Genomic DNA, 48,869 nt, shown 5'->3' with positions numbered 1-48,869 from the left:
CTTCATCGTTCGACTTGCATGTGTTAAGCACGCCGCCAGCGTTCGTCCTGAGCCAGGATCAAACTCTCCGTAAAAAAATTACGAACACCAACCCCGAAAGGAAGGCACTCAAGTTTGACCTCTAGCAAATAAGACATCATTACTGACATCAATTTCCAAAGGAACCCAACCGGATCACAAGACCCGGACGGGGTTATAAATTTGGCATTGAACATAGTGCACGCTGTTGAGTTCTCAAGAATCGGACACGTCCCGCCTCCACACCTGAAGAGGTGCTTCACAACGGAAGTGATCGAAGATGTTGTACCGAGAGCCGGCCTGATTCAGGCGGGCCGTTCGATTTGTTCGTGTCGCCGAGACCGGGTAGACTTATCAGAACCGAAGTCCCGATCGCCTCCGTGGCAACTCGACTAACTTAGCACATCCGCAGGCCGTGTCAAGTCGGCGTCTTCGTGATGATCAGCGTCGGATCCGGAGATCGTCTCGCCGTCATCGTGCGCAGCCGAGGCCGTGCACCGAAGCCGAGGACCTGGGTCCCGCGGAGGCTTTGCATCTTACGCTCGCGATCCGCCGCCATCAAGAGACGAATCTCTAAGAGGCTTGAGAGCGAGGGGATGGTCATCGCTTGAGGGGGGTCGGCGGGTCACGATGCTCTGCATCCGACTCTCGCTGTCCGCTCCTTTGGGCTGACGAGGAGTTACATTACGTCGAGGTTTCGCGGCCCTGCAAATCGCTCGTCGCCCGGGCGTGTCGCGATCCGGGCTCCTCTCGGGGCGAACCGCGTCCGCGTCAGGAGACGAAGGCGCCGGCGAAGCTCTTCTTGCCGCGGCGCAGCACCGCGATTCCGTCGATCAGCGGGAGGTCGCCGAGCACGGCGGCGTCGTCCGACACCGCGCTGTTGTTCACCGAGAGCCCGCCCTGGCCGATCGCCCGGCGGGCCTCGCCGAGGCTCGCGACGAGCCCGGCGTCCACGAACGCCTGCACCACCGGAGTCGCCGCGGTCGCCTCGACCGTCGTCACCGCCTGCAGCGCTCCCCGCAGGATCCCGGGGTCGATGCCCTCCAGCGACCCGCGACCGAAGAGCGCCGAGGAGGCCGCGATCACCGAGGCCGTCACCGCCTCCCCGTGCACGAGGACGGTGACCTCGCTCGCGAGCGCGCGCTGCGCCTCGCGCTTGAACGGTGCTTCCACACTCGCCTGCTCGAGCCGCTCGATCTCCGTGCGCGGCAGGAAGGTGAAGGTCTTCAGCCGGGCCGCCACATCGCGGTCGTCGGTGTTGAGCCAGAACTGGTAGAACGCGTACGGGCTGGTGAGCGACGGGTCGAGCCAGACGGCGTTGCCCTCGCTCTTGCCGAACTTCGTCCCGTCGGAGTTCATCACCAGCGGCGTCCCGATGGCGTGCACCGAGACCCCCTCCGTCCGGTGGATCAGATCGGTCCCGCTGGTGAGGTTGCCCCACTGGTCGCTGCCACCCGTCTGCAGGATGCAGCCGTACTGGCGGTAGAGCTCGAGGTAGTCCAGCCCCTGCAGGATCTGGTAGCTGAACTCGGTGTAGCTGATCCCCGCGTCGGAGTTCAGGCGGGCACTGACCGCGTCCTTCTTGAGCATCGTGCCCACCCGGAAGTGCTTGCCGATCTCCCGGAGGAAGTCGATCGCCGACAGCGGCGCCGTCCAGTCCAGATTGTTCACCAGCCGCAGCGGGTTCTCCCCCTCGGTCGAGAGGAACCGCGACACCTGCGCCTGCAGGCGGGACACCCACTCGACCACCGTCTCGCGGGAGTTGAGCGTCCGCTCCGCCGTCGGCCGCGGGTCGCCGATCAGCCCGGTCGATCCGCCGACGAGACCGAGGGGCCGGTGCCCGGCGAGCTGGAGCCGGCGGAGCACGATCAGCTGGACCAGGTTGCCCAGGTGCAGGCTCGGCGCGGTCGGGTCGAAGCCGCAGTAGTAGGTGATCGGGTCCCCGGCGAGGAGCTCGCGCAGCGCTGCCGCGTCGGTCGACACGTGGATCGCGCCACGCCAGACGAGCTCGTCCCAGACGTTCTCGAACGAGGGATCGAGCGACGGCATGGTCGCGGATCCGCGGGAGTCCTGATCGGTCACCCGTCCAGGGTAGCGCGAGGCCGGCGGCTCGCCCGGCGCGCGATCAAGTCCAAGAGCTTGATCTCACGGCATCAAGCCCTGATACTTGATCGAGGAGGTCATCGTGTTCGTCATCACTGCCGATCAGCGCGACAGTCGTCACGACGACGACCGGGTCGAGCAGGCGATCGCCGCTCTGCTCGAATCGGAGGAGTCGTCCTTCGTGCTCCCTCCCGAGCGCACCGCGGGCGACGAGTTCCAGTTCGTGCTCGACCGCGCCGAGGCCGTCGTGTCCGTGGTCCTCGCGCTCCACCGCTCCGGGCACTGGAGCATCGGCCTCGGCATCGGCGCGATCGAGCGGCCGCTGCCCCGGACCACCCGCGCCGCCCGCGGAGCGGCGTACTTCGCGGCGCGGCGCGCGGTCGAGGCGGCGAAGGGACGGGCGACCCGCTTCTCGCTCGACCCCGATGCCTCCGGCTCCGATCCGTCCGGCCACGGCTCCCCCGACGACGCCTTCCCCTCGGTCGGCGACGCCCAGGCGCTGTTCGATCCGCTGCTCCACCTCCGGGACTCGCGGACCCCGGCCGGCTGGGAGATCGTCGACCTCCTGGACGCGGGGCTCTCGCAGAAGGAGGCGGCCGAGCGTCTCGCCGTCTCCCCCCAGGCGGTCAGCCTCCGGGTGCGGACCGCGAGCGCGCGCGCCGACGGACCGGCACGGGACGCCCTCGCCCGGCTGCTGACGGTGGTCGACCGTACGCTCGACCCCGACGCGGCGGCGACCGCCGACCCGTCGGCGCACGGCTCCACGGAGACCAGCGACCCTTCCGCTTCTGCTTCCGCTTCCGAGAGGACACCCCGATGACGGCACTCCGCACCGCACTGCCCGAGACCTTCGCCGTCGCCGCGCAGTCCGCCTCCTGGACCGGCGTGCTCCTGGTGCTCCTCGCCGGAGTCGCGGGCGCCGTCCTCGCGGCGCGCCTGCGCCGCCCCTCGCTCGGCTGGATCAGCATCGGCGCCGCGGCCGCCGCCTTCCTGCTGACCGGCGTGGCCGGCGCCTCCGCTCCCCCGGCGCTCGCTCTCGCCGTCGTGGTGCTCGCCTTCGCACTCGCGGTCCTCGGCGGCGGGCCGGTGGTCCTGCTCACCCTCGATCTCGCGACCACCGACTCCCGCAGCGGCGCACACGGCGGCATCATGATCGCCGCCGCTCAGCGTCCCGGGACCCCCGGGGTCGCTCCGTCCGCGATCGGCCAGCCGATCGAGGTGCTGCGCGGCGGCACCACCATCGGCGTGCTCGAGCGGATCGCCACCGCGGGCGCCCTGCTCAGCGGTCTGCCGGAGGGCGTCGCCGTGATCGTCGCCGTCAAGGGCGTCGGCCGCTTCAGTGAGCTGGCGTCCCCGGAGGCACGCGAGCGCTTCATCATCGGCACGCTCGCCAGCCTCGCCTGGTCCGCGGCGCTCGGGATCCTCGCGCGGCTCTACCTGGCGGGCTGACCGCCGCCCGTCTCCGGGCGACGACGCGCCACCGCGCGCCGGTACGGCGAGACGGTCGGGTCGCCGGCGATGAGGAACCGCCAGGGGAAGGCGGCGTCGCCGCCCTCGCCGGAGACCCCGGTCCGGGCGGACGACTCGATCGGCACCGGCGACTCGCGCGGCAGCAGCTCGAAGGAGAGAGCCATCGGATCGCCCGACTCCGCGAGGGTCACCCCCAGCGCCTTGGCGAGCCGCGCCGGACCGCGGGCGAGGTCCCTCGGGCGGACCGGTCCGCGTCGGAGCAGGGCCAGCTCCTCCCCCGCCACGATCTCGCCCGCGCGGAGCAGCACCGCGGAGGCTGTGCCCGCCGGGGAGCAGACCAGGTTGACGCAGGTGTGCATGCCGTAGGTGAAGTACGCGTAGACCGTCCCCGGCTCCCCGAACATCGGGGCGTTCCGCGGCGACCGGCGCCGGTGCGCGTGCGAACCCGGGTCCTCGCCGAGTCCGAGGTAGGCCTCGACCTCGGTCAGCCGGACGCCGACGACGCCCTCGCCGGTGCGGTGCAGCAGCACCGCTCCGAGCAGATCGGGAGCGACCTCGAGGGCCGAGCGCGACAGGTCGAGCGGCTCCGGCATCCCTAGAAGAAGCTCTGGCCCGAGACCACGGTGACGATGATCACCGCGATGATCACGACGCCCGCGACGACGACCAGGGTCCGCTGCTGCCACGGCGGCAGCGGCGGACGGCCGTCGTCGCCGGGCGGGCCCTGGAGCGTCACGACGCGTCCCCGCGGAGGGCGGACCGGACGACGCGCACGCGCTCGGTCAGCTGCGCGAGCTGCTCCGCCACCCGGTCGGGTGCGGTGCCGCCGACCCCGTCGCGGCTGGCGACCGAGCCCTCGATGCTGAGCACCGAGCGGACGTCGGGCGTCAGCAGCGGCGACACCGAGCGCAGCGCCTCGTCGTCGAGGTCCTCGAGACCGAGGCCCCGGGTCTCGGCGAGCTTGACCAGCTCTCCGGTGATCTCGTGCGCGTCGCGGAACGGCACGTGCTTCTTGACCAGCCATTCCGCGACGTCGGTCGCGAGCGAGAAGCCCTGCGGGGCGAGCTCGGCCATCCGCTCGGTGTGGAAGGTCAGCGTCGCGATCATCCCGCTGAAGGCGGGGAGGAGCACCTCGAGCGTGGTCACCGAGTCGAAGACCGGCTCCTTGTCCTCCTGCAGGTCGCGGTTGTATGCGAGCGGGAGCGCCTTCAGCGTCGCGAGCAGGCCGGTCAGGTTGCCGAGCAGCCGACCCGCCTTGCCGCGCGCGAGCTCGGCGATGTCGGGGTTCTTCTTCTGCGGCATGATCGACGACCCGGTCGAGTAGCCGTCGTCGAGGGTGACGAAGGCGAACTCGCGCGTGTTCCAGAGGATGATCTCCTCCGCGATCCGCGAGACGTCGATGCCGATCATCGCGCTGACGAAGGCGAACTCGGCGACGAGATCGCGGCTCGCGGTGCCGTCGATCGAGTTGGGCACGCTCGCGGCGAAGCCGAGCTCGCGGGCGACCGCCTCGGCGTCGAGCCCGAGGGTCGAGCCGGCGAGGGCACCGGAGCCGTACGGCGACACGTCGGCGCGGACCGCCCAGTCGCGCAGCCGCTCGAGGTCGCGCAGCAGCGCCCAGGCGTGCGCGAGGAGGTGGTGCGCGAGCAGCACCGGCTGCGCGTGCTGCAGATGCGTGCGGCCGGGCATGATCGCCGCCGGGTGGGCGGAGGCCTGGGCGGCGATCGCGTCGATCAGCTGCACCACCAGCTCGGCGATGACGGCGGCGTGGTCGCGGAGGTACATCCGCACGAAGGTCGCGATCTGGTCGTTGCGCGAGCGCCCGGCGCGCAGCTTGCCGCCGAGCTCCGGGCCCGCCTCGAGCATCAGGCCGCGCTCGAGTGCGCCGTGCACGTCCTCGTCGGCGTCGTCCGCGGTGAAGCGGCCCTCGACCACCGCCGAGCGCAGGCGCTCGAGCGCGTCGAGCATCCCGGTCAGCTCGGCGTCGTCGAGGTAGCCGGCGGTCGCGAGGGCCCGGGCGTGCGCGCGGGAGCCGGCGATGTCGTACTCGGCGAGCTGCCAGTCGAAGTGCGTCGACTTCGAGAGCGCGGCCAGCTCCGGCGACGGGCCGCCGGCGAACCGGCCTCCCCAGAGCGCGCCGGCCTCGCCCGCGCGGGCGGAGGGTCGTTCCGTCATGGTTCTCCTCGGGGTCGGCTGTCGAGTCTACTGAGCGGCGTCGGGCGTGCCGGCGCGCTCGAGGAGCCAGACCAGCAGGGCCTTCTGGGCGTGCAGGCGGTTCTCCGCCTCGTCCCAGATCACGCTCTGCGGGCCGTCGATCACGTCGGCGGTCACCTCGTAGCCGCGGTCGGCCGGGAGGCAGTGCAGGAAGAGCGCGTCGGACGCGGCGGCCGCCATCGTGTCCGAGTCGACGCGGTAGTCGCGGAAGGTGGCGACCCGCGCGGCCTTCTCCTCCTCCTTGCCCATCGACACCCAGGTGTCGGTGATCACGATGTCCGAGCCGGCGGCGCCCGCGGCCGGGTCGGTCGTGGTGGTGGCCGAGCCGCCGGTGGTGGCGGCGATGCGCTGGGCGTCCGCGAGCACGGCCGGAGCGGGAGCGTAGTCCGCGGGCGAGACGATCCGGACGTGCATCCCCGCCGTCGCGCCGGCCAGCAGGTAGGAGTGCGCCATGTTGCTCGCGCCGTCGCCGAAGAAGGTCAGCGTGAGGCCGGCGAGGCGGCCGCGGTGCTCGCGGATCGTCAGCAGGTCGGCGAGCAGCTGGCACGGGTGGAACTCGTCCGAGAGCGCGTTGACGACGGGGACGCGGGTGCCCGCCGCCATCTCCTCCAGCCCGGACTGCGCGTAGGTGCGCCAGACGATGGCCGCGACCTGGCGCTCGAGCACGCGCGCGGTGTCGGAGGCGGTCTCCTTGCCGCCGAGCTGGCTGCTCGCCGTCGAGATGATCAGCGGGCTGCCGCCGAGATCGGCGATGCCGACGGCGAAGGACACCCGGGTGCGGGTGGAGGACTTGTCGAAGATGACCGCGACGGTCTGCGGGCCGGCGAGCGGCGTCCGCGAGAAGCGGTCGCGCTTGAGCTCCAGGGCGAGATCGAGGATCTCGGCCTGCTCGGCGGGGGTGATGTCGTCGTCGCGGAGGAAGTGGCGGGTCACGGCTGCGGTTCGCTTTCGATCGGGGAAGGAGGTCGGGTCGTTCAGGCGTCGAGCGCCCGCACCGCGCGGCCGAAGCGGGCGACGAACTCGTCGACGTCGGCGGCGGTGATGATGAGCGGCGGAGCGATCCGGATGCTGGACTCGTTCGGCGCGTTGACGATCAGTCCCTCCGCCATCGCGGCGGCGGCGAGCCGGGAGGCGACGGGCTCGCTGAGCGCGATGCCGAGCAGGAGACCGGCGCCACGCACGCCGGCGATCAGCGGTGAGCCGAGGCCGAGCACACCCGCGGTCAGCTGCGCCCCGCGCTCCCGGGCGTTCCGGAGCAGGTCGGCGCGCTCGATCTCGCCGATCACCGCACCGGCGACCGCGGTCGCGAGCGGGTTGCCGCCGAAGGTGCTGCCGTGGTGGCCCTTCTGCAGCAGCTCGGAGGCCGCGCCGAAGGTGACCAGGGCTCCGACGGGGAAGCCGCCGCCGAGTCCCTTGGCGAGGGTGATCGCGTCGGGGAGGATGCCGGCCCGCTGGTAGGCGAACCAGCTGCCGGTGCGGCCGATGCCGGTCTGGATCTCGTCGACGATCAGCAGGGCGCCCCGCTCCCGGGTCAGCTCCCGCGCCCGCTCGAGGAAGCCGTCCGGCAGCGGGATCACGCCCGCCTCACCCTGGATCGGCTCGACGATCAGCGCGGCGACCGACTCGTCGATCGCGGCCTCGAGCGCCTCGAGCGTCGCCTCGATGTGCTCGACTCCACCGGGCATCGGCTCGAACGGCGCGCGCATCGCGGCCTTGCCGGTCATCGCGAGGGCGCCCATCGTGCGACCGTGGAAGGCGTTCTGCAGCGCCAGGATCCGGTGCCGACCACCGGCCGCGTGCAGGCGCGCGAGCTTGAAGGCCGCCTCGTTCGCCTCGGTGCCGGAGTTCGCGAAGTAGACGCGGCCCGCCTCGCCCGCGCCGGTCAGCTCGCGGAGCTTCTCGGCCAGCCGGATCTGCGGGGCGGTGGCGAAGTAGTTGGAGACGTGCGCGAGAGCGCCGGCCTGGCGGCTCACGGCCTCGACGAAGACCGGGTGCGCGTGGCCGAGCGAGTTCACCGCGATCCCGCCGAGGAAGTCGAGGTACTCGCGGCCGTCGACGTCCCAGACCCGGCAGCCCTCGCCGCGCTCGAGGACGGCGAGCGGAGCGGCGAAGGTCTGCATCATCGCGGCGGCGTAGCGGCCGCGGGCCTCCGCGGTGCGGGCGGAGACGGGTGCGGGATCGGAGGCGGGGACCTCGGGCGCGGGGACGCCGGGAGCGGTATCGGTGGACATGTCGAGCCTTTCGAGCAGAAGCGGTCCGGCCGGGAGGGCCGTCGGTGCGCGCACCCCGTCGGGGCGGCGCTCGGAGCCGGGGCCGCTGGTGGTCAGCGGCCCGACGTTCGCTCCCGGTCGCGGGGGTCGGCCGAGGCGACGACCTCGGTGCCGACGCCCTCGGAGGTGAAGACCTCGAGCAGCATCGAGTGCGGGACGCGGCCGTCGATGATCGCGGCCTTCGGCACGCCGCCGCGGACCGCGTCGAGGCAGGCCGTCATCTTGGGGATCATCCCCGACTCGAGCGACGGCAGCAGCGCCGCGAGCTCGTCGGACGCGATGTGCGAGACGAGCGAGTCGCGGTCGGGCCAGTCGGCGTAGAGACCGGGGACGTCGGTGAGGATCACGAGCTTCTCCGCGCCGACGGCGACGGCGAGCGCGGCCGCGGCGGCGTCGGCGTTGACGTTGAGCGACTGCGTCGGGTCGTCGGAGTCGGGCGCGATCGAGGAGACGACCGGGATGCGGCCGGCGTCGAGCTGGGCGAGGACGGCCGCGGGGTCCACGGAGATCACGTCGCCGACCAGGCCGAGGTCGTGCTCGACCCCGTCCAGGACCACGCCGCGCCGGCGGCCGACGAAGAGGCCGGCGTCCTCGCCGGAGATGCCGGCGGCCAGCGGCCCGTACTCGTTGATGCGCCGGACGATGTCGCGGCTAATGCTGCCGGTGAGCACCATCCGCACGACGTCCATCGCCTCGGGGCTGGTCACCCGGTAGCCGCCGCGGAACTCGCTGGCGATTCCGAGCCGGTCGAGCATCGCGGAGATCTGCGGACCGCCGCCGTGCACGACGACGGGGCGGATGCCCGCGTAGTGCAGGTAGACGATGTCCTGCGCGAAGGCGCGCTGGAGCTCCTCCGACACCATGGCGTTGCCGCCGAACTTGATCACCATCGTCCTGCCGTGGAACCGCTGCAGCCAGGGCAGCGACTCGATCAGGGTGCCGGCCTTGACGGCCACGGCATCGCGCAGCGCGAGCGTCTCGGCGTCGGTGGGGTCCCCGGTGCTCACCGGGTTCTCGGAGTCCCTCGGATTCTCGTCGGCCATCAGCTGGAGTACGCCGAGTTCTCGTGGACGTAGTCGTGGGTGAGGTCGTTGGTCCAGATCGTCGCCGTGGCGTCGCCGGCGTGCAGATCGATGTCGACCGAGACCTTGCGCGGGGCGAGGTCGACCAGGTCGCGGCTCGCGTCGGGCTCGCCGGCCCGGCAGACCTGCACGCCGTTCATCGCCACGTCGATGCCGTAGGGGTCGAACTGCGCATCGGTGGTGCCGACCGCGGCCAGCACCCGGCCCCAGTTGGGGTCGTTGCCGAAGATCGCGGCCTTGAAGAGGTTGCTCCGCGAGACCGCGCGGGCGACGACGACGGCCTCGTCCTCGGTCGCGGCGTTCAGCACCCGGATCGCGACGTCGTGCGCGGCGCCCTCGGCATCGGCCTGGAGCTGGAGGGTGAGATCGCGGCAGACGTCGGTGAGCGCGGCGGTGAAGTCGGCCGCCTCGGGGCGCACCCCGCTCGCGCCGCTCGCCAGCAGCGCCACGGTGTCATTGGTCGACATGCAGCCGTCCGAGTCGAGGCGGTCGAAGGTGACCCGGGTCGCCGCCCGCAGCGCGGTGTCGAGCTCGGAGGAGTCGAGGACCGCGTCGGTGGTGATCACGACGAGCATCGTCGCCAGCCCGGGAGCGAGCATCCCCGCGCCCTTGGCCATGCCGCCGACGGTCCAGCCCTGCTCGGAGCGGACGGTCGCCTGCTTGGGCACGGTGTCGGTCGTCATGATCGCGCGGGCCGCGTCCTCGCCCGCCTCCGGACCGGTCGCGCCCGGAAGAGCCGCCGACGCCTCGGTCACCCCGGCCGTCAGCTTGCCGAGGTCGAGCTGATCGCCGATGAGACCGGTGGAGCAGACGAGCACATCGCCGGCCGAGACGCCCAGGCTCCCGCCGACGGCCTCGGCCGTCGCGTGGGTGACCTGGAAGCCCTCGGCGCCGGTGTAGCAGTTGGCGCCGCCGGAGTTGAGGACGATCGCCGAGACGACGCCGTCGCGCATGACCTGCTCGCTCCAGAGCACCGGGTTCGCCTTGCAGCGATTGCTGGTGAAGACCGTCGCGGCGTTCTGCAGCGGGCCGAGGTTGTGCACGAGGGCGAGGTCGCGGGCGCCGGTCGACTTGAGACCGGCGACGACGCCGGCCGCGGCGAATCCTGCTGCGGCGGTGATGCTCACGGCGCGACTCCGTTCGTGCTCAGGCCGAGGGTCTCCGGGAGACCGAGGGCGATGTTGGTCGACTGGATCGCGGCGCCGGCGGTGCCCTTGACCAGGTTGTCGAGCGCGGTGACCACCACGACGCGGCGCGCGCGCTCGTCCACGGCGACCCCGATCAGCGCCGTGTTCGCGCCGACGGTGTCGGCCGTGCGCGGGAACGTCCCCTCCGGCAGCAGCTGGACGAAGGGCTCGTCGGTGTAGGCCGACTCCCACGCGGCGCGCACGTTCTGCGCGGACACGCTCGGCGCGAGCCGAGCGGTCGAGGTCGCGAGGATGCCCCGCGACATCGGCACCAGGATCGGGGTGAACGAGATCGAGACGGGACCGGCACCGGCGAGCGCGAGGTTCTGCCGGATCTCCGGGTTGTGGCGGTGCCCGCCGCCGATGCCGTAGGCGTGCGCCGAGCCGAGCAGCTCGCTCGCGAGCAGATCGGTCCGCAGGCTCTTGCCCGCCCCGGACGGGCCGACGGCGAGGACCGAGACCAGGTCGGCGGCCTCGATCACGCCGGCGTGCAGCCCCGGCGCGAGGCCGAGAGTGATCGCGGTGACGTTGCAGCCGGGCACCGCGATGCGGCGGACGCCCGCGAGCACGTCGCGCTGCCTGCCGGTGCCGGGCAGCATCAGCTCGGGCAGCCCGTAGGGCCAGGCGCCGGCGAACTCGCCCCCGTAGTAGTCGGCCCAGTCCTGCTCGTCGGTCAGCCGATGGTCGGCGCCGCAGTCGACGACGAGCACGTCGTCGGGGAGCGTCGCCGTGATCTCGCCGGACTTGCCGTGCGGCAGGGCGAGGAAGACGACGTCGTGGCCCGCCAGGTTCTCGGTCGTCGTGTCGACGAGCTCGAGGTGGCGCAGCGAGCGCAGGTGCGGCTGCACCGCGGCGAGGGGCTGGCCGGCGTTCGAGTGCGCCGTGACCGTGCGCACCTCGAACTCGGGGTGATCGGCGAGCAGGCGGAGCAGCTCGCCGCCCGCGTACCCGCTCGCTCCGGCCACCGCCACGGAAAAAGTCATGCCCGAGAGCCTAGTCGCTGGCGGGACCCGCCCTGGCCCGGTCGCCGCGGGCGGCCGCCGACCGGAGCCGGCGGCCGTCCGCTCACTCGCGCGGGCTCGCGCCGAAGCGCTCGGCGGCGAGCGCGGTGCCGCTCTCCTTCGCCGCGCTGGCCTCGGCGGCGGTGAGCGTCCGGTCGGCGGCACGGAAGCGCAGCGCGAAGGTCAGCGACTTCGAGCCCTCGGGGACGCCCGCACCGCGGTAGTCGTCGACCAGGCGGATCGCCTCGAGCAGCTCGCCGGCGCCCTCGGCGACGGCGGCCTGCAGGTCGGCCGCCGGCACGGCCACGGGCACGACCAGCGAGAGGTCCTGCGTCGCGGCGGGCAGCGCCCCGACCGGGCGCGCCACCACGAGGCGGCCGGCGCGGGCGATCAGCGGATCGAGGTCGAGCTCGACCACCGCCACGCGGTGCGGCAGGTCGAGGTCGTCGGCGAGCGACGGGAGCAGCTCGCCGGCGTGGCCGACCACGGCGCCGTCCAGCAGCACCTCGGCCGTGCGGCCCGGGTGCAGGGCGGCGTGCGAGCCCTGCCGGATCTCCAGCTGCACGCCCGAGGCGGCCGCGACGTCGCGGACGACGTCGAGCGCGTCGCGCCAGTCGAAGTCGCGCGCGGCCACTCCGGGCTGACGCTCGAGCGCCGAACCCGTCAGCAGCGCGGCCACGTGCAGCGGCTGCCGCGGGATCCCCGCGTTCAGGGCCGCCTCGATCTCCGCGGACGGACGCGCGCCGGCGAGGGGCAGCCCCTCGGAGCCGAACGGAGCGCCGCTCTGCGGCAGGAAGACCGAGCCCATCTCGTAGACGGCCAGGTCGACGAGACCGCGCGAGCGGTTGCGGGCCGCGACCTGCACGAGTCCGGGGAGGAGGGAGAGCCGCAGCTGTCCCGCGGTCGCGTCCAGCGGGTTCGCCAGCGAGACCTGCTGCACCGGCTCGCCGTCGACGGAGCCGAAGCGGTCGTTCATCGAGCGGGAGAGGAACGGGTAGGACAGCACCTCGGTGAGCCCGGCGGCCGCCAGCGACTGCGCGACCGTCCGGCGCAGGCGCTGACCGGGCGTGAGGCCGCGACCGGGAGGCGCGACGGGGAGGATCGACGGGATGCGGTCGTACCCGGTGATCCGGGCGACCTCCTCCGCGAGGGTCGAGCGGTCGGTCAGATCGGGCCGCCAGCTCGGCGGGGTGACGAGCAGGCCCCCTCCCCCGGCCTCGACGCTCGCGCCGATCTCGACCAGGGCGCCGCGGATCTCCTCGGGCGTGTACTCGAGGCCGATCAGGCCGGAGATGTAGCCGTCGGGGAGCTCGATCGCCGACGCCATCCCGGAATCGGCGAGCACCGAGCCGAGCTCGTCGGCGGTGCCGCCCGCGAGCTCGACCAGCAGCTGCACCGCGCGCGCGGCGGCGACCGGCGCGACCAGCGGGTCCACGCCGCGCTCGAAGCGGCGCGAGGCCTCGCTCGGCAGCTTGTGGCGGCGGGCCGTCCGCGCGATCGAGACCGGGTCGAAGTTCGCGGCCTCGATCAGGACGTCGACGGTCGTGTCCGTGATCTCGGTGCGGGCGCCGCCCATCACGCCGGCGAGCCCGATCGGCCCGCCGTCGTCGGTGATCAGGAGGTCCTCGTGGTGCAGGCGGCGGGTCTGGCCGTCGAGCGTCTCGAGCGTCTCGCCCGAGCGCGCGCGGCGGACGACGATGCCGCCCTCCAGGCGCTCGAGGTCGTAGCCGTGCAGCGGCTGGCCGAGCTCGAACATGACGTAGTTGGTGATGTCGACGACCAGCGAGATCGAGCGCACACCGGCCAGGCGCAGCCGCGCGATCATCCACGGCGGGGTCGGCAGCGACGGGTCGATGCCGCGCACCACGCGGGTGACGAAGACGGACGAGCCGACGCGACCGCGGATCGGCGCCTCGTCCTCGACCGTGACAGGGAAGACGGGAGCCGACTCGAGCCGCTCGGGCGCGCTGATCGCCAGCGCGGGATCGCGGAAGGCGGCGCCGGTCGCGTGGGCGTACTCGCGGGCGATACCGCGGATGGAGAAGGCGTAGCCGCGGTCCGGGGTCACGTTGACCTCGACCGCGGCGTCGTCCAGCCCGAGCAGCGCGATCGCGTCGGTGCCGACCTCGGGGTCGATGCCGAGGCTCGCCAGCCGGAGGATGCCCTCGTGGTCGTCGCCGAGGCCGAGCTCGCGGGTGGACGCGATCATCCCGTCGGACACGTGCCCGTAGGTCTTCCGCGCCGAGATCGGGAACGGCCCGGGCAGCACGGCGCCGGGCAGCGAGACCACGACCTTGTCGCCGGCCGCGAAGTTGTGCGCGCCGCAGACGATGCCGCGGACGTCGTCGCCGCCGTCGGCCGCGCGCTCACCCTCGGGCGCGACGCGGACGGTGCACCAGTTGATGGTCTTGCCGTTCTTCTGCGGCTCGGGCACGAGGTCGAGGACCTCGCCCACCACGACGGGGCCGGAGACCTCGAAGCGGTGGACGTCCTCCTCCTCCAGGCCGACCGACACGAGCGCCGCGTGCACGGCCTCGGTCGTGACGCCCTGCTCGAGGTCGACGTACTCGCCCAGCCAGCTCAGCGGGATGCGCATCAGATCACCATCCCGTACTGCTTGCTGAAGCGGACGTCGCCCTCGACCATGTCGCGCATGTCCTTCACGTCGTTGCGGAACATCAGGGTCCGCTCGATCCCCATCCCGAAGGCGAAGCCGGAGTACTCGTCCGGGTCGATGCCGACCGAGCGCAGGACGTTCGGGTTCACCATCCCGCAGCCGCCCCACTCGATCCAGCGGGCACCGCCGACGAAGGTCGGGTGCCAGATGTCGAGCTCGGCGCTCGGCTCGGTGAAGGGGAAGTAGTTGGGGCGCAGGCGGATCTTCGCCTCGTCGCCGAACAGGAGGCGGGCGACGTGCTCGAGGGTGCCGCGCAGGTGCGCCATCGTCAGGCCGCGGTCGACGGCGAGGCCCTCGAACTGCGTGAAGACAGGGGTGTGGGTGGCGTCGAGCTCGTCGGTGCGGTAGACGCGGCCGGGCGCGATCACGTAGATCGGCGGGGTGCGCTCGAGCATCGAGCGGATCTGCACCGGCGAGGTGTGGGTGCGCAGCACGAGGTGCGACTCGACCGGGTCGACGAAGAAGGTGTCCTGCATCGCGCGGGCCGGGTGGTCCTCGTCGAAGTTCAGCGCGTCGAAGTTGAACCACTCGTTCTCGAGCTCCGGCCCCTCCGCGATCTCCCAGCCCATGCCGACGAAGACGTCGGCGATCGACTCCTGGAGGAGCGAGAGCGGGTGGCGGGCGCCCTGGCGCACGAAGCTCGCGCCGGCGGTGACGTCGACGCGCTCGGCGTCGAGCGCCGCGGCCTGCTCTGCCTCGACCAGCTCCGCCTCGCGCTCGGCGTACACGTCGCCGACCTGCTTGCGGGCGCCGCCCACGAGCTTGCCGGACGCCGCCTTGAACTCCGGGGGAACGGAGCGCATCAGCGCGTTCAGTCGGGCGAGGGCCGAGCCCTCGCCGAGGTGGGCGGTGCGAGCCGCCTTCAGGGCGGCGGAATCGGCGGCCGCGCGGATCGCGGTGAGCGCCTCCGCGGTCGCCGCCGAGACGGCCTCGTCGGTGATCGGGTTGCTGTCAGACACGATCCCCCAGTGTAGGGATGCCTCGCGCGGCCCGCTCGCTGCGGCGGGCGGACGCGCTCGCCCGCCGGCGCGGCTGATCGCGGACCCGGCCGGCCCCATGCTGATCGAGCGGCCCGCGGAGCAGGCGTATCGAGATCCACCAGCGCCGGAACCGACGCCCGCCAGTCCTCCTCGCGGAGCGGTGGGTCTCGATACGCCCCTCCGGCGCTACTCGACCAGCATGTGCACCGTTGCCGGACAGGAACCCTGCAGATCGGCGATCGCCCTCGAGGCGAACGTGTGAATCGCATACGAGCGATTCGCGCTAGCCGGACGCAAGACGCTCTTCCCAATGCGACCGCCTCGGTGGCCGACCGCGGTGGGGGTCGCCGCAGGCGATCCCCACCATCGGGTTCAGTCCTGCGCGGCGATCAGTGCCGTGTCAGTGGTGGCGCGGACCGCCGGGTGGCCGGTGCCCTTGCGGCCGCCGGTCTTGGTGCGGATCTCGACCCACTTGGCGATGCCGGAGAGGATCAGGCAGATGCCGATGTAGATGGCGCCGACCACGATGGCGGCGGGGATGATCGGGCTGTCCAGGCTCGGCTGGTTGCCGAGGTAGCGGGCGTAGTAGAGCAGCTCGTTGTAGGTGATGATCGAGCCGAGCGCGGTGTCCTTCAGGGCGACGACGAGCTGGGCGATGATCACGGGCAGCATCGACCGGATCGCCTGCGGGAAGAGGATCAGGCGCATGACGCCCGCCTTGCGCAGGCCGATCGCGTAGCCCGCCTCCTTCTGGCCGCGCGGGAGCGCCTCGATGCCGGCGCGGAAGATCTCGGAGAAGACGGAGCCGTTGTACAGCGTGAGCGCGATGACCACGGCGAGGTACGGCGTGAGCTTGAGCCCGACGAACGGGAGCCCGTAGTACATCAGCATCATCAGGATGAGGACCGGGATCGCGCGGAACAGCTCGATGAAGAGCGTGACCGGGATGTTGATCCAGCGGCGGTCGGAGAGGCGGCCGATCGCCAGCAGCAGGCCGAGCACGATGCTCGCGACGCCGGCGGTGGCGAAGGCGGCGAGCGTCTGCCCGAGAGCGGCGCCGATGCTCTGCCAGACCAGCGGGTAGCCGAACGCCCGCCACTTGGCCGGCGAGAACTGGCCGGACTCGGCGAAGCGCCAGAGCACGAAGGCCAGCAGCGCCACGAGGACGAGGACGACGACGGCGCCGATGACGCGGTTGCGGGCGACCGCGCGGGGTCCGGGGTTGTCGAAGAGGACGGAGCTCATCGGGCGACCCTCCACTTCTTCTCGAGCTGACGTTGGAGGAGGGAGAGTGCGGTGACGAGGACCACGAAGACCAGGGCGACCCAGAGCACGACGATGAGGCTGTTCTCGCCGCGCTCGTTCAGCACGCGGACGATCGTCCCGGCCTCGGCGACCGAGAAGCCGGCGGCGACCGTGGTGTTCTTGAGGAGGGCGATCAGCACGCTCATCAGCGGCGGGATGACCGAGCGGAACGCCTGCGGCAGCACCACCTGGGTCATCGTGAGCCCGAAGTCGAGGCCGATCGCTCGAGCCGCCTCGGCCTGGCCGATCGGCACGGTGTTGATCCCGGAGCGGAGCACCTCGGCGACGTAGGTCGCGGTGTAGATGCTCAGGGCGGCGATCGCGAGGTTCGTGTACTCGACGTCCGGCAGGTCGAGCTTGGGGTAGCCGAAGGCGAAGAAGAACATCAGCAGCGTCAGCGGCGTGTTCCGGATGGTGTTGACGTAGACGGTGCCGACCGCTCGCGCGATCGGGACGGGCGAGACGCGCATCGCTCCGACCACGGTGCCGAGGAGGAGGGCGAAGACGAGCGACACGACGAACAGCAGCAGGGTGTTGCCGAACGCGGGGACGAACACGTCGAGGTTGTTCAGGAGAACATCCATGCTGCGTGCCCTTTCATCGGGGAGGTGGAAGCGGTCGCCGGTGCGGCGCGGGGCAGAGGAGGTCCCGGGGCGAGGCGCGACGCGCCGCCCCGGGACTCCTCAGGGGTGTCGGCCTAGTACGCGTCGACCGCGGGCTGCTCGACCGTGGTGCCGGACTGGCCGAGGGTCTCGTCGTAGATCGCGCTCCAGGTGTCACCGCCGTCGGTCAGCATCTCGTTGATGAAGCCGCGCAGTGCGGTGTCGTCCTTCGCGAGGCCGATGCCGTAGAGCTCGGTGCTGAAGGGCTCGCCGACGACCTTCAGGTCGTCCGGACGCTGGGCGGCGTAGCCGATCAGGATCGCGCCGTCGGTGGTGACCGCGTCGACCTGGCCGTCGGCCAGGGCGTCGACGCACTGCGAGTAGGTGTCGAACTCCTCGGTCGGGACCTCGGGGTAGTTGGTGCGGATGTTCTGGATCGGGGTGGAGCCGGTCGCGGAGCACACGGTGGTGTCGGCCGAGAGGTCGTCCGGACCCGTGATGGTGTCGTTGTCCGCGGCGACCAGCAGCTGCTGCCCGGTCTCGAAGTACGGTCCGGCGAAGCCGACCTGCTCCTTGCGCTTGTCGGTGATCGAGTAGGTGCCGACGTAGTAGTCGATGTCGCCGTTCACGATCGACGCCTCGCGGTTCGCCGAGGGGATCGGCTGGTACTCGATCTTGTCCGCGGAGAAGCCGAGGGAGGCGGCGACCCACTTCGCGATCTCGATGTCGAAGCCGGAGCGCTCGCCGGTCGCGGCGTCGAGGTAGCCCAGACCGGGCTGGTCCTCCTTGACGCCGATGGTGACCGTGCCGTCCTCCGTCATGGCGTCGAAGGTGGGGCTGCCCTCGAGGGTGACGTCGGTGGCGACCTCGTAGGCCGCTCCGCTCCCCTCGGAGCCGGAGTCGGAGCCGGTGCCGGTCCCGGAGTCACCGGCGCAGCCGGCGAGGGTGAGGGCCGCTGCGGCGAGTCCCGCGGTCATGAACATGAGCTTGGTGCGCATGATCGTCCTTCCTGGGGTGTGGCCCGCTGGAGCGGGCGATGTCCGGTCGCTCCCGGGGGTTCGGGGGGCGACCTGTCGAACGGCGGCCGAGGCGGAGTCCGTCCGCGGCGCCGGAGACCTAGTGGGTGATCAGCTTCGAGAGGAAGTCCTTGGCACGGTCGGTCCGGGGAGCGGTGAAGAACGACTCGGGATCGGTGTCCTCGAGGATCTCGCCGTCGGACATGAAGACGACCCGGTGCGCGGCCTTGCGCGCGAAGCCCATCTCGTGGGTGACGACGATCATCGTCATGCCCTCCTCGGCGAGGCCGACCATGACGTCGAGGACCTCGTTGATCATCTCGGGGTCGAGCGCCGAGGTCGGCTCGTCGAAGAGCATCACCTTCGGCTTCATCGCGAGGGCGCGGGCGATGGCCACGCGCTGCTGCTGACCGCCGGAGAGCTGGGCGGGCGTCTTGCCCGCCTGGTGCCCGACGCCGACGCGGTCGAGCAGCGCCTGCGCCTCCGCCTCGGCCGCCTTGCGCGAGAGCTTGCGGACCTTGATCGGCCCGAGCGTGACGTTCTCGAGGATCGTCTTGTGCGCGAAGAGGTTGAAGGACTGGAAGACCATGCCGACGTCTGCGCGCAGGGCGGCGAGCCCCTTGCCCTCCTCCGGCAGCGTCTGACCGTCGATCGAGATCGTGCCGCCGGAGATGGTCTCCAGGCGGTTGATCGTGCGGCAGAGCGTGGACTTGCCCGACCCGGAGGGACCGAGGACCACGACCACCTCGCCGCGGTTGATCGTCAGATCGATGTCCTTCAGCGCCTGGAACTCGCCGTAGTGCTTCTGGACCCCGTCGAGGACGACGAGGGGCTCGCGGGCGGCAGCGGACGATCGCCCGGCCTGGGAGGGTGCTTCCATTCCGTCAGAGAATCACACGGGCATGGGTGGGTCAAATCATGAGCGGATTCTTAACCAGAGCGCAACAACCGAGGCTCGCTCCCAGCCTCGTACCATGCCGAGGTGGTCTTCTCTCAGTTCTGGCGTGAAACGTCTCAGGTCGAGTGCGCGTCGGGTCGTCAGGAGCGGAGCGCGAAGGCGCTCTCGTAAAGGCAGACCGAGGCGGCGGTGGCGAGGTTCAGCGACTCCGCGGCGCCGTAGATCGGCACGGCCACGACGCCGTCCATCAGCTCGAGCGACTCGTCCTCGAGGCCGCGGGCCTCGTTGCCGAACACCCAGACCGTCGGCTGCGCGAGGTCGCCCCGGGCGCGCACGTCGAGCAGGCCCTCGCCCTTGACGTCGGCGGCGACGGCACGGAGGCCTGCGGAGCGCAGCCGCTGCAGCACGTCGGGCAGCTCGGCTCCGACCGCGACGGGCAGGTGGAACAGCGAGCCCGTGGTCGAGCGGACGACCTTGGGGTTGTAGAGGTCGACGGAGCGGCCGGTCAGCACGACAGCGTCGGCGCCCGCGGCGTCGGCCGCGCGGATGATCGTGCCGAGATTGCCCGGGTCGCGGACCTCCTCCAGCACGGCGACGAGGCGCGGCTCGGAGGCGACGACGTCCTTGAGCGAGGTCGGGAACTGCCGGCAGACGGCCACGAAGCCCTGCGGCGTGACGGTGTCGGCCATCGAGTCGAGGACGTCCTCGGTCACGTACTCGATCTCGACCTCGGCCTCCTCGGCCGCGGCGACGATCTCGGGGTGGCGCTCGAGCGCGGTGGGGGTCGCGAACGACTCCATCAGCAGCTCGGGGCGGTAGCGCAGCGCCTCGGACATCGCCTGCGGGCCCTCGAGGAGGAAGAGCCCCGACTCCTGCCGTGCCGGACGCCGGGTGAGCTTGGCGACGGAGCGGACACGGGGAGAACGGGGGTTGTCGAGCATGCGTCGAGCCTATCGGCGCACCGTCGCGGGGCCCGGTCGACACGTCGCCCGTGGGGAAGGCCGACCCGCGGGGACGAGGTCCTGCGGGAACCAGGTTCTGCGGGAACGACGAAGGGGGTCACGACTGTCGTCGTGACCCCCTTCGGGGAAGTGCTGCGGACTACGCGGCCTTCGGGGCCGAGGTGTCGGCGGGCAGTGCGGCCTTCGCGCTCGCCACGAGGGCGGTGAAGGTCGCGGGCTCGGTGATCGCGAGGTCAGCGAGGATGCGGCGGTCGACCTGGATGCCGGCCAGGGCGAGGCCCTGGATGAAGCGGTTGTAGGTCAGGCCGTTGGCGCGGGACGCGGCGTTGATGCGCTGGATCCAGAGGCGGCGGAACTCGCCCTTCTTCGCGCGGCGGTCGCGGTACGAGTAGACGAGGGAGTGGGTGACCTGCTCCTTGGCCTTGCGGTACAGACGCGAGCGCTGGCCGCGGTAGCCCTTGGCGCGCTCGAGGATGACGCGACGCTTCTTGTGGGCGTTGACCGCCCTCTTGACTCTTGCCATTTCTCTTTCTTCCTTACGATCCGGGTCGGTTGTCGAGGACTACGGCGGCAGCGGGCTGCCGCGGTGGTCGACTACAGGCCGAGAAGCTTCTTGGCGACCTTGGCGTCCTGCGGGGCGAGGACCTGGTCCTGGTTCAGGCGGCGGGTGCGGACGCTGGACTTCGACTCCAGGTTGTGACGCATGCCGGCCTGCTGCTTCATGAGCTTGCCGGAGCCCGTGACCTTGAAACGCTTCTTGGCACCCGAGTGGGTCTTCATCTTGGGCATGTTCTCTCCTTGTCGACGTCGCACGCGCACTCGGCGGGCGAAACTGGTGCCCCGCGAGCGGGGCGTCCACCGGCCCCGAGGACGGGGCGGCGAAGTATCAGACGGATTCGGACTCGGCCGATTCCTCTTCGGGGGTGTTGGCCTCGCGACGAGCGGCGCGGACGGCGTTCGCCTCGGCCTTCGCCTCGGACTTGTTCTTCAGCGGGCCGATGACCATCACCATGTTGCGACCGTCGATGGTCGGGGTGGACTCGACCTGGCCGAACTCGGACACGTCCTCCGCGAAGCGCTGCAGGAGCCGGACGCCCATCTCGGGGCGGGACTGCTCGCGACCGCGGAACAGGATCATGGCCTTGACCTTGTCGCCGGCCTTCAGGAAGCCCTCGGCGCGCTTGCGCTTGGTCTCGTAGTCGTGCTTGTCGATCTTCAGGCGGAAACGGACCTCCTTGAGGATCGTGTTCGCCTGGTTGCGACGGGCTTCCTTGAGCTTCTGGGCCTGCTCGTACTTGAACTTCCCGTAGTCCATGATCTTGGCGACGGGAGGCTTGGAGTTGGGAGCAACCTCGACCAGATCCAGGTCTGCGTCCTGCGCGAGTCGCAGGGCGACCTCGATTTTCACGACGCCGACCTGTTCTCCGGCGGGACCCACGAGGCGGACCTCGGGGACGCGGATTCGGTCGTTGGTACGGGGATCGCTGATTGCGTTTCTCCTCTGATCTCGGTGAGTTGCTGCTCTGCGGCCGGATTCTTCGTCCGGCGCATCCCGAGAGAGGTGATTCCCTGTGCGAAGCGCGTCTACTGCGCTGCGCTGCACCCTACGACGCGCTCCCCGAGACGTGTCTCGAGGACCGCAGCCCTGCCCCCGTTGCCGGAGGCGGAGTGCTTCTGACCCGGTAACCTAGTGAAGCGGTCAAGCGCGGGTGGGAGAATCTCCACTTTCGAACCGAGGACATGCCTCGGAGCCCGCATCACCATAGCAGACTTCCGGCCGGAAGGGCAGCGGGCGGAGCCCGCCACTCCCCCTCCCCCGCGAGCGCCCCCTCGAGCACCGCCTCGGGGTCCTCGCGAGCGCCGGACTCACCGAACGAGGGACCCATGGCTCAGCACGACGACGACTACGCCCGACGGTTCGGCGACGATTCCGACGTGGAGGCGACCCGCGACATCGCCGAGGTGCCGGCGGTCGAGATCATCACGACCGCCGCGGTGCACCTGATGAGCGCCGCCGCGGTGAAGTGCGGCCTCGCCGACGAGCCGGGCGCCCAGGTCGACCTCGACGAGGCGCGCAAGCTGATCAACGCCCTCGCCGGCCTGGTCACGGCAGGTGCCCCCGACATCAGCGACATGCACGCGCGCAGCCTGCGCGACGGACTCCGGACGCTGCAGCTCGCCTTCCGCGAGGCCTCCCCGATCGCCGACCCGATCGGCAAGGGCCCCGGCGAGAAGTGGACCGGCCCGGTCACCTGAGTCGGGAGGCCCCGCGTCAGCTCGGAGGAGCCGACGCCAGCTGGAGGGTCATCGAGTCGACCCGGGCGGCGACGATCTCGTCGGCGGCCCAGCGCTCGCCCAGTCGCGCGACCAGCTCGCCGAGCGCCGAGCGGTCGAGGCCGGGCCGCAGCTCCAGCACGATGACGAGCTCCGGTCCCGTCAGCCGCTGACGGGCGTCGCCCGGCCGCACGGCGAGCGAGACGACGGCGTCCTCCCCCTCGGCGCTCGCCCGCAGCGCGGTGAGGACCTCCGGATCGGCCGGGCTCGATCGCCACGGCGAGCCCTCGGCGATCGCCCAGAGCGCGGGGCGCCGGACGGCGAACTCGTGCGGCGAGGCGGGGTCGAGGACCATCAGCTCGGTCTCCTCCGCCACCGCGGCCAGCGCCGCGCGCCGGCCGTCGACCGGGACGGGGCGTGCGAGGCGGTCCCAGCGCCGCATCGCCTCGACGTCACTGAAGACCGGGAGCACGGTCCGGCCGTCCGGCCCGGCGACCGTCACGATCGAGAGCTCCTGCGACTTGTCGGCGCGGAGCCCTGCGACTCCCTCGCCCTCCTCGCCGAGCTTCGCGACCAGGGGGATGAGCAGGCGCGAGACCCGCAGCGCGTCGACCACCGCCTCCGGGCCCGCGTCTCCGGCGCCGAACGAGCGCAGGGCACCGACCAGGGCCTCGGGCGCGCTGCCGTCGTCGTCCGTCGAGGCGCTCTGCTCGAAGTGGCGGCCGGCCCACGGGGTCCCTGCCGAATCGGTCAGGTGCGCGGGGAGCGCCCGGCCCTCACCCGAGGGCGACCCGGTCACTCGGAGGCGACGTCGAGCGCCTCGGCGAGCGTGAACGCTCCGGCGTAGAGCGCCTTGCCGACGATCGCGCCCTCGAGGCCCTGCGGTACGAGGTCGCGGAGCGCGGCGATGTCGTCGAGGTTGGAGATGCCGCCCGAGGCGATGACGGGGCGGTGGGTGCGCGCCATGACCTGCTCGAGCAGCTCGAGGTTAGGGCCCTTGAGGGTGCCGTCCTTGGTGACGTCGGTGACGACGTAGCGGGTGCAGCCGGCCTCCTCGAGGCGCTCGAGGACCTGCCAGAGGTCGCCGCCCTCCTTGGTCCAGCCGCGCGCCGCGAGGGTGGTGCCGCGCACGTCGAGGCCGACGGCGATCTGGTCGCCGTACTGCGCGATGACGCTGGCGGCCCACTCCGGGTTCTCCAGGGCGGCCGTGCCGAGGTTGATGCGCTTCGCCCCGGCGTTGAGCGCGGACTCCAGGCTGCGGTCATCCCGGATGCCGCCGGAGAGCTCGACGTTGACGCCCTTGACCTGGCGGATGACCTTCTTCATGATGCCGTGGTTGTCACCGCGGCCGAAGGCGGCGTCGAGGTCGACGAGGTGGATCCACTCCGCGCCCTGGTCGGCCCAGTCGCCGGCCGCGTCGATCGGGTCGCCGTAGTTCGTCTCGGTGCCCGCCTCGCCCTGCGTCAGGCGGACGGCCTTGCCGCCGGCCACGTCGATCGCGGGGAGAAGGACCAGGCCCGGGGCCTTGGTGAACTCGCTCATCGTCATCCTCAGTCTCGGAGCTGGTGCGGCCGCGGCTCCACCGGAGCCGCCGACCACCGGCCGATCCTAGTTCGTGCGGAGCCCGCCCAGCCAATTCGAGAGCAGGCGCAGGCCCGCGGCGCCGGACTTCTCGGGGTGGAACTGCGTCGCCGAGAGCGGGCCGTTCTCCACCGCGGCGATGAAGGGGCCGCCGTGGTCGGCCCAGGTGACGGCCGGACGCGGGAACGGCGGCATGACGTCCAGCGTCCACTCCCGGGCGCCGTACGAGTGCACGAAGTAGAAGCGCTCGTCCTCGATGCCGTCGAACAGCCGCGAGCCGGACGGCACCGCGACTGTGTTCCAGCCCATGTGCGGCACGACCTCGGCGGGGAGCAGGTCGACCGTCCCCGGCCACTCCCCCAGACCCTCGCTCTCGACGCCGCGCTCGACGCCGCGCTCGAAGAGCACCTGCATCCCGACGCAGATGCCGAGCACCGGGCGACCGCCGGCGAGGCGCTTCTCGATGATCTCGCCGCCGCGCGCCGCCGTCAGCGCCGACATCACCGCGCTGAACGCGCCGACCCCCGGGACCAGCAGGCCGTCGGCCTCGAGGGCGCGGGTGCGGTCGGAGGTCAGCTCGACGTCGGCGCCGGCGAGCTCGAGCGCCTTGACGGCCGAGTGGACGTTGCCGGAGCCGTAATCGTAGACGACGACGGACGGCCGGGCGCCGCTCACAGCGCGCCCTTCGTCGACGGCACCCCGGCGACCAGCGGGTCGAAGGCCTTGGCCTGGCGGAACGCGCGCGCGAACGCCTTGAACTCGGCCTCGGCGATGTGGTGCGGGTCGCGCCCGCCGAGCACGGTGACGTGCACGGTCAGACCGGCGTTGAAGGCGATCGCCTCGAAGACGTGGCGGACCATCGAGCCGGTGAAGTGGCCGCCGATCAGGTGCAGCGCGAAGCCCTCCGGCTCGCCGCCGTGCACGAGGTAGGGACGGCCGGAGATGTCGACCACGGCCTGGACCAGCGCCTCGTCGAGCGGCACGAGGGCGTCGCCGAAGCGGGAGATGCCGGCCTTGTCGCCGAGCGCCTGCTTGATCGCGGTGCCGAGCACGATGCCGATGTCCTCGGCGGTGTGGTGGATGTCGATCTCGACGTCGCCGGTGGCGCGGACGGTCAGGTCGGTCAGCGAGTGCTTCGCGAACGCCGTCAGCAGGTGATCGAAGAAGGGCACGCCGGTGGAGAGGTCCGCGACACCGGTGCCGTCGAGGTCGATCGACAGCTCGATGCTCGACTCGCTGGTGGCACGACGGAGGGAGGCGGTGCGCCCGGGAGCGGCGCTCGAGGAGGTCATGGTCTCCAGTGTATTCGGGGGCCGCCGACCCTCCGGGCGGCTACTCGCGGGCCAGGGCGACCGCGGGGTCCGCCGTCCGGGCGGGCAGCGCGGCGACCGCCTCGAGGAAGGCGGTGGTCTCGGCCTCGGTGCCCGCGCTCACCCGCAGGTGGTTCGGGATGCCGACGTCGCGGATCAGGATGCCGCGGGCGAGGAGCGCCTCGAACATCGCTCCGGGGTCGGCGACGCCGCCGAAGAGGACGAAGTTGCTGCCGGTCTCGTGCGGGGTGTAGCCGAGCTCGCGCAGTCCGTCGATCATCCGGTCGCGCTGGACGATGATCTCGCCCACCATCGCGAGCATCTCGTCCGCGTGGGCGAGCGCCGCGGTCGCGGCCGCCTGAGTCAGCGCGGAGAGGTGGTACGGCAGGCGCACCAGTCGGAGGGCGTCGACGACGGCGGGGTCGGCGGCGAGGTAGCCGAGGCGGACGCCGGCGAAGGCGAAGGCCTTGCTCATCGTGCGGGAGACGAGCAGGCGAGGGCGGCCCTCGAGGAGGCCGAGGGCGGTCGGCGCGTCCCGTCCGGCGAACTCGGCGTAGGCCTCGTCGACGACGACGATGCCGTCGGTCGCGTCGTAGACGGCGGCGATCGTCTCGAGGTCCAGCGGGGTTCCGGTGGGGTTGTTCGGCGCGCAGAGGAAGACGATGTCGGGGCGCTCGCGGCGCACCGCGTCGGCGGCGTACGAAGCGGACACGCGGAAGTCGGCCTCGCGCTCGACGCCGATCCAGCGCGTGCCGCTGCCCGAGGCGAGGATCGAGTACATCGAGTAGGTCGGCGAGAAGCCGAGCAGCGACCGTCCGGGGCCGCCGAAGGCCTGCAGGATGTGCTGGAGCACCTCGTTCGAGCCGTTGGCGGCCCAGATCGAGTCGGCGGTCAGACCGTGGCCGAGGTAGCCGGCCAGGGAGTCGCGCAGCTCCCGGAACTCGCGATCGGGGTAGCGGTTCACCGTGCGGAGGGCGACGGACACCCGCTCGACGATGTCGGCGATGACGTCGTCAGGGACGGGGTGGGTGTTCTCGTTGACGTTGAGGGCCACGGGCACGACGGCCTGCGGAGCGCCGTAGGGCTGCTGACCGCGCAGGTCGTCGCGGAGGGGGAGATCGTCGAGAGTCGTCACCCCGGAATGGTACCGGGGCACTCGGTGCGCTCGATCAGTCCGCGAGGTCGTACTGCGCCGGGATCGCGAGGCGCTGCCCGGGCTCGAGACCGGCGTTCGCCAGCTGGTTGAGCGACTGGATGTCGTAGACGACGTCGCGCGGGTCGGAGTCCGGTGCGAGCTCCTCCGCGAGGGACCAGAGGGACTCGCCGGCGCGGACGGTGACGTACTGGAACTCGACGTCGGCGCTCTCGCCCGAGGCGACGGCTCCGCCGCCGTTGAGTCCGAAGACGAAGGCGCCCGCGACGAGGGGCAGGGCGCCGAGCGTCGCGAGGACGGCGCGGCCACGACGGGTCAGGCGCAGGCGGGTGCGCGCACCGGGCTGCTCGGCAGCGGTGACGTGCTGTGCGGAGGTCTGGTGCTGCGCGATGGTGGAGGGCTGTGCGGTCATGGTGATCGCTCCTTTCAGCAGGGGTTCGGGCCGGGTCCTCGGCCGGGAGGACCCGGTCCGAACCTCTGTTCCGAATATATCTTCGAACACCGCGCCGGGCAAGACCCGGTCGCGTCGCATCCGTTGCTGGATCGCGCGACACACTCGAACGAATGTTTCGAACGCGGACCCCCGCCGGATACAGTTTCGAGAGTCCGCAGTCAGTACAGCAGCGACCACCGACATCGGTGCTCGACGCGGACGGAGAGGGCGCGCACGCGGCGTGCGCACCGAGAGAGGGACGATCGTGAGCGACGCGCAGACGGCCGGGGCGAAGGCGGCCAGGACGACGACTCCGGCGCCGAAGGCGAAGGCGGCGGCGAAGCCCGCGGCGGGCCGCCGACGGAAGAACCTCAGCGCGAAGCAGCTCGCGATCCTCGACGCCATCCAGCGCTCGGTGTCCAGCCGCGGCTATCCGCCGAGCATGCGGGAGATCGGCGACGCCGTCGGGCTCGCCTCGCTCTCCAGCGTGACCCACCAGCTCAACCAGCTCGAGCTGAGCGGATATCTGCGCCGCGATCCCAACCGCCCCCGGGCGCTCGAGATCCTCATCGACGTGCCGAGCTCGACCGAGGACGACGGCTCGTTCGAGTCGACGGCGACGGTCGCCGACGCGGCGATGGTGCCGCTGGTGGGCCGGATCGCGGCGGGTGTGCCGATCATGGCGGACCAGCAGATCGACGAGGTCTTCCCGCTCCCCCGCCAGCTGGTCGGCAAGGGCGAGCTGTTCATGCTCAAGGTGGTCGGCGAGTCCATGATCGACGCCGCCATCTGCGACGGCGACTGGGTCGTCGTCCGCTCGCAGCGCACCGCGGAGAACGGCGAGATCGTCGCCGCGATGCTCGACGGCGAGGCGACCGTCAAGGTCCTCCGCCAGCGCGACGGCCACACCTGGCTGCTCCCCCGCAACTCCAACTTCGAGCCGATCCTCGGCGACGAGGCCGAGGTCCTCGGCAAGATCGTCGCGGTGCTCCGCTCCGTCTGACGCGGCGGCGCACACGCGCAGGAGGGGCGGACGGCATCGAGCCGTCCGCCCCTCCTGCGTTCACCGGGACGCACGGCGAGCAGCTCGCGCAGCGTGACGACGAAGCGCCCGCGACCGCGGAGGTGATCCGTGGTCGCGGGCGCTTCGAGCGCCGGGTGCCGGCTCCGCCGCTACGCCTCGACGGCGGCGACGGGAGCCGCGAACTCGCCGAGCGAGCCGGCGAGGTCCTCGTGCACGAGCGCGTGGACGTGCGTGCCGCCCTCGACGTACTGCGTCGAGAGGATCCGGCCGTTGCGGTGCAGCGAGGAGACCACGTCGCCCCGGTCGTACGGGACCAGCAGGTCGATCTCGATCTGCGGCTCCGGCAGGATCTCGGCGATCTTCGCCTGGAGCTCGTCCATCCCCTCGCCGGTGCGCGCCGACACGAAGACGGCGCCGGGGGCGAGACCGCGCAGCACGAGCCGCTGGCCCTCGTCGACGAGATCGGACTTGTTGAACGCGATGATCTCGGGGATGCTCCGCGCGCCCACCTCGCCGATGACGTCCCGGACGGTCGCGATCTGGCCCGCGGGATCCGGGTGCGAGGCGTCGACGACGTGGACGATGATGTCCGAGTCGGCGACCTCCTCCAGGGTCGAGCGGAACGCCTCCACCAGCTGGTGCGGCAGGGCGCGCACGAAGCCGACGGTGTCGGCGAGCGTGTAGCCGCGCCCATCGGGGGTCTCGGACTTGCGGATGGTCGCGTCGAGGGTCGCGAAGAGCGAGTTCTCGACGAGCACGCCCGCGTGCGTCATCCGGTTGAGCAGGCTGGACTTGCCGGCGTTGGTGTAGCCGGCGATGGCGACCGACGGCACCGCGTTGCGCTTGCGGTTGGCGCGCTTCGCCTCCCGGGCGGGCTTCATCGCGGTGATCTGCTTGCGCAGGCGCGCCATGCGGGTGTGGATGCGGCGGCGGTCGAGCTCGATCTTCGTCTCACCCGGACCACGCGAGCCCATGCCGGCGCCGGCGCCGACCTGGCCGCCGGCCTGGCGGGACATCGACTCGCCCCAGCCGCGCAGGCGCGGCAGCAGGTACTCGAGCTGCGCGAGCTCGACCTGCGCCTTGCCCTCGCGGCTCGTGGCGTGCTGGCTGAAGATGTCGAGGATGACGGCCGTGCGGTCGATGACCTTGACCTTCACCACGTCCTCCAGCGAGCGGCGCTGGCTCGGAGCCAGCTCGGTGTCGGCGACGACCGTGTCGGCGCCGAGGGCGGCGACGAGCCCGGCGAGCTCCTCCGCCTTGCCCTTGCCCAGGTAGGTGCTCGGGTCGGGGTGCGGCCGGCGCTGCAGCAGACCGTCCAGGACGGTCGCTCCCGCGGTCTCGGCCAGGGCGGCGAGCTCGTGCAGCGAGTTCTCCGCGTCCTCGATCGAGCCCTGCGAGTACACGCCGATCAGCACCACGTTCTCGAGGCGCAGCTGGCGGTACTCGACCTCGGTGACGTCCTCGAGCTCGGTGGAGAGGCCCGCCACGCGCCGCAGCGCCTGCCGGTCCTCGCGATCGAACTGATCGCCGTCGCCGGTCTGCTCGGCGTCGCGCTCGACGTCGCCTCCAGCGCTCTGCAGCGCCTGGGCTCCGCCCGCGACGAACCGCGAATATCCCGACGAGCGCGACTGCGCGTTCGCCAGGACCCGCGAGACGACGTCCACGGCCTCGGTCGTGTCGGTCTCGTTCAGGTCTTCCGTCATCCGGATAACACTAACTCCTCAGCTGTTGATAAGTTCACTTCTCATGGCCGCCGAGCACTACTTCACCAGCACTCCCGACGGCGACCTCCGACCCCGGAGGATCAGCGCCCGGATCGCCGGCCGCGACCTCGAGGTCACGACCGCCGGCGGGGTGTTCAGCCCCGGCCACGTCGATCTCGGCACCCGTGTTCTGCTCGACGCGGTCCCCGACGCCCCCGCGAGCGGGGACCTCCTGGATCTCGGCTGCGGCTGGGGACCGATCTCGCTCGCCCTGGCGCTCGGCTCCCCCGACGCCCGGGTGTGGGCGGTCGACGTCAACCAGCGGGCGCTCGAGCTCGTCCGTCGCAACTGCGCAGAACTCGGTGTCTCCAATGTCAACGCCGTGCTGCCCGAGGATGTTCCCGAGGACGTCCGCTTCGCCGCCGTCTGGTCGAACCCGCCGATCCGGGTCGGCAAGGCCGAGCTGCACGCGCTGCTCGAGCGCTGGCTGCCGCGCCTCGAGCCCGATGCGGAGGGCTGGCTCGTCGTGCAGCGCAACCTCGGCGCCGACTCGCTGCTGACCTGGCTGACCGAGACGTTCGAGGGCCGGCTCGAGGTCGATCGGATCTCCTCGGCCAAGGGCTTCCGCGTCATCCGCACCACGCGCATCGCCTGATCGCAGGAGTCGGCCGCGCTCGCCGGAACGGATCGGTGCCGCGCCGGTCGATCGATCGATCCCGAGCTAGTCGATCCGGATCGTGCCGGTGTAGACGAGGTCGGCCGGGCCGGACAGGCCGACGTGCTCGCCCTCCTCGGTCGGGAACATCGTCACGCCCAGCGTGCCGCCGGGGACCTCCACGCGCCAGGACTGCGGAGCGCGCGCTCCGGCCCAGTAGCGCACGGCGAGGGCCGCCGCGGCGGCGCCCGTGCCGCAGCTGAGCGTCTCGCCGCTGCCGCGCTCGTGGACGCGCATCCGGATCCGGCCGATGCCGTCGTGCACCAGCGGCTCGCCCGGCACGACGAACTCGACGTTCGCCCCGTCGGCCGGCTCCGGCTCGATCTGCGGAATGTAGCTGAGGTCGGCCTCGTCGAGCTCCTCGTCGTTGCTCAGCGCGACGACGATGTGCGGGTTGCCGAGGTCGAGCCCGAGACCGGGACGCGGCACCTTCAGCTCCTTGGCCCGCACGAGCGGCTCGCCGCCGGCCAGCTCCCAGCGGCCGAGGTCCACCTGGAAGCCGGCGCCGCTGCGGGTGACGTCGCGGACCCCGGCACGCGTGCCGATGGGGAGGGTGTCGCCCTGCTCGAGGGTCGCCAGACCGCCGGCGAGCAGGAACGCCGCGTAGACGCGGATGCCGTTGCCGCACATCTCGGCGATCGAGCCGTCGGCGTTGCGGTAGTCCATGAACCACTCCGCCTCCGGCTCCTGCTCGAGGGCGGCGGCACCGTCGGCGAGGGACCGGGAGCGGACCGCGCGGATGATGCCGTCGGCGCCGACGCCGAAGTGCCGGTCGCAGATCATCGCGATCTGCGCGGGCGAGAGGTCGACCTCACCGTCCGGGTCGCTGAAGAGCACGAAGTCGTTGCCGGTGCCCTGGCCCTTGGTGAAGTGCAGCTCGATCGTCATGGCGCTCAGCCTAGCGAGGCGCCGGAGCGCCGGCCTGGGCGAGGACGAGCGCCTGCTCGAGCAGGTCCGGAGCGTCGAAGGGCAGCCAGTGCGCCGCCTGGTAGCGGCGGAACCAGCTGTTCTGCCGACGCGCGTAGCGGCGGGTGAGCGCCTGGGTGGAGGCGATCGCCTCCTCCCCGGTCAGCTCGCCCGAGCGCTGCGCGAGCGCCTGGGCGTAGCCGATGGCGCGGCTGGCGGTGACGCCCCGCTCGATGCCGAGCGGCACGAGGCGCTCGACCTCGTCGAGCATGCCGCCCGCCCACATCCGCTCGACGCGGCGGTCGAGCCGCTCGACGAGGACGTCGCGCGGCGCGGACAGCGCGAGGACCGTGCTCGGCCGCCACGGGACGGGGGTGTCCGACATCAGCGCGCTGTTCGGCGAGCCGGTGAGCTCGGTGATCTCGAGAGCGCGCACGATCCGTCGGACGTTGTGCGGGCCGATCCGGGCGGCGACCTCGGCGTCGACGGCGCGGAGCCGCTCGAAGAGCACCGCGGACCCCTCGCGCTCGGCCGTCTCCTCGAGAGACCGCCGGAGCGCGGGATCGGTGCCGGCGAAGGAGAACTCGAAGATCACGCTCGAGACGTAGAGGCCGGAGCCGCCGACGAGGATCGGGGTCGCGCCGCGCGCCAGGACGTCGTCGATCACCGCGCGGGCCTCGCGCTGGTACCGGGCGACGGAGGCGTCCTCGGTGACCTCGAGGACGTCGAGCAGGTGGTGGGGCACATCCTGCCGATCCTCGACGGGGAGCTTGGCGGTCCCGATGTCCATCCCGCGGTAGAGCTGCATCGCGTCGGCGTTGACGACCTCGGCCGCGCCGCCGGACGCGCGGATCGCTGCGGCGAGGGCGAGCGAGAGGTCGGACTTGCCGGTGCCCGTGGCGCCGACGACGGTGAGGAGGGCGGACGCCGCCCGCTCAGCGCTCGCCATCGAGGGCGTCGTAGATCGGCGTGGTCAGCGTCTCCGGCGCGGCCGGCGTGATCGGGCGGAGGCGGAGCGAGGGCAGCCCGAGCGAGACCCTCGGTGCTCCGGTGGCGTCCGGCGCGGCGGGGACACCGCAGGACTCCGTCTGAGCACGGTCCCAGGCGTCGCCGGCGCGGGTGCGGCGGACCTGCAGCGGAGCACCGTCGAGGGAGTCCGCGATCAGGTAGAAGGGTGCGGCGCGGGTGACCTCGACACTGACGACGTCGCCCGGGCGCGGCTGCTCGGAGCCGGCGGGCACGTCGAAGTGCACCAGGCGGCTGTCCTCGGCGCGGCCGCTGAGGCGGTGCGTCTCGCTGTCGCGGCGACCCTCGCCTGTCGCGACGAGCACCTCGACCCGGCGGCCGACGACCGTGCGGTTCTCGCTCTCGCTGATCGAGTCCTGCAGCGCGGCCAGTCGCTCGAACCGCTCCTGGACGACGGCCTTCGGGATCTGGTCGGGCAGCGTCGCCGCGGGCGTCCCCGGGCGGATGGAGTACTGGAAGGTGAAGGCGGAGGCGAAGCGGGCCGCCTCGACCACGCGGAGGGTCTCCTGGAAGTCGGCCTCGGTCTCACCGGGGAAGCCGACGATGATGTCGGTGCTGATCGCCGCATGCGGGATCCGGTCGCGGACACGGTCGAGGATCCCGAGGAAGCGCTCGGAGCGGTAGGAGCGGCGCATCGCCTTGAGGATGCGGTCGGAGCCGGACTGCAGCGGCATGTGCAGCTGCGGCATGACGGCCGGCGTCTCGGCCATCGCGTCGATGACGTCGTCGGTGAAGGCGGCCGGGTGCGGGCTGGTGAAGCGGATCCGCTCGAGGCCCTCGATCGTGCCCGCGGCGCGGAGCAGCTTCGAGAACGCCTGCCGGTCGCCGAACTCGACGCCGTAGGAGTTCACGTTCTGGCCGAGGAGGGTGACCTCGATCGCGCCGTCGTCGACGAGTGCCTGGATCTCGGCGAGCACGTCGCCGGGACGGCGGTCCTTCTCCTTGCCGCGCAGCGCGGGGACGATGCAGAAGGTGCAGGTGTTGTTGCAGCCGACGGAGATGGAGACCCAGCCGCTGTAAGTCGAGTCGCGCTTGGTCGGCAGCGTCGAGGGGAAGACGTCGAGCGACTCGAGGATCTCGAGCTGGGCCTCGTCGTTGTGCCGGGCCCGCTCGAGCAGTCTCGGTAGTGCGCCCATGTTGTGCGTCCCGAAGACCACGTCGACCCACGGAGCCTTCTCGAGGATGACGCTCTTGTCCTTCTGCGCGAGGCAGCCGCCGACGGCGATCTGCATGCCCTCGTGCCGGCGCTTGACCGAGGCGAGGTGGCCGAGGTTGCCGTAGAGCTTGTTGTCCGCGTTCTCGCGGACGGCGCAGGTGTTGATGACGACGATGTCGGCCTCGGCGCCGTCGGCCGAGACGTAGCCCGCCGCCTCGAGCGAGCCGCTGAGCCGCTCGGAGTCGTGGACGTTCATCTGGCAGCCGAAGGTGCGGACCTCGTAGGTCCTCGGCCGCGCATCGACGAGGGGGGAGGTCACCGGACCGAGCGTGCTCATGGTGTGCGATTCTACGCGCCGCTCCGGCCGACTCTCGGCGACCGGGCGGCGCGGAGGCTCAGCGGAAGCGGACGCTCGAGCCGGGCTTGCGCACCGTCTCGCGGACGACGCGCTGGACGAGCGCGCCGGCGTAGCCGCGGCGCGCGAGGAACCCGGAGAGGCGGCGCTCGGCGACCTCGTCGGAGAGCGACCGCAGGCTCGGCAGGCGCTTGCGCGCGAGTTCCATCGCGGTGCGGTACTCGTCGTCGCCGTCGAACTCGTCCAGCGCGGTCGCGATCGCGTCGGGGTCGAGCTTGCGGGCGCGCAGCTCCTGCATGATCGACGAGCGCCCGAGCTTCTTGCGCTCGCGCAGCTGGATCACCAGCGACTCCGCCATCTTGTAGTCGTCGAGGTAGCCGAAGCGGGTGAAGCGCTCGAGGATGTCGATCGCGTCCTTCTCGGCGACGCCCTCGGTGTAGAGGCGTGCCTCGACCTCGGCGACCGAGAGGCTCTTGCGCGACAGGCCGCGGACGATGCGGTCGGCGATCTGCTCGGGGTCGGGCTCCTCGGGGAGATCCTCAGCGAAGGAGTCCTCCTCCGGGGAGTCCTCTGCGACGTCCGCCGCGGAGTCGTCCGATCGGGACGACCGACCCGGAGCCCTCGAGGGCGCGGCGTCGCGCCGCGCGACGTGAGCCGACAGCTCGGAGATCGCGTCGACGGCGGGCCCGGCCGCCTCGGCGGCCGCCCCGTCGTCCTTGACCCAGGGGAGGAAGGCCACGGGCCGACCCTGTGCCCCCTCCGCAGCCTTCTCCCCCACGGGCTAGGCGCCCTTGCGGACGGGCGGCTTGGTCTCGCGGACCGGCTGCTTCGTCTCGATCGCGACCGGGGCGGCGTCGACCACGGCGTTCGGGTCGGCGACGACGCCGAGCTTGATCAGGATGCGCTTCTCGATCTCCGCCGCGATGTCCGGGTTGTCGATGAGGAACTGGCGCGCCTTCTCCTTGCCCTGGCCGAGCTGGTCGCCGTCGTAGGTGTACCAGGCGCCCGACTTGCGGACGATCTCGTGCTCGACACCGAAGTCGATCAGGCTGCCCTCGCGGGAGATGCCGATGCCGTAGAGGATGTCGAACTCGGCCTGCTTGAACGGCGGCGCCATCTTGTTCTTGACGACCTTGACACGGGTGCGGTTTCCGACCGCGTCCGTGCCGTCCTTGAGGGTCTCGATGCGGCGGATGTCGAGGCGGACCGACGCGTAGAACTTCAGCGCCTTGCCGCCCGCGGTGGTCTCGGGGCTGCCGAAGAAGACGCCGATCTTCTCGCGGAGCTGGTTGATGAAGATCATCGTGGTGTTCGTGGTGTTCAGGCCACCGGTGAGCTTGCGGAGGGCCTGCGACATCAGGCGGGCCTGGAGGCCGACGTGCGAGTCGCCCATCTCGCCCTCGATCTCGGCGCGGGGCACGAGCGCCGCCACGGAGTCGATGACGATGAGGTCGATGGAGCCGGAGCGCACGAGCATGTCGGCGATCTCGAGCGCCTGCTCGCCCGTGTCCGGCTGCGAGACGAGGAGCGAGTCGATGTCGACGCCGAGCTTCTTGGCGTACTCGGGGTCGAGCGCGTGCTCCGCGTCGATGAAGGCCGCGATGCCGCCGTTGCGCTGGGCGTTGGCGATCGCGTGCAGGGTCAGCGTGGTCTTTCCCGAGGACTCGGGGCCGTAGATCTCGACGATGCGGCCGCGCGGGAGTCCGCCGATCCCGAGCGCGACGTCGAGCGCGATCGAGCCGGTCTGGATCACCTCGACGGGGGCGCGGTCGTCGCTGCCGAGGCGCATGACGGCGCCCTTGCCGAACTGGCGGTCGATCTGGGCGAGTGCGGTCTCGAGGGACTTCTCGCGGTCTGAGGAACTGGGCATGGCCGTCTCGCTCTCGTGTCGTGGTGGTATCGCCTACAGGCTGTCGTGTCGTACCGGGACCGTTCGCGGGCGAGTGCCCCTGAATGCGGTCCCGGCCGGTTGCGACAAGGCGGTGAAGCAGTCCGTGTGACTGATGTCGACGGTAGGCCCGACCACCGACATCGGCGCCGAGCCGGACCGCTTCTGTGGAGACGGAGGCGATCCTGCTTCTGGTGAGGAGCTTAGACCCGTTCGAACAGGGATTCGATGGTGGCGCGCCCGGCGTGTCGAACACGACTTCGGGCCGCAGACCGCCGCCGGAGCCGCGCGACGTCAGTGCCGGCGCTTCGCCGGGTCGATCCCGTGCCAGCGGCCCTCGGGGACGTCGTTGGCGCGGCACAGCGCGATCCAGACCTCTCGGGGCTCCGCGCCGTCGCGGAGGGCGCTCTGCGCGGTCCTCCCGCCGAGCTCGGTCAGCACGAGGTCGGAGACGAGGACGCGCGCGTACGCGTCGCCGAACTCGTCGTCGACCAGCTGCTGGAACTCGCTCAGGCGCATGCGTCCACGGTAACAAGCCGAACCGGGGCGGAAGCCCGGAGGGTGCGGGCGGGTGCGTCTCCGGGAACGACGAAGGGCGCCGGAGCCGGAGCTCGGGCGCCCTTCGCGAGGTGCGGTGCGGTGGGTGGGAAGAGGTCGGATCCGCTACTGCGAGACGAGGTCCGCGTCGAATCCGGCGACCATGTCGGCCGGGATGGTGTCGGGGATCGTGTCGATCCCCTCGATGACCGCGAGACGGTCGCCGACCTCGCGCATGATCACCGAGATCGGAGTGTCGAGCGCATCGGCCACCGAAGCGAGGATCTCGGACGACGCCTCCTTCTGACCGCGCTCAACCTCGCTGAGGTAGCCGAGAGCGACACTCGCCTTGCTCGCCACCTGGCGCAGGGTGCGACCTTTCTGCAGGCGAAAGTCCCTGAGGACATCGCCGATCTCCTGACGAACTAGAACCACTGGACCCTCCTTCTCCACGTCAACCGCTTCTCGCGCACCGCTTCGAGGAATGCCGGAGCATCGGATTCGAAGGGGATGTGTACGAGAGAGCCGGATAGCTGTTCACTACCCGGCTCGTGTGAGTCGACTCTAATACCGGATGACTGGACTTTGCGTGTGAGCGACGTCAGATGTAACCCGGCCGAAACCCCGCGCATTCCACGATTCCGAGGCGGTTCGGGACTCTCGGACGTCACACGGCCGAGGCCGCGAGCTCGCCGGCCAGATCGAGTGCCGCGGCGACGGACGCGGCGCGGATCTCGGGCCGCCCGCCGCCGAAGCGGTACTCGCGCACGAGCTCGACCCCGCCCAGGACCGCCGCGACGAACACGGTGCCGACGGCCGCTCCGCCCTGCGGCTCCGGGCCCGCGACCCCCGTCGTCGCGACGCCGACGGTCCGCGCGCGGGCCTCGCCGAGCTGCCGGGCGACGCCGCGCGCCATCTGCACGGCGACCACGGGGTGGACGGGTCCCTCCTGCGCCAGGAGCTCCGCGTCGACCCCGAGCAGGCGGTGCTTCAGGTCCGTGGCGTAGGACACCACTCCCCCGCGGTAGACGGCGGAGGCGCCGGGCACCTCGACCAGTGCGGAGCTCAGCGCCCCGCCCGTCAGCGACTCCGCGACCGCCAGCGCGAGACCGCGCTCCGCGAGTGCCTGCAGCAGCTCCTCGGCGCTCATCGGCGCCCGCGGGCCGCGCGACTCTGGCGCGCCGCGTCGGCGAGGTAGTCGATGCCGGTCACGACGGTGAGCACGACCGCGGCCGTCATCGTGATGCCGTTCAGCCAGTGCACCCACTCGCCGAGGAAGGTCCAGAGCGGCAGGAGCGCGAGTGAGATCGCGACGGACTGCACGATCGTCTTCAGCTTGCCGCCGCGGGAGGCGGGGATCACCCGGTCCGAGAGGACGGCCATCCGGAAGACGGTGATGCCGATCTCGCGGACGAGAATGACGATCGTCACCCACCAGGGCAGCTCGGCGAGGATCGAGAGGCCGACCAGCGCGGCGCCGGTGAGCACCTTGTCCGCGATCGGGTCGAGCAGCTTGCCGAGGTCGGTGACCAGCCCGCGGCTGCGCGCGATGTGGCCGTCGATCCCGTCGGTCGCGATCGCGACGACGAAGAGCAGCGCGGCCGCGATGCGCACGCCGCCGTCCTCGCCGTTGTCGGCCAGGAGCAGCCAGAAGAACACCGGGGCGAGCAGGATGCGCACCACGGTGATCGCGTTGGGCAGGTTCCAGTTGCTCGGGGCGGCGTCGGCGTGCGCGGTGGGGCTGGTCATCGGTCTGAGCCGTTCCTCGTGATCGGTCGATTCGGCGGCGTGGTCATCGCTCAGTCGCGCCCCGTGAGCGCCCAGGCGTCGTCGTCGGAGCCCTCGTCGTCGTCGTGGTAGTCGGTCGCGACCGGGCCCGAGGGCTCCGCCAGCGGATCGGCGTAGGCGTCGGGTGCGGTCGGCGACGGCGCGGCGGCGTGCTCGCCGGGCTCCTCGCCGCGCATCCGCGAGAGGACCCCCGGCAGCTGCTCGGCGGTCACCAGCACGTCGCGCGCCTTGGACCCCTCGGAGGGGCCGACGACCTCGCGGGACTCGAGCAGATCCATCAGGCGGCCCGCCTTAGCGAAGCCGACGCGGAGCTTGCGCTGCAGCATCGAGGTCGAGCCGAACTGCGTGCTGACCACGAGCTCCGCCGCGGCCATCAGCAGCTCGAGATCGTCGCCGATGTCGGAGTCGATCTCCTTGCGCTGCGCCTGGACCGTGATGTCCTGGCGGTACTCCGGCTGGGCCTGCCGCGTGACGTGCTCGACGACCTTGGCGATCTCCTCCTCGCGGACCCAGGCGCCCTGGACGCGCATCGGCTTGTTCGTGCCCATCGGCAGGAACAGGCCGTCGCCCTGGCCGATGAGCTTGTCGGCGCCGGGCTGGTCGAGGATGACCCGAGAGTCGGTGACGCTCGTCACGGCGAAGGCCAGGCGGCTGGGCACATTGGCCTTGATCAGGCCGGTGACGACGTCGACGCTCGGCCGCTGGGTGGCGAGCACGAGGTGGATGCCGGAGGCCCGGGCGAGCTGGGTGATGCGGACGATCGAGTCCTCGACGTCGCGCGGGGCGACCATCATCAGGTCGGCGAGCTCGTCGACGACCACCAGGAGGTAGGGGTAGGGCCGGAGGACGCGGTTGCTGCCCGCGGGGAGCTTGATCTCGCCGCTGCGCACCGCCGCGTTGAAGTCGTCGATGTGCCGGTAGCCGAACGACGCGAGGTCGTCGTACCGCATGTCCATCTCCTTCACGACCCACTGAAGTGCCTCGGCGGCCTTCTTGGGGTTCGTGATGATGGGCGTGATCAGGTGCGGGACCCCGCCGTAGATCGTGAGCTCGACGCGCTTGGGGTCGATCAGCACCATCCGGACGTCCTGCGGGCTCGCGCGCATCAGCAGGCTCGTGATCATCGAGTTCACGAAGCTGGACTTGCCGGAGCCGGTGGAGCCGGCGACGAGGAGGTGCGGCATCTTGGCGAGGTTGGCCACCACGTAGCCGCCCTCGACGTCCTTGCCGACGCCGATCGTCATCGGGTGGGTCGACGTGGTCGACGCGGCGGAGCGCAGGACGTCGCCGAGCGAGACGATCTCGCGGTCGGTGTTCGGGATCTCGACGCCGATCGCGCTCTTGCCCGGGATCGGCGAGAGGATGCGCACCTCGTTGCTGGCGACCGCGTAGGAGAGGTTCTTGCTCAGCGCCGTGACGCGCTCGACCTTGACGCCCGGGCCGAGCTCGATCTCGTAGCGGGTGACCGTCGGGCCGCGGGAGAAGCCGGTGACCGTCGCGTCCACGTTGAACTGCTGGAGCACCTCGGTGAGCGCGCGGACCATCTCGTCGTTCGCCGCCGAGCGCGCCTTCGACGGCGTGCCGGTGGAGAGGGCGGAGGCGGACGGCAGGCGGTAGGGGGTCTCCTCCTCGAAGGAGGAGTCGAAATCGGCGGTCGGGTCGGCGGCGATCGGCGCGATCGGACCGGTCTCGATCACCGGCGGGAGCGGGACCGCGGGGGCGACGTCGAGGTCGTCGAGCGCGATGACGCCGGTCGCGTCGTCGTCCACCACGCCCAGCGGGATGCGGGTGGTCGCGCTCTGATCGTGGCGGGCCAGGGCGGCCTCGGCCGACTCGGCCTCGGAGATCACCTCGGTCGCGTAGGAGCGGGTGGGCGGGTCGGCCGGCTCGTCACGCTCGGCGGACGCCGGCTCCTCGAGCGCGGTGTCGAAGCCCTTCGCGCGGCCGCGGCCCTTCCGGCCCTTCGGCGCCTCGTCCTCGTCGCCGAGCGCGTCGATCGGCAGCTCGGCCTGGACGGTCGGCTCGTCCTCGCGACCGGAGTCCGTGCGGCGCCACCAGGGCAGCTCGCCGCCGTCCTCCTGCTCGTCCTCGGCCTTCTCGCTCTCGGCCTTCGCGGCGGCCTTGCTCGCCGCCCTCTCCGCCTTGAGGCGCGCGCGCTCCTCGTCGTCGAGGACGGGGGCGCCGAAGAGGTAGCCGTAGAGCTCGCGCGAGCGGGCGGCGATCCGGTTCGGCGGGGTCTTGGTGATGATGAAGAGGGAGAGCAGGACGACCAGGGAGAGGAGCACCGTGGCGCCCGGCACGGTCGCGATCGCCACGAGGGGCGCGCCCACGAGCCAGCCGAGGACACCACCGGCGGCGGCCATCTGCTCGATGCCCGACCCCGGCTGCGGCGCGCCGAGGTGCGCGTGGCAGAGCCCGGCGGAGGAGATCAGCAGGACGGCGAGGCCGACGCCGATGCGGCCGTTGTCGTCGACCGAGCGCGGGTGGCGGAACAGCCAGAGCGAGAAGAGCAGCAGCACCACGGGGAGGACGTAGGCGACGCGGCCGAACAGGCCGCCGAAGCTCCAGGCGTCGAGCACGAGGGCGACCGGGTCGGTCGCGAGGAACCACTCCACCACCGCGCCGGTGATTGCGAGCAGCAGGAGCAGGAAGGGGACGCCGTCGCGGCGCTCCTCCTTCGCCAGGCGCTCCGGACCGAGCGCGCGGGCGGCACCGCCGGCCAGGTGCGCCAGCGCCATCCAGACGGTGACGAGCGGATTGGTGCGCGGGGTCGAGCTGAACGCGACCGTGCTCTTCTCGGACGATCCCCGCCCGGAGCCGCGGCCGTTGCGCGGAGTGCTCGAGCGCGCGGGGGCGCTCGCCTTCGCGCGGGGGGTCGTCTTCGGAGTCGTCGCCATAGGGCCACCGTACCCGCCGCCTCCGTCATCGCCGCGGACCCGCGCCGGGGGGCGGCGGGCGCGCGGGGCCCGTACCGCGCCCTCACCGCGCCTGCTCAGCGCAGCGTCGCGACCATCGTCTCCGCGTCGCCGCGGTCGGCCACCGCGCTGAAGCCCTCGCTCCGGTAGAGCCGGCGGGCGAAGTTGTCCGTCGACACGTTGAGCGAGACGCGCGCGTAGCCGGCGGTGCGTGCCTGATCCAGTGCGGCGCGCAGCAGCCCGCGGCCGATGCCCTGCGCGCGCCAGACCGGCCGCACCCCGAGGGTCAGCTCGGGCACGCCCGCGGCGACGAACCCGCGGCCGGGTGCGGCGGCGCTGAAGAGGCGGAACCAGCAGGCGCCGATCCGCTCGCCGTCGGCGGTCTCGGCGACCGAGCCGAGATCGCCGGGCCGGGGCCAGCCGGCGACGTAGCGGCGGGTCGACTCCTCCTCGAGGACGTCGATGCGGGTGCGGGCCGCCGTCCAGTTCCAGTTCGCCGCGTCGACGAGCATGTCGGCGAGGAAGGGGGCGTCCTCGCGGCGGGCGGGGCGGATCGAGTGGTCCATGCGCGGTCTCCGTGGGGGATCGGGTCTGGCATGAGGTGCGGACGGGTGCCCGGGGGCGGGTGACGGTGCGGGAACGGGTCGGAGCGTCGGGGGCACTCCGCCCGGGGTCAGGCCTCGATGACGAGGGGGACGATCATCGGGCGGCGGCGGTAGGTGGTGTTCACCCAGCGGCCGACGACGCGGCGGATGCTCTGCGAGAGCGCGTGCTGGTCGCTGACTCCGCTCTGCACCGCCTCCTCGAGGGCCTTTGCGATGCGCGGCTTCACGTCGTCGAAGACGCGGTCGTCCTCGGCGAACCCCTTGGCGTGGATCTCGGGACCGACGACGATCCGGCCGGTGCCCGCCTCCACGACGACGATGATCGAGATGAAGCCCTCCTCGCTGAGGATGCGGCGGTCCTTGAGGTCGGCGTCGGTGATCTCGCCGACGGACGAGCCGTCGACGTAGACGAAGCCGAGGTCGAGCTGGCCGGCCACGGTCACCACGCCGTCGCGGAGGTCGAGGACCGTGCCGTCCTCGGCGATGATCGTGTTCTCCTCCGCGATGCCGGTGGCCTGCGCGAGCTTCGCGTTGGCGACGAGGTGGCGGTACTCGCCGTGCACCGGCAGGACGTTGAGCGGCTTGAGGATGTTGTAGCAGTAGATCAGCTCGCCGGCGGCGGCGTGACCCGAGACGTGCACCTTCGCGTTGCCCTTGTGCACCACGGTGGCGCCGAGCTTGGTCAGGCCGTTGATCACGCGGTAGACGGCGTTCTCGTTGCCCGGGATGAGGCTCGACGCGAGGATGACGGTGTCGCCCTCGCCGGGCTGGATCTGATGGTCGAGGTTCGCCATCCGGCTGAGCACCGCCATCGGCTCGCCCTGCGAGCCGGTGGACATGTAGACGATCCTGTCCTCCGGGATGTCGCCCGCCTTCTTGACGTCGATCAGCACACCCTCCGGCACCTTGAGGTACCCCAGGGTGGCCGCGATGCCCATGTTGCGCACCATCGAGCGGCCGAGCAGTGCCACGCGGCGCCCGTTCGCGTGCGCGGCGTCGAGCACCTGCTGCACCCGGTGCACGTGGCTGGAGAAGCTGGCCACGATCACCCGGCGGGTCGCCTTCGCGATCACGCTCTCGATGACCGGGCCGATGTCGCGCTCGTTCGGCGTGAAGCCGGGAACGTCCGCGTTGGTCGAGTCGACCATGAAGAGGTCGATGCCCTCCTCGCCGAGGCGGGCGAAGGCGCGGAGATCGGTGATGCGACCGTCGAGGGGGAGCTGGTCCATCTTGAAGTCGCCGGTGTGCAGCACCGAGCCCGCGTCGGTGATGATCGCGACGGCGAGAGCGTCCGGGATGGAGTGGTTGACGGCCACGAACTCGAGCTCGAAGGGCCCGAGGTTCTCGACGTCGCCCTCCTTCACCGCGAGCGTGTACGGCTTGATCCGGTGCTCCTTCAGCTTCGCCTCGACCAGTGCGAGCGTCAGGGTCGAGCCGATCAGCGGGATGTCCCGCTTGAGCTTGAGGAGGTAGGGGACGGCGCCGATGTGGTCCTCGTGGCCGTGGGTCAGCACGACGCCGACGATGTCCTCGAGGCGGCCCTTGATCGGGGTGAAGTCGGGGAGGATCAGGTCCACGCCCGGCTGGTTCTCCTCCGGGAAGAGCACGCCGCAGTCCACCACGAGGATCTTGCCGTCGATCTCGAAGACCGTCATGTTGCGGCCGATCTCACCGAGGCCGCCGAGCGGGATGATCCGCAGCGTGCCCGCCTCGAGCGCGGCAGGAGTGATCACGGGACTGGGCATGCGCCCTCCTCTTCCTCGGTCGGGAGTCGTCCGTGCCGCTCGTGCGGCGTCAGCGTGTGGTGCCGGCGACCTTCGGCAGCGCGCCGCCCGCGGCGGCGTTGCGGTCGGGCCGGAAGTTGCGGAAGTCGACGCCGGGGATGTCCCGCACGAGGCCGAGCTCGTCCTCGATCAGGGCGGCCTCCGACTCCTCGGGGCCGACCAGCGGCAGGCGCACGCGGGGCGAGGAGATGCGGCCGAGGCCGTGCAGGATGTACTTCGCCGCGACGGTGCCGGGGACGTGGGTCATCACGGCGCGCACGAGCGGCTCGAGCTGCTGGTGCGCGAGGGTGGCGGCCCTGAGGTCGCCGGAGTTCACGGCGTCGACGATGGTGCGGTACGGCGAGGCGGCGATGTTGGCGGTGACGCCGATCAGGCCGGTGGCGCCGATGGCCAGCTCGGGCAGGACGTTGGCGTCGTCGCCGCAGAAGTACATCAGGTCGGTCTGGTTGAGGACGCGGCTGACCTCGGAGAGATCGCCCTTGGCGTCCTTCACGGCGAGGATGTTGGGGTGCTTAGCCGCGCGGAGGATCGTCTCGTAGCGGATGGGCACGCCGGTGCGGCCGGGGATGTCGTAGAGGATGACCGGGAGGTCCGTCACGTCGGCGATCATCCGGAAGTGGGTGAGGATGCCGGCCTGGGTGGGCTTGTTGTAGTACGGCGTGACGATCATGTTGCCGTCGGCGCCGGCCTTCTCGCTCTGGCGGGCGAGCTGCATCGCGTGCGCGGTCTCGTTCGAGCCGCCGCCGGTGATGATCTTCGCGCGTCCCGCGGCGACGGACTTGCCGACCTCGACGAGCCGGATCTTCTCCGGGTCGGTGAGGGTGCTGGTCTCGCCGGTGGTGCCGGTCACGACGATGCCGTCGGCGCCCTTCGCGATGCAGTCGTCGATGTGCTTCTCGACACCGGGCCAGTCGACCTCGCCGTCGGCGGTGAACGGGGTGACCAGGGCGACCAGGACCTGGCCGAAAGGATTCTCCGGAGTTGACACGAGCCCAGGGTAACGGGTCGGCGGCCGCGGGCTGGAGGCGTTCTGATCCGCGGGTGCCGGCCGGGTCTGCGGGCGCTCGTTCGATCTGCAGGCGTCGCCGAGCCGAACGGCTCTTCAGCCGCGCCGGAGACCTCGACGGGGCTGGAACACCTGCAGATCGAACGGATCCCCGCCGTGCGCCGACGGAGGGAGTCAGGTGCGGACGTGATCTCCGCGGGAGAGGGCGGCGAGGATGTCGGCCTCGACGAGGGGCCAGTCGTCGAGGACGAGGGAGGTGCGGTAGTGGCGGACGCGGTAGCCGAGCAGGCCGAGCTCGACATCGCGCCGGTTGTCGTGCTCGGGATCGTGGAACGCAGCACCGTCCACCTCGAGGGCGAGCACCTCGCCGAGCAGGAAGTCGATGCGCCGGTGGCCGATGCGCACCTGCTGGCGGAAGGCGATCCCGAGAGTTCGCAGCCGGAAGGCGACCATCGACTCCAGCCCGCTCTCGGAGGACGAACCGGCCCAGCGGAGGAGCCGCCGATGGGGAGCCGGCAGCCGCGCGAGGAGCCGCGCTCGACCTGCGGAGTCGAGGAGCCGCCGGTGCAGCGCCGATTCCAGGAGGACGAAGGCGAACTCGGCACCCTGGCAGGCCGCCGCCTCGACGACGCAGTCCTCGAGCGCCTGGATCAGCGCGGAGGGCCGCGGTGCCTCCTTCGACCAGTGGACGACGACGCCGGGATCATGGGAGAGCCGGACGGCGTGACGGTCCGGATCGCGGAGTCGCGAGGCGTGGGCGCGGACAGCGATGTGCAGGCCACGGAAGCGCGGCACCCAGAGCCCGTGCGCGACGGCGGCGTTCGCGCAGGCGAGGGCCCCGCCGACGCGGAAGGCGCGCTCGACTCCGGTGTCGACTCCGGGAAGGGCGTACCAGCCCTTCCTGACGCGGAGGAGCGCTCCGGTCTTCACCGCCTCGCGGAGCTCGCGTGCGGAGGAGCCCTCGCGGAGGAACTGCTCGGTCTTCACCAGGCCTCCGGCGCGGAGGACGGAGCCGGAGGACGCGCGCACAGGGAGAGCGTGGCCGCGCAGGAAGGGCGCGCGGGCGGCGCGGGCTCCGATCGGTGGAGAATCCGACGCCACGGCTCCTGTGGAGGGTGATGCCTCCGCGGGGAGTGGTGCGGTGTGCAGGCGATCCCGGCCTGCCCGGGCCTACGCGCGCGGCTCGAGGCGGCTTCGTCCTCGGATCGCCTGCAGACCGGACAGGTACCTGCACAACGGAGAGGCGCCTGCAGAGCGGACGCGGTGCGGGCAGGGACGCTGCTAGGGGGCGACGCGGCCGTTCGCGGTGAAGGCGGCGGCGGTGAGGGGCATGAGCTGCTCGAAGTGCTGCTCCATCTGCTCGGCGGCCATCTCGATCTCGCGCTGCGGGAAGGAGGGGAACGTCGAGTCCTCGCGCTTGGTGCGGAGGGAGAGGAAGTTCATCAGCGAGCGGGCGTTCAGCGTCACGTACATCGAGGAGTAGATGTTGAGCGGCAGGACGATGCGGGCGACCTCGCGGGCGACGCCCTCGCCGAGCATCCGCTGGTACGCCTCGAAGGCCTGGGTGCTGGCGCGTCGCGTCTCGTCTACCACGAGCTCCGTCTGCTCGGGGGTGCCGGGCTCGAAGGAGTAGGCGCCGGGCTTGCCGACCTGGACGAGGTTGCGCTGGGGGCCGGGCACGTAGAAGACGGGGCGGAGCTCGCGGTAGCGGCCCGACTCCTCGTTGTAGGAGGCGATGCGGTGCCGCATGAACTCGCGGAAGACGAAGATCGGCGCCTGCACGTAGAAGGTCATCGAGTTGTGCTCGAAGGGCGAGCCGTGGCGGTCGCGCATCAGGTAGTTGATCAGGCCGCGGTCGCGCTTGCCCTGCAGCTCGCTGTCGGCCGACTCCTCGTCGAGGGCGCCGGCGAGGGTCTTCTCGCCCTGCGTCGAGACGCGGGCGGCGAAGAGGACATCGGAGTCGTGGGCACTGGAGCGGACGAGCTCGACCACGACATCGGAGCGGAAAACGGGGCTGTCGGGTTCGCTCTGCTCGGTCACGGCTTCGACGATAGAGCACGGTCCGTCGACGCAGAGCGCAATGAACGGGCGTGCAGGGCAGTCGGCGCCTACCGTGATCGCGTGGACCCTCTCCAGATCGCGGCCGCCCTGCTGGGTCTCGTCGCGCTCGGAACCGCCCTCGGGCTGCTGCGCCGCCGCGCGGCCGGGCGTGTCCGCGCGCGGCCCGACGCCTCCGCCGAGCGCATCGATCCGGCCGCGCTGGTCGACGGCGCGGTCCTCGGCCGGCGAGCGACGATCGTGCAGTTCTCCACCGACTACTGCGCGCGCTGCCCGGCGGTGCACCGGATGCTCACGGACGTCTCCGGCGGTCGCGACGGCGTCGTGCACCTCGACGTCGACCTGACCCGCCGCGCCGACCTGGCCGACCGCTTCCGCATCCTGCAGACCCCGACCCTGCTCGTGCTCGACGCCGACGGCGTGGCCCGCAGCCGCATCGCCGGCGCTCCGGCCCGCGCCGTCGTCCTCGCCGAGCTCGACCGACTGGAGACAGCATGACCACCGCCCCGCCTGCCGGCTCCGTCGATCCGCGCGGACCGCGCTTCGCCGCCTCCGTCACCGCCGTGCTGCTGCTCGCTGCCGTGGGGCTCGGGCTCGCGGCGCCGGTGCCGGCGGACTCCACCGCCCGACTCGTCCAGCCCGGCTTCCTGCTGCTGGCGGTCCTCGCGGCGCTGTTCGCCTGGTCGGCCTCCCGCGGTGTCGGCTCGGGGCCCTGGGCGGTCGTCTTCCGCCGCCTCATCCGGCCCCGCCTCGCTCCGCCGGCGGAGTGGGAGGACGCCCGCCCCCCGCGCTTCGCCCAGCTGGTCGGGCTGCTCGTCACCGCCGCGGGAGTCGTCCTGCACCTCGCCGGAGTGCCGGGCGCGGTCCCCGTCGCCGCAGCGATCGCCTTCCTCGCCGCCTTCCTCAACGCGGCGTTCGGCCTCTGCCTGGGCTGCGAGCTCTACCTGCTCCTGGTGCGCGCCGGGGTCCTCGGCCGCACGGCCGGCTCCCGGGCCTGAGGCCCTAGGCTGAATCCCGCTTCGCGGGCGGCCCGCGACGGGCCTCGGGAGGCACCATGAGCGAATCGACCGCACGGCACTCGGACCAGGACGGCACCGGCAGCGCCGGCGACTCCCCCCGGCGCTCCACCCGCACGGCGGCACCGCGGCCGGCCGTGCCGCCCGGCGAGGCGCCGGACACGGCGACCCGCGCGCAGGAGGAGCCCGCGGCTCCGAAGCGGCTGCGGGTCCTGATCTCCGGGGCGAGCGGCATGATCGGCTCGGAGCTGGTGCGCCAGCTCCGCTCGGACGGGCACGAGATCTTCCGCCTGGTCCGCCACGCCCCGACCAGCCCGGACGAGTTCCACTGGGCGCCCGCCTCGCACATGCTCGACTTCAGCGTGCTCGACCGGGTCGACGCCGTGATCAACCTCTCGGGCGCCTCGATCAGCCGCCTCCCGTGGACCTCCTCGTACAAGCGCGAGATCCTCGATTCGCGGGTGCAGGCCACGCAGACCATCACCGACGCGATGCGGATGGCGTCCACTCCCCCGTCGATCCTGCTCAACGCCTCGGCCGTCGGCTACTACGGCGACCGGCCGGGCGAGGAGCTGACCGAGGAGTCCCCCCGCGGCGAGGGCTTCCTCGCCGACGTCGTCGAGCGCTGGGAGCAGGCGGCGCTGCTCGCTCCCGAGACCGCGCGCGTCGTGACGGTGCGCACCGGGCTCGTGCTCGGGAACGGCGGCGCCCTGAAGCCGCTGCTGCCGTTGACGAAGCTGGGACTGAGCGGCCCGCTCGGCGGCGGACAGCAGTACTGGCCGTGGATCAGCCACTACGACGAGGCCGCCGCGATCCGGCACCTGCTGACCTCGTCGCTGTCCGGCCCGGTCAACCTCGCGGGGCCCGAGGCCGCGACGGCGAACGAGGTCATGAGCACGCTGGCCGAGCTGATGCACCGGCCGTTCAAGCTGCCCGTCCCCGAGAAGATCATCGAGCTCGCACTGCGCGACGCGGGGCACGAGCTGCTGCTCTCGAGTCAGCGGCTGGTGCCGCAGCGGCTGCTCGACGACGGCTTCGTCTTCCGGCACCGCACGGTGGCCGAGGCGCTGCAGGCGGTGCTGGCGGACTGAGCGCCGCCGATCAGGCGGGCCGCTCGCGCTCCAGGGCGATCGAGCGGCGGATCGCCCCGCGGGCGCGCTTGCGGTCACCGCTCGCGTCGTAGGCGAGGCCGAGCCGGTACCAGGCGCGCCAGCTCTCGGGGTCCTCGTCGACGTCGGCCGCGTAGCGCGGGAAGAGCGCGTCGGCCTCGGTCCGGTCGAGTCGGCCGGTCGCACTGGATTCGAGGACCTCGGAGGGCAGGGCGTCCTCGGACTCGAGGCGCCGGGCCAGCTTCTCGGCGCGGACGCCGAAGGAGATCTCGCGCACGAGCCCCCAGACGCCGACTCCGCCGAGGACGAGCAGGCCGATGCCCATCACGATGCCCGGCACCGTTCCGGCGGCGAAGGCGACGTACGAGTACTGCAGGCAGACGAAGAGGTAGAGCGCGAGGAGGACGGCCATCAGGCCGACGCCGATGCGGGTCCTCACGGGGCGCTCGTGGCGGCCGCGGCCTGGCCGGAGGGCACGTCGTCGCTGATCGCCGGCTCGTCGCGGACCTGCTCGGCCAGGGGTGCGGCGTCGAAGGCGGCGCGGAGGTCGATCAGCGCGTCGAGGCCGACGACCACGCCGGTGGTGCTGCGCACGGCGTCGAGGGCGCGGAGGATGCCGGCCTCGTAGGACGCGGAGGACGTGGTGTCATGGCGGATCGTGACCGTCTCGCCGGTGCCGCCGAAGACCACCTCCTGGCGCGCCTCGACCCCGGGCAGGCGCAGGCTGTGCACCGGGATGCTC

51 protein-coding genes and 1 rRNA gene (1 of these 52 only partly in view) are annotated in these 48,869 nt (G+C 71.8%); 8 read left to right on the top strand and 44 right to left on the bottom strand.

The genetic code is table 11. The features are described 5' to 3' along the window. A 16S ribosomal RNA gene (locus MT355_RS04585) occupies positions 1–74 on the bottom strand; the annotation flags it as partial. 715 nt (positions 75–789) lie between these two features. Continuing rightward, a complete protein-coding gene (gene tyrS, locus MT355_RS04580) occupies positions 790–2,067 on the bottom strand; it encodes a tyrosine--tRNA ligase (protein WP_243598716.1) in 1,278 nt (425 codons plus the stop codon). Between the two features lie 136 nt (positions 2,068–2,203). On the opposite strand from tyrS, the gene MT355_RS04575 reads away from it, so the two are divergent. Continuing rightward, positions 2,204–2,941: a DNA-binding protein gene (locus MT355_RS04575; protein WP_243598683.1), complete on the top strand. Its 738-nt coding sequence runs from the start codon at positions 2,204–2,206 to the stop codon at positions 2,939–2,941. Further along, positions 2,938–3,570, top strand: a complete 633-nt coding sequence (locus MT355_RS04570) for a hypothetical protein (protein ID WP_243598682.1) — start codon at positions 2,938–2,940, stop codon at positions 3,568–3,570. The genes MT355_RS04575 and MT355_RS04570 overlap by 4 nt, the downstream gene beginning before the upstream one ends. Here MT355_RS04570 and MT355_RS04565 read toward each other — a convergent pair. From MT355_RS04565 to infC, 18 genes are all read right to left on the bottom strand, one after another. Next, positions 3,555–4,184, bottom strand: coding sequence for a DNA-3-methyladenine glycosylase (locus tag MT355_RS04565; protein WP_243598681.1), 630 nt, complete (start codon positions 4,182–4,184; stop codon positions 3,555–3,557). The genes MT355_RS04570 and MT355_RS04565 overlap by 16 nt on opposite strands. A 2-nt stretch (positions 4,185–4,186) precedes the next feature. Continuing rightward, entirely contained in the window at positions 4,187–4,327 is a 141-nt protein-coding gene (locus MT355_RS04560) for a hypothetical protein (protein ID WP_159422422.1), read from the bottom strand. Next, positions 4,324–5,766, bottom strand: coding sequence for an argininosuccinate lyase (gene argH / locus MT355_RS04555; protein WP_243598680.1), 1,443 nt, complete (start codon positions 5,764–5,766; stop codon positions 4,324–4,326). Before argH ends, MT355_RS04560 begins: the two co-directional genes overlap by 4 nt. Positions 5,767–5,793: 27 nt before the next feature. Further along, positions 5,794–6,738 (bottom strand): ornithine carbamoyltransferase, encoded by a 945-nt coding sequence (gene argF / locus MT355_RS04550; protein WP_127887041.1) that lies wholly within the window; start codon positions 6,736–6,738, stop codon positions 5,794–5,796. A gap of 41 nt (positions 6,739–6,779) precedes the next feature. After that, the gene (locus MT355_RS04545) at positions 6,780–8,036 is read right to left on the bottom strand and encodes an acetylornithine transaminase (RefSeq protein ID WP_279392005.1); all 1,257 of its coding nucleotides are present in this window, start codon (positions 8,034–8,036) and stop codon (positions 6,780–6,782) included. Between the two features lie 92 nt (positions 8,037–8,128). Beyond that, positions 8,129–9,118 (bottom strand): acetylglutamate kinase, encoded by a 990-nt coding sequence (gene argB / locus MT355_RS04540; protein ID WP_243598679.1) that lies wholly within the window; start codon positions 9,116–9,118, stop codon positions 8,129–8,131. Continuing rightward, entirely contained in the window at positions 9,118–10,284 is a 1,167-nt protein-coding gene (gene argJ / locus MT355_RS04535) for a bifunctional glutamate N-acetyltransferase/amino-acid acetyltransferase ArgJ (RefSeq protein ID WP_243598678.1), read from the bottom strand. The genes argB and argJ overlap by 1 nt, the downstream gene beginning before the upstream one ends. Then, a complete protein-coding gene (argC, locus tag MT355_RS04530) occupies positions 10,281–11,327 on the bottom strand; it encodes an N-acetyl-gamma-glutamyl-phosphate reductase (protein ID WP_243598677.1) in 1,047 nt (348 codons plus the stop codon). The genes argJ and argC overlap by 4 nt, the downstream gene beginning before the upstream one ends. A gap of 82 nt (positions 11,328–11,409) precedes the next feature. Beyond that, a complete protein-coding gene (pheT, locus tag MT355_RS04525; protein WP_243598676.1) occupies positions 11,410–13,941 on the bottom strand; it encodes a phenylalanine--tRNA ligase subunit beta in 2,532 nt (843 codons plus the stop codon). After that, the gene (pheS, locus tag MT355_RS04520; protein ID WP_243598675.1) at positions 13,941–14,981 is read right to left on the bottom strand and encodes a phenylalanine--tRNA ligase subunit alpha; all 1,041 of its coding nucleotides are present in this window, start codon (positions 14,979–14,981) and stop codon (positions 13,941–13,943) included. Before pheS ends, pheT begins: the two co-directional genes overlap by 1 nt. A 393-nt stretch (positions 14,982–15,374) precedes the next feature. Further along, positions 15,375–16,247 (bottom strand): amino acid ABC transporter permease, encoded by an 873-nt coding sequence (locus MT355_RS04515; RefSeq protein ID WP_123444545.1) that lies wholly within the window; start codon positions 16,245–16,247, stop codon positions 15,375–15,377. After that, entirely contained in the window at positions 16,244–16,891 is a 648-nt protein-coding gene (locus tag MT355_RS04510; RefSeq protein WP_123444515.1) for an amino acid ABC transporter permease, read from the bottom strand. The genes MT355_RS04515 and MT355_RS04510 overlap by 4 nt, the downstream gene beginning before the upstream one ends. Before the next feature lie 113 nt (positions 16,892–17,004). Continuing rightward, positions 17,005–17,907, bottom strand: coding sequence for a glutamate ABC transporter substrate-binding protein (locus tag MT355_RS04505; RefSeq protein ID WP_243598674.1), 903 nt, complete (start codon positions 17,905–17,907; stop codon positions 17,005–17,007). A gap of 118 nt (positions 17,908–18,025) precedes the next feature. Continuing rightward, a complete protein-coding gene (locus tag MT355_RS04500; RefSeq protein WP_123444517.1) occupies positions 18,026–18,805 on the bottom strand; it encodes an amino acid ABC transporter ATP-binding protein in 780 nt (259 codons plus the stop codon). Positions 18,806–18,963: 158 nt separating this feature from the next. Then, complete coding sequence (locus tag MT355_RS04495) at positions 18,964–19,764, bottom strand: RNA methyltransferase (protein ID WP_123444518.1); 801 nt, start codon at positions 19,762–19,764, stop codon at positions 18,964–18,966. 160 nt (positions 19,765–19,924) lie between these two features. Further along, on the bottom strand, positions 19,925–20,308 hold the full coding sequence (gene rplT, locus MT355_RS04490) for a 50S ribosomal protein L20 (protein WP_123444519.1): 384 nt from the start codon (positions 20,306–20,308) through the stop codon (positions 19,925–19,927). 71 nt (positions 20,309–20,379) lie between these two features. Further along, the gene (gene rpmI / locus MT355_RS04485) at positions 20,380–20,574 is read right to left on the bottom strand and encodes a 50S ribosomal protein L35 (RefSeq protein ID WP_056042364.1); all 195 of its coding nucleotides are present in this window, start codon (positions 20,572–20,574) and stop codon (positions 20,380–20,382) included. Between the two features lie 97 nt (positions 20,575–20,671). Then, a complete protein-coding gene (infC, locus tag MT355_RS04480) occupies positions 20,672–21,274 on the bottom strand; it encodes a translation initiation factor IF-3 (RefSeq protein WP_123444546.1) in 603 nt (200 codons plus the stop codon). A 395-nt stretch (positions 21,275–21,669) separates the two neighbouring features. Between infC and MT355_RS04475 the strand changes: the two genes are divergently transcribed. Beyond that, the gene (locus MT355_RS04475; RefSeq protein ID WP_123444520.1) at positions 21,670–22,041 is read left to right on the top strand and encodes a DUF1844 domain-containing protein; all 372 of its coding nucleotides are present in this window, start codon (positions 21,670–21,672) and stop codon (positions 22,039–22,041) included. A 16-nt stretch (positions 22,042–22,057) separates the two neighbouring features. Here the strand turns inward: MT355_RS04475 and MT355_RS04470 are convergent, their stop codons facing one another. The 6 genes from MT355_RS04470 to MT355_RS04445 all read right to left on the bottom strand — a co-directional run bounded on the left by MT355_RS04470 (position 22,058) and on the right by MT355_RS04445 (position 26,515). Next, complete coding sequence (locus MT355_RS04470; protein ID WP_243598673.1) at positions 22,058–22,858, bottom strand: SseB family protein; 801 nt, start codon at positions 22,856–22,858, stop codon at positions 22,058–22,060. Next, entirely contained in the window at positions 22,855–23,601 is a 747-nt protein-coding gene (gene priA / locus MT355_RS04465; RefSeq protein ID WP_123705565.1) for a bifunctional 1-(5-phosphoribosyl)-5-((5-phosphoribosylamino)methylideneamino)imidazole-4-carboxamide isomerase/phosphoribosylanthranilate isomerase PriA, read from the bottom strand. The genes MT355_RS04470 and priA overlap by 4 nt, the downstream gene beginning before the upstream one ends. Positions 23,602–23,667: 66 nt before the next feature. Further along, positions 23,668–24,315, bottom strand: a complete 648-nt coding sequence (gene hisH, locus MT355_RS04460; protein WP_243598672.1) for an imidazole glycerol phosphate synthase subunit HisH — start codon at positions 24,313–24,315, stop codon at positions 23,668–23,670. Continuing rightward, entirely contained in the window at positions 24,312–24,932 is a 621-nt protein-coding gene (hisB, locus tag MT355_RS04455) for an imidazoleglycerol-phosphate dehydratase HisB (RefSeq protein ID WP_243598671.1), read from the bottom strand. Before hisB ends, hisH begins: the two co-directional genes overlap by 4 nt. A gap of 40 nt (positions 24,933–24,972) precedes the next feature. Further along, positions 24,973–26,085: a histidinol-phosphate transaminase gene (locus tag MT355_RS04450; RefSeq protein ID WP_243598670.1), complete on the bottom strand. Its 1,113-nt coding sequence runs from the start codon at positions 26,083–26,085 to the stop codon at positions 24,973–24,975. Between the two features lie 34 nt (positions 26,086–26,119). Beyond that, positions 26,120–26,515 carry a LysM peptidoglycan-binding domain-containing protein gene (locus tag MT355_RS04445; RefSeq protein WP_123737180.1) on the bottom strand — a complete coding sequence of 132 codons (396 nt, stop codon included), beginning with the start codon at positions 26,513–26,515 and terminating at the stop codon, positions 26,120–26,122. Between the two features lie 412 nt (positions 26,516–26,927). Between MT355_RS04445 and lexA the strand changes: the two genes are divergently transcribed. After that, a complete protein-coding gene (gene lexA, locus MT355_RS04440) occupies positions 26,928–27,539 on the top strand; it encodes a transcriptional repressor LexA (RefSeq protein ID WP_243582392.1) in 612 nt (203 codons plus the stop codon). 170 nt (positions 27,540–27,709) lie between these two features. On the opposite strand, the gene hflX is transcribed toward lexA, so the two are convergent. Further along, a complete protein-coding gene (hflX, locus tag MT355_RS04435) occupies positions 27,710–29,263 on the bottom strand; it encodes a GTPase HflX (protein WP_243598669.1) in 1,554 nt (517 codons plus the stop codon). 43 nt (positions 29,264–29,306) lie between these two features. Here hflX and MT355_RS04430 point away from each other — a divergent pair, with 43 nt between their 5' ends. Further along, a complete protein-coding gene (locus MT355_RS04430; protein WP_243598668.1) occupies positions 29,307–29,918 on the top strand; it encodes a class I SAM-dependent methyltransferase in 612 nt (203 codons plus the stop codon). A gap of 66 nt (positions 29,919–29,984) precedes the next feature. Here the strand turns inward: MT355_RS04430 and dapF are convergent, their stop codons facing one another. From dapF to thyX, 15 genes are all read right to left on the bottom strand, one after another. Beyond that, positions 29,985–30,866 carry a diaminopimelate epimerase gene (dapF, locus tag MT355_RS04425; RefSeq protein WP_123737183.1) on the bottom strand — a complete coding sequence of 294 codons (882 nt, stop codon included), beginning with the start codon at positions 30,864–30,866 and terminating at the stop codon, positions 29,985–29,987. Positions 30,867–30,876: 10 nt separating this feature from the next. After that, on the bottom strand, positions 30,877–31,833 hold the full coding sequence (gene miaA, locus MT355_RS04420) for a tRNA (adenosine(37)-N6)-dimethylallyltransferase MiaA (RefSeq protein WP_243598667.1): 957 nt from the start codon (positions 31,831–31,833) through the stop codon (positions 30,877–30,879). Continuing rightward, positions 31,820–33,403 carry a tRNA (N6-isopentenyl adenosine(37)-C2)-methylthiotransferase MiaB gene (gene miaB, locus MT355_RS04415; protein WP_243598666.1) on the bottom strand — a complete coding sequence of 528 codons (1,584 nt, stop codon included), beginning with the start codon at positions 33,401–33,403 and terminating at the stop codon, positions 31,820–31,822. The genes miaA and miaB overlap by 14 nt, the downstream gene beginning before the upstream one ends. A 58-nt stretch (positions 33,404–33,461) precedes the next feature. Then, complete coding sequence (locus MT355_RS21530) at positions 33,462–34,160, bottom strand: regulatory protein RecX (RefSeq protein ID WP_243598665.1); 699 nt, start codon at positions 34,158–34,160, stop codon at positions 33,462–33,464. Between the two features lie 42 nt (positions 34,161–34,202). Then, positions 34,203–35,291, bottom strand: coding sequence for a recombinase RecA (recA, locus tag MT355_RS04405; protein ID WP_123444530.1), 1,089 nt, complete (start codon positions 35,289–35,291; stop codon positions 34,203–34,205). 312 nt (positions 35,292–35,603) lie between these two features. Continuing rightward, positions 35,604–35,828, bottom strand: a complete 225-nt coding sequence (locus tag MT355_RS04400) for a DUF3046 domain-containing protein (RefSeq protein WP_123737187.1) — start codon at positions 35,826–35,828, stop codon at positions 35,604–35,606. Between the two features lie 144 nt (positions 35,829–35,972). Then, positions 35,973–36,281, bottom strand: a complete 309-nt coding sequence (locus MT355_RS04395; RefSeq protein WP_123704950.1) for a helix-turn-helix domain-containing protein — start codon at positions 36,279–36,281, stop codon at positions 35,973–35,975. Positions 36,282–36,513: 232 nt separating this feature from the next. Continuing rightward, positions 36,514–36,996 carry a CinA family protein gene (locus MT355_RS04390; RefSeq protein WP_243598664.1) on the bottom strand — a complete coding sequence of 161 codons (483 nt, stop codon included), beginning with the start codon at positions 36,994–36,996 and terminating at the stop codon, positions 36,514–36,516. Beyond that, positions 36,993–37,595 (bottom strand): CDP-diacylglycerol--glycerol-3-phosphate 3-phosphatidyltransferase, encoded by a 603-nt coding sequence (gene pgsA, locus MT355_RS04385; RefSeq protein ID WP_243598663.1) that lies wholly within the window; start codon positions 37,593–37,595, stop codon positions 36,993–36,995. The genes MT355_RS04390 and pgsA overlap by 4 nt, the downstream gene beginning before the upstream one ends. A 50-nt stretch (positions 37,596–37,645) precedes the next feature. Beyond that, a complete protein-coding gene (locus MT355_RS04380; protein ID WP_243598662.1) occupies positions 37,646–40,531 on the bottom strand; it encodes a DNA translocase FtsK in 2,886 nt (961 codons plus the stop codon). A 95-nt stretch (positions 40,532–40,626) separates the two neighbouring features. Next, positions 40,627–41,115, bottom strand: a complete 489-nt coding sequence (locus tag MT355_RS04375; RefSeq protein WP_123444536.1) for a GNAT family N-acetyltransferase — start codon at positions 41,113–41,115, stop codon at positions 40,627–40,629. A gap of 107 nt (positions 41,116–41,222) precedes the next feature. Further along, positions 41,223–42,899, bottom strand: a complete 1,677-nt coding sequence (locus MT355_RS04370; protein ID WP_243598661.1) for a ribonuclease J — start codon at positions 42,897–42,899, stop codon at positions 41,223–41,225. A gap of 49 nt (positions 42,900–42,948) precedes the next feature. Continuing rightward, entirely contained in the window at positions 42,949–43,926 is a 978-nt protein-coding gene (dapA, locus tag MT355_RS04365; protein WP_173287593.1) for a 4-hydroxy-tetrahydrodipicolinate synthase, read from the bottom strand. 192 nt (positions 43,927–44,118) lie between these two features. Then, complete coding sequence (locus MT355_RS04360) at positions 44,119–44,973, bottom strand: type IV toxin-antitoxin system AbiEi family antitoxin domain-containing protein (RefSeq protein WP_243598660.1); 855 nt, start codon at positions 44,971–44,973, stop codon at positions 44,119–44,121. Positions 44,974–45,225: 252 nt separating this feature from the next. Next, complete coding sequence (thyX, locus tag MT355_RS04355; RefSeq protein ID WP_243598659.1) at positions 45,226–45,984, bottom strand: FAD-dependent thymidylate synthase; 759 nt, start codon at positions 45,982–45,984, stop codon at positions 45,226–45,228. A gap of 81 nt (positions 45,985–46,065) precedes the next feature. Between thyX and MT355_RS04350 the strand changes: the two genes are divergently transcribed. Genes MT355_RS04350 through MT355_RS04340 form a run of 3 tightly spaced genes read left to right on the top strand, consistent with a single transcriptional unit; the run spans position 46,066 to position 48,109 of the window. Continuing rightward, positions 46,066–46,500, top strand: a complete 435-nt coding sequence (locus tag MT355_RS04350; protein ID WP_243598658.1) for a thioredoxin family protein — start codon at positions 46,066–46,068, stop codon at positions 46,498–46,500. Continuing rightward, the gene (locus tag MT355_RS04345) at positions 46,497–47,000 is read left to right on the top strand and encodes a DUF4395 domain-containing protein (RefSeq protein ID WP_243598657.1); all 504 of its coding nucleotides are present in this window, start codon (positions 46,497–46,499) and stop codon (positions 46,998–47,000) included. The genes MT355_RS04350 and MT355_RS04345 overlap by 4 nt, the downstream gene beginning before the upstream one ends. A gap of 56 nt (positions 47,001–47,056) precedes the next feature. Further along, complete coding sequence (locus MT355_RS04340) at positions 47,057–48,109, top strand: TIGR01777 family oxidoreductase (protein WP_279392004.1); 1,053 nt, start codon at positions 47,057–47,059, stop codon at positions 48,107–48,109. 10 nt (positions 48,110–48,119) lie between these two features. Here MT355_RS04340 and MT355_RS04335 read toward each other — a convergent pair whose 3' ends face one another. Both MT355_RS04335 and dapB read right to left on the bottom strand, forming a co-directional pair. Further along, positions 48,120–48,566 carry a hypothetical protein gene (locus MT355_RS04335; RefSeq protein ID WP_243587340.1) on the bottom strand — a complete coding sequence of 149 codons (447 nt, stop codon included), beginning with the start codon at positions 48,564–48,566 and terminating at the stop codon, positions 48,120–48,122. Continuing rightward, positions 48,563–48,869, bottom strand: partial view of a 4-hydroxy-tetrahydrodipicolinate reductase gene (gene dapB, locus MT355_RS04330; protein ID WP_243598656.1) — the final stretch only. The gene runs 527 nt beyond the window's last position; only the last 307 of its 834 coding nucleotides appear in the window; the start codon falls outside the window, past its right edge; it ends in the stop codon at positions 48,563–48,565. Before dapB ends, MT355_RS04335 begins: the two co-directional genes overlap by 4 nt.

The sequence above is a fragment of the Rathayibacter sp. VKM Ac-2929 genome, assembly GCF_022815495.1.
Lineage (GTDB): Bacteria > Actinomycetota > Actinomycetes > Actinomycetales > Microbacteriaceae > Rathayibacter > Rathayibacter festucae.
The sequence above is the reverse complement of the archived record's forward strand: the minus strand, read 5'-3'. Positions and strand labels throughout refer to the sequence as shown.

Excerpts from the sequence above, each read along its gene's own strand:
- tyrS (WP_243598716.1), bottom strand. The coding sequence starts at position 2,067 with ATGCCGTCGCTCGATCCCTCGTTCGAGAACGTCTGGGACGAGCTCGTC.
- MT355_RS04570 (WP_243598682.1), top strand. The coding sequence starts at position 2,938 with ATGACGGCACTCCGCACCGCACTGCCCGAGACCTTCGCCGTCGCCGCG.
- MT355_RS04565 (WP_243598681.1), bottom strand. The coding sequence starts at position 4,184 with ATGCCGGAGCCGCTCGACCTGTCGCGCTCGGCCCTCGAGGTCGCTCCC.
- argH (WP_243598680.1), bottom strand. The coding sequence starts at position 5,766 with ATGACGGAACGACCCTCCGCCCGCGCGGGCGAGGCCGGCGCGCTCTGG.
- MT355_RS04545 (WP_279392005.1), bottom strand. The coding sequence starts at position 8,036 with ATGTCCACCGATACCGCTCCCGGCGTCCCCGCGCCCGAGGTCCCCGCC.
- argB (WP_243598679.1), bottom strand. The coding sequence starts at position 9,118 with ATGGCCGACGAGAATCCGAGGGACTCCGAGAACCCGGTGAGCACCGGG.
- argC (WP_243598677.1), bottom strand. The coding sequence starts at position 11,327 with ATGACTTTTTCCGTGGCGGTGGCCGGAGCGAGCGGGTACGCGGGCGGC.
- pheT (WP_243598676.1), bottom strand. The coding sequence starts at position 13,941 with ATGCGCATCCCGCTGAGCTGGCTGGGCGAGTACGTCGACCTCGAGCAG.
- MT355_RS04515 (WP_123444545.1), bottom strand. The coding sequence starts at position 16,247 with ATGAGCTCCGTCCTCTTCGACAACCCCGGACCCCGCGCGGTCGCCCGC.
- MT355_RS04510 (WP_123444515.1), bottom strand. The coding sequence starts at position 16,891 with ATGGATGTTCTCCTGAACAACCTCGACGTGTTCGTCCCCGCGTTCGGC.
- MT355_RS04505 (WP_243598674.1), bottom strand. The coding sequence starts at position 17,907 with ATGCGCACCAAGCTCATGTTCATGACCGCGGGACTCGCCGCAGCGGCC.
- MT355_RS04500 (WP_123444517.1), bottom strand. The coding sequence starts at position 18,805 with ATGGAAGCACCCTCCCAGGCCGGGCGATCGTCCGCTGCCGCCCGCGAG.
- MT355_RS04495 (WP_123444518.1), bottom strand. The coding sequence starts at position 19,764 with ATGCTCGACAACCCCCGTTCTCCCCGTGTCCGCTCCGTCGCCAAGCTC.
- rplT (WP_123444519.1), bottom strand. The coding sequence starts at position 20,308 with ATGGCAAGAGTCAAGAGGGCGGTCAACGCCCACAAGAAGCGTCGCGTC.
- rpmI (WP_056042364.1), bottom strand. The coding sequence starts at position 20,574 with ATGCCCAAGATGAAGACCCACTCGGGTGCCAAGAAGCGTTTCAAGGTC.
- MT355_RS04475 (WP_123444520.1), top strand. The coding sequence starts at position 21,670 with ATGGCTCAGCACGACGACGACTACGCCCGACGGTTCGGCGACGATTCC.
- priA (WP_123705565.1), bottom strand. The coding sequence starts at position 23,601 with ATGAGCGAGTTCACCAAGGCCCCGGGCCTGGTCCTTCTCCCCGCGATC.
- hisB (WP_243598671.1), bottom strand. The coding sequence starts at position 24,932 with ATGACCTCCTCGAGCGCCGCTCCCGGGCGCACCGCCTCCCTCCGTCGT.
- MT355_RS04445 (WP_123737180.1), bottom strand. The coding sequence starts at position 26,515 with ATGACCGCACAGCCCTCCACCATCGCGCAGCACCAGACCTCCGCACAG.
- hflX (WP_243598669.1), bottom strand. The coding sequence starts at position 29,263 with ATGACGGAAGACCTGAACGAGACCGACACGACCGAGGCCGTGGACGTC.
- MT355_RS04430 (WP_243598668.1), top strand. The coding sequence starts at position 29,307 with ATGGCCGCCGAGCACTACTTCACCAGCACTCCCGACGGCGACCTCCGA.
- dapF (WP_123737183.1), bottom strand. The coding sequence starts at position 30,866 with ATGACGATCGAGCTGCACTTCACCAAGGGCCAGGGCACCGGCAACGAC.
- miaA (WP_243598667.1), bottom strand. The coding sequence starts at position 31,833 with ATGGCGAGCGCTGAGCGGGCGGCGTCCGCCCTCCTCACCGTCGTCGGC.
- miaB (WP_243598666.1), bottom strand. The coding sequence starts at position 33,403 with ATGAGCACGCTCGGTCCGGTGACCTCCCCCCTCGTCGATGCGCGGCCG.
- recA (WP_123444530.1), bottom strand. The coding sequence starts at position 35,291 with ATGCCCAGTTCCTCAGACCGCGAGAAGTCCCTCGAGACCGCACTCGCC.
- MT355_RS04400 (WP_123737187.1), bottom strand. The coding sequence starts at position 35,828 with ATGCGCCTGAGCGAGTTCCAGCAGCTGGTCGACGACGAGTTCGGCGAC.
- MT355_RS04390 (WP_243598664.1), bottom strand. The coding sequence starts at position 36,996 with ATGAGCGCCGAGGAGCTGCTGCAGGCACTCGCGGAGCGCGGTCTCGCG.
- pgsA (WP_243598663.1), bottom strand. The coding sequence starts at position 37,595 with ATGACCAGCCCCACCGCGCACGCCGACGCCGCCCCGAGCAACTGGAAC.
- MT355_RS04380 (WP_243598662.1), bottom strand. The coding sequence starts at position 40,531 with ATGGCGACGACTCCGAAGACGACCCCCCGCGCGAAGGCGAGCGCCCCC.
- MT355_RS04375 (WP_123444536.1), bottom strand. The coding sequence starts at position 41,115 with ATGGACCACTCGATCCGCCCCGCCCGCCGCGAGGACGCCCCCTTCCTC.
- MT355_RS04370 (WP_243598661.1), bottom strand. The coding sequence starts at position 42,899 with ATGCCCAGTCCCGTGATCACTCCTGCCGCGCTCGAGGCGGGCACGCTG.
- MT355_RS04345 (WP_243598657.1), top strand. The coding sequence starts at position 46,497 with ATGACCACCGCCCCGCCTGCCGGCTCCGTCGATCCGCGCGGACCGCGC.
- MT355_RS04340 (WP_279392004.1), top strand. The coding sequence starts at position 47,057 with ATGAGCGAATCGACCGCACGGCACTCGGACCAGGACGGCACCGGCAGC.